Annotated in this window: 47 protein-coding genes and 4 tRNA genes (2 of these 51 cut by a window edge); 22 read left to right on the top strand and 29 right to left on the bottom strand. The window is 49.3% G+C overall.

Features of this window, described 5'->3' with window-relative positions:
* The 5 genes from I2I11_RS04995 to I2I11_RS05015 all read left to right on the top strand — a co-directional run.
* Positions 1 to 14: the 3' portion of a vWA domain-containing protein gene (locus I2I11_RS04995; RefSeq protein WP_196266580.1), read on the top strand. 1,378 nt of this gene lie to the left of the window's left edge; 14 of the gene's 1,392 nt are visible here — the last part of the coding sequence; its start codon lies beyond the left edge, outside the window; it ends in the stop codon at positions 12 to 14.
* A gap of 69 nt (positions 15 to 83) precedes the next feature.
* A complete protein-coding gene (locus I2I11_RS05000; RefSeq protein ID WP_196266581.1) occupies positions 84 to 1,037 on the top strand; it encodes a transketolase family protein in 954 nt (317 codons plus the stop codon).
* 84 nt (positions 1,038 to 1,121) lie between these two features.
* Positions 1,122 to 1,661 carry an RNA polymerase sigma factor gene (locus I2I11_RS05005; RefSeq protein ID WP_196266582.1) on the top strand — a complete coding sequence of 180 codons (540 nt, stop codon included), beginning with the start codon at positions 1,122 to 1,124 and terminating at the stop codon, positions 1,659 to 1,661.
* Positions 1,662 to 1,696: 35 nt separating this feature from the next.
* Complete coding sequence (locus tag I2I11_RS05010; protein ID WP_230679902.1) at positions 1,697 to 2,143, top strand: hypothetical protein; 447 nt, start codon at positions 1,697 to 1,699, stop codon at positions 2,141 to 2,143.
* A 7-nt stretch (positions 2,144 to 2,150) separates the two neighbouring features.
* The gene (locus tag I2I11_RS05015) at positions 2,151 to 2,600 is read left to right on the top strand and encodes a hypothetical protein (RefSeq protein ID WP_196266583.1); all 450 of its coding nucleotides are present in this window, start codon (positions 2,151 to 2,153) and stop codon (positions 2,598 to 2,600) included.
* A 77-nt stretch (positions 2,601 to 2,677) separates the two neighbouring features.
* On the opposite strand, the gene I2I11_RS05020 is transcribed toward I2I11_RS05015, so the two are convergent.
* Together I2I11_RS05020 and pepE are read right to left on the bottom strand one after the other, a co-directional pair.
* Complete coding sequence (locus I2I11_RS05020) at positions 2,678 to 4,486, bottom strand: DUF885 domain-containing protein (RefSeq protein WP_196266584.1); 1,809 nt, start codon at positions 4,484 to 4,486, stop codon at positions 2,678 to 2,680.
* Between the two features lie 313 nt (positions 4,487 to 4,799).
* Positions 4,800 to 5,519, bottom strand: coding sequence for a dipeptidase PepE (pepE, locus tag I2I11_RS05025; protein WP_196266585.1), 720 nt, complete (start codon positions 5,517 to 5,519; stop codon positions 4,800 to 4,802).
* 293 nt (positions 5,520 to 5,812) lie between these two features.
* Here pepE and I2I11_RS05030 point away from each other — a divergent pair, with 293 nt between their 5' ends.
* Positions 5,813 to 6,490, top strand: a complete 678-nt coding sequence (locus I2I11_RS05030) for a hypothetical protein (RefSeq protein ID WP_196266586.1) — start codon at positions 5,813 to 5,815, stop codon at positions 6,488 to 6,490.
* A 266-nt stretch (positions 6,491 to 6,756) separates the two neighbouring features.
* Here the strand turns inward: I2I11_RS05030 and I2I11_RS05035 are convergent, their stop codons facing one another.
* The 3 genes from I2I11_RS05035 to I2I11_RS05045 form a co-directional block, all read right to left on the bottom strand.
* Entirely contained in the window at positions 6,757 to 7,257 is a 501-nt protein-coding gene (locus I2I11_RS05035) for a TolB-like translocation protein (RefSeq protein ID WP_196266587.1), read from the bottom strand.
* 323 nt (positions 7,258 to 7,580) lie between these two features.
* On the bottom strand, positions 7,581 to 7,844 hold the full coding sequence (locus I2I11_RS05040) for a hypothetical protein (protein WP_196266588.1): 264 nt from the start codon (positions 7,842 to 7,844) through the stop codon (positions 7,581 to 7,583).
* A 90-nt stretch (positions 7,845 to 7,934) separates the two neighbouring features.
* Positions 7,935 to 8,195: a hypothetical protein gene (locus tag I2I11_RS05045; protein WP_196266589.1), complete on the bottom strand. Its 261-nt coding sequence runs from the start codon at positions 8,193 to 8,195 to the stop codon at positions 7,935 to 7,937.
* 601 nt (positions 8,196 to 8,796) lie between these two features.
* Between I2I11_RS05045 and I2I11_RS05050 the strand changes: the two genes are divergently transcribed.
* Positions 8,797 to 9,903, top strand: a complete 1,107-nt coding sequence (locus tag I2I11_RS05050; protein ID WP_196266590.1) for an MBL fold metallo-hydrolase — start codon at positions 8,797 to 8,799, stop codon at positions 9,901 to 9,903.
* A gap of 73 nt (positions 9,904 to 9,976) precedes the next feature.
* Here I2I11_RS05050 and I2I11_RS05055 read toward each other — a convergent pair whose 3' ends face one another.
* Positions 9,977 to 10,165, bottom strand: a complete 189-nt coding sequence (locus I2I11_RS05055; RefSeq protein WP_196266591.1) for a hypothetical protein — start codon at positions 10,163 to 10,165, stop codon at positions 9,977 to 9,979.
* Between the two features lie 182 nt (positions 10,166 to 10,347).
* Here I2I11_RS05055 and I2I11_RS05060 point away from each other — a divergent pair, with 182 nt between their 5' ends.
* The 4 genes from I2I11_RS05060 (at position 10,348) to I2I11_RS05075 (ending at position 15,127) form a co-directional block, all read left to right on the top strand.
* The gene (locus I2I11_RS05060; RefSeq protein WP_196266592.1) at positions 10,348 to 11,073 is read left to right on the top strand and encodes a Dph6-related ATP pyrophosphatase; all 726 of its coding nucleotides are present in this window, start codon (positions 10,348 to 10,350) and stop codon (positions 11,071 to 11,073) included.
* Positions 11,074 to 11,244: 171 nt separating this feature from the next.
* Positions 11,245 to 12,432, top strand: coding sequence for an aspartate aminotransferase family protein (locus I2I11_RS05065; RefSeq protein ID WP_196266593.1), 1,188 nt, complete (start codon positions 11,245 to 11,247; stop codon positions 12,430 to 12,432).
* Between the two features lie 242 nt (positions 12,433 to 12,674).
* Complete coding sequence (locus I2I11_RS05070) at positions 12,675 to 14,432, top strand: SLC13 family permease (RefSeq protein WP_196266594.1); 1,758 nt, start codon at positions 12,675 to 12,677, stop codon at positions 14,430 to 14,432.
* A gap of 59 nt (positions 14,433 to 14,491) precedes the next feature.
* On the top strand, positions 14,492 to 15,127 hold the full coding sequence (locus I2I11_RS05075; RefSeq protein WP_196266595.1) for a hypothetical protein: 636 nt from the start codon (positions 14,492 to 14,494) through the stop codon (positions 15,125 to 15,127).
* 33 nt (positions 15,128 to 15,160) lie between these two features.
* Here I2I11_RS05075 and I2I11_RS05080 read toward each other — a convergent pair whose 3' ends face one another.
* Positions 15,161 to 15,496 carry a hypothetical protein gene (locus I2I11_RS05080; RefSeq protein ID WP_196266596.1) on the bottom strand — a complete coding sequence of 112 codons (336 nt, stop codon included), beginning with the start codon at positions 15,494 to 15,496 and terminating at the stop codon, positions 15,161 to 15,163.
* A gap of 9 nt (positions 15,497 to 15,505) precedes the next feature.
* Positions 15,506 to 15,898 carry a TerB family tellurite resistance protein gene (locus tag I2I11_RS05085; protein ID WP_230679903.1) on the bottom strand — a complete coding sequence of 131 codons (393 nt, stop codon included), beginning with the start codon at positions 15,896 to 15,898 and terminating at the stop codon, positions 15,506 to 15,508.
* 373 nt (positions 15,899 to 16,271) lie between these two features.
* Here I2I11_RS05085 and pfkA point away from each other — a divergent pair, with 373 nt between their 5' ends.
* Positions 16,272 to 17,243, top strand: a complete 972-nt coding sequence (gene pfkA / locus I2I11_RS05090; RefSeq protein WP_196266598.1) for a 6-phosphofructokinase — start codon at positions 16,272 to 16,274, stop codon at positions 17,241 to 17,243.
* A 140-nt stretch (positions 17,244 to 17,383) separates the two neighbouring features.
* Here the strand turns inward: pfkA and miaA are convergent, their stop codons facing one another.
* Positions 17,384 to 18,304, bottom strand: a complete 921-nt coding sequence (gene miaA, locus I2I11_RS05095; RefSeq protein WP_196266599.1) for a tRNA (adenosine(37)-N6)-dimethylallyltransferase MiaA — start codon at positions 18,302 to 18,304, stop codon at positions 17,384 to 17,386.
* 197 nt (positions 18,305 to 18,501) lie between these two features.
* Here miaA and I2I11_RS05100 point away from each other — a divergent pair, with 197 nt between their 5' ends.
* From I2I11_RS05100 to I2I11_RS05120, 5 genes are all read left to right on the top strand, one after another.
* A complete protein-coding gene (locus I2I11_RS05100) occupies positions 18,502 to 23,721 on the top strand; it encodes a PAS domain S-box protein (RefSeq protein ID WP_196266600.1) in 5,220 nt (1,739 codons plus the stop codon).
* A gap of 9 nt (positions 23,722 to 23,730) precedes the next feature.
* Positions 23,731 to 24,111 carry a response regulator gene (locus tag I2I11_RS05105; protein WP_196266601.1) on the top strand — a complete coding sequence of 127 codons (381 nt, stop codon included), beginning with the start codon at positions 23,731 to 23,733 and terminating at the stop codon, positions 24,109 to 24,111.
* A gap of 3 nt (positions 24,112 to 24,114) precedes the next feature.
* Positions 24,115 to 24,390 carry a hypothetical protein gene (locus I2I11_RS05110; protein ID WP_196266602.1) on the top strand — a complete coding sequence of 92 codons (276 nt, stop codon included), beginning with the start codon at positions 24,115 to 24,117 and terminating at the stop codon, positions 24,388 to 24,390.
* Positions 24,387 to 25,148, top strand: a complete 762-nt coding sequence (locus tag I2I11_RS05115) for an MBL fold metallo-hydrolase (protein WP_196266603.1) — start codon at positions 24,387 to 24,389, stop codon at positions 25,146 to 25,148. The genes I2I11_RS05110 and I2I11_RS05115 overlap by 4 nt, the downstream gene beginning before the upstream one ends.
* A 173-nt stretch (positions 25,149 to 25,321) precedes the next feature.
* Complete coding sequence (locus tag I2I11_RS05120; protein ID WP_196266604.1) at positions 25,322 to 26,893, top strand: NFACT RNA binding domain-containing protein; 1,572 nt, start codon at positions 25,322 to 25,324, stop codon at positions 26,891 to 26,893.
* 32 nt (positions 26,894 to 26,925) lie between these two features.
* Here I2I11_RS05120 and I2I11_RS05125 read toward each other — a convergent pair.
* The 3 genes from I2I11_RS05125 to I2I11_RS05135 form a co-directional block, all read right to left on the bottom strand.
* Positions 26,926 to 27,007, bottom strand: a tRNA-Leu gene (locus I2I11_RS05125).
* A 201-nt stretch (positions 27,008 to 27,208) separates the two neighbouring features.
* Positions 27,209 to 27,281 (bottom strand) — tRNA-Lys (locus I2I11_RS05130).
* Between the two features lie 145 nt (positions 27,282 to 27,426).
* Positions 27,427 to 27,502: transfer RNA gene (locus I2I11_RS05135), tRNA-Lys, on the bottom strand.
* A gap of 163 nt (positions 27,503 to 27,665) precedes the next feature.
* On the opposite strand from I2I11_RS05135, the gene I2I11_RS05140 reads away from it, so the two are divergent.
* Positions 27,666 to 28,310: an SH3 domain-containing protein gene (locus I2I11_RS05140; protein WP_230679904.1), complete on the top strand. Its 645-nt coding sequence runs from the start codon at positions 27,666 to 27,668 to the stop codon at positions 28,308 to 28,310.
* A gap of 108 nt (positions 28,311 to 28,418) precedes the next feature.
* Here the strand turns inward: I2I11_RS05140 and I2I11_RS05145 are convergent, their stop codons facing one another.
* Positions 28,419 to 29,228 carry an SDR family oxidoreductase gene (locus I2I11_RS05145; protein WP_196266606.1) on the bottom strand — a complete coding sequence of 270 codons (810 nt, stop codon included), beginning with the start codon at positions 29,226 to 29,228 and terminating at the stop codon, positions 28,419 to 28,421.
* 171 nt (positions 29,229 to 29,399) lie between these two features.
* On the opposite strand from I2I11_RS05145, the gene rlmD reads away from it, so the two are divergent.
* Together rlmD and I2I11_RS05155 are read left to right on the top strand one after the other, a co-directional pair.
* Positions 29,400 to 30,815, top strand: coding sequence for a 23S rRNA (uracil(1939)-C(5))-methyltransferase RlmD (gene rlmD, locus I2I11_RS05150; protein WP_370582920.1), 1,416 nt, complete (start codon positions 29,400 to 29,402; stop codon positions 30,813 to 30,815).
* 120 nt (positions 30,816 to 30,935) lie between these two features.
* The gene (locus I2I11_RS05155) at positions 30,936 to 31,304 is read left to right on the top strand and encodes a hypothetical protein (protein ID WP_196266607.1); all 369 of its coding nucleotides are present in this window, start codon (positions 30,936 to 30,938) and stop codon (positions 31,302 to 31,304) included.
* A 150-nt stretch (positions 31,305 to 31,454) separates the two neighbouring features.
* On the opposite strand, the gene thiL is transcribed toward I2I11_RS05155, so the two are convergent.
* The 4 genes from thiL to I2I11_RS05175 form a co-directional block, all read right to left on the bottom strand.
* Positions 31,455 to 32,480, bottom strand: a complete 1,026-nt coding sequence (gene thiL / locus I2I11_RS05160) for a thiamine-phosphate kinase (RefSeq protein ID WP_196266608.1) — start codon at positions 32,478 to 32,480, stop codon at positions 31,455 to 31,457.
* A 351-nt stretch (positions 32,481 to 32,831) separates the two neighbouring features.
* Positions 32,832 to 33,632 carry a hypothetical protein gene (locus tag I2I11_RS05165; protein WP_196266609.1) on the bottom strand — a complete coding sequence of 267 codons (801 nt, stop codon included), beginning with the start codon at positions 33,630 to 33,632 and terminating at the stop codon, positions 32,832 to 32,834.
* Between the two features lie 259 nt (positions 33,633 to 33,891).
* Complete coding sequence (locus I2I11_RS05170) at positions 33,892 to 34,560, bottom strand: ABC transporter ATP-binding protein (protein ID WP_196266610.1); 669 nt, start codon at positions 34,558 to 34,560, stop codon at positions 33,892 to 33,894.
* 115 nt (positions 34,561 to 34,675) lie between these two features.
* Positions 34,676 to 35,743, bottom strand: a complete 1,068-nt coding sequence (locus I2I11_RS05175) for an AI-2E family transporter (protein ID WP_196266611.1) — start codon at positions 35,741 to 35,743, stop codon at positions 34,676 to 34,678.
* 304 nt (positions 35,744 to 36,047) lie between these two features.
* Between I2I11_RS05175 and sucC the strand changes: the two genes are divergently transcribed.
* Positions 36,048 to 37,238, top strand: coding sequence for an ADP-forming succinate--CoA ligase subunit beta (gene sucC / locus I2I11_RS05180; protein WP_196266612.1), 1,191 nt, complete (start codon positions 36,048 to 36,050; stop codon positions 37,236 to 37,238).
* A gap of 134 nt (positions 37,239 to 37,372) precedes the next feature.
* Here sucC and I2I11_RS05185 read toward each other — a convergent pair whose 3' ends face one another.
* A complete protein-coding gene (locus tag I2I11_RS05185; protein ID WP_230679905.1) occupies positions 37,373 to 37,789 on the bottom strand; it encodes an organic hydroperoxide resistance protein in 417 nt (138 codons plus the stop codon).
* A 184-nt stretch (positions 37,790 to 37,973) separates the two neighbouring features.
* Between I2I11_RS05185 and I2I11_RS05190 the strand changes: the two genes are divergently transcribed.
* Positions 37,974 to 38,047, top strand: a tRNA-Arg gene (locus I2I11_RS05190).
* 373 nt (positions 38,048 to 38,420) lie between these two features.
* Here I2I11_RS05190 and I2I11_RS05195 read toward each other — a convergent pair.
* From I2I11_RS05195 to I2I11_RS05245, 11 genes are all read right to left on the bottom strand, one after another.
* Positions 38,421 to 40,979 carry a family 20 glycosylhydrolase gene (locus tag I2I11_RS05195; RefSeq protein WP_196266613.1) on the bottom strand — a complete coding sequence of 853 codons (2,559 nt, stop codon included), beginning with the start codon at positions 40,977 to 40,979 and terminating at the stop codon, positions 38,421 to 38,423.
* A 51-nt stretch (positions 40,980 to 41,030) separates the two neighbouring features.
* Positions 41,031 to 43,097 carry a glycoside hydrolase family 2 protein gene (locus I2I11_RS05200; RefSeq protein WP_196266614.1) on the bottom strand — a complete coding sequence of 689 codons (2,067 nt, stop codon included), beginning with the start codon at positions 43,095 to 43,097 and terminating at the stop codon, positions 41,031 to 41,033.
* Between the two features lie 60 nt (positions 43,098 to 43,157).
* A complete protein-coding gene (locus tag I2I11_RS05205) occupies positions 43,158 to 45,461 on the bottom strand; it encodes a glycoside hydrolase family 20 protein (RefSeq protein ID WP_196266615.1) in 2,304 nt (767 codons plus the stop codon).
* A 429-nt stretch (positions 45,462 to 45,890) separates the two neighbouring features.
* Entirely contained in the window at positions 45,891 to 47,417 is a 1,527-nt protein-coding gene (locus tag I2I11_RS05210) for an alpha-L-fucosidase (protein ID WP_196266616.1), read from the bottom strand.
* Positions 47,418 to 47,506: 89 nt separating this feature from the next.
* Complete coding sequence (locus tag I2I11_RS05215; RefSeq protein WP_196266617.1) at positions 47,507 to 49,039, bottom strand: sulfatase; 1,533 nt, start codon at positions 49,037 to 49,039, stop codon at positions 47,507 to 47,509.
* A gap of 76 nt (positions 49,040 to 49,115) precedes the next feature.
* Positions 49,116 to 50,798: a beta-N-acetylhexosaminidase gene (locus I2I11_RS05220; protein ID WP_196266618.1), complete on the bottom strand. Its 1,683-nt coding sequence runs from the start codon at positions 50,796 to 50,798 to the stop codon at positions 49,116 to 49,118.
* Positions 50,799 to 51,216: 418 nt separating this feature from the next.
* Complete coding sequence (locus tag I2I11_RS05225) at positions 51,217 to 52,740, bottom strand: sulfatase family protein (RefSeq protein WP_196266619.1); 1,524 nt, start codon at positions 52,738 to 52,740, stop codon at positions 51,217 to 51,219.
* A 158-nt stretch (positions 52,741 to 52,898) separates the two neighbouring features.
* Complete coding sequence (locus I2I11_RS05230) at positions 52,899 to 54,401, bottom strand: sulfatase family protein (RefSeq protein WP_196266620.1); 1,503 nt, start codon at positions 54,399 to 54,401, stop codon at positions 52,899 to 52,901.
* Between the two features lie 66 nt (positions 54,402 to 54,467).
* On the bottom strand, positions 54,468 to 55,709 hold the full coding sequence (locus tag I2I11_RS05235; RefSeq protein WP_370582921.1) for an acyltransferase family protein: 1,242 nt from the start codon (positions 55,707 to 55,709) through the stop codon (positions 54,468 to 54,470).
* A 151-nt stretch (positions 55,710 to 55,860) separates the two neighbouring features.
* Positions 55,861 to 56,790 carry a glycoside hydrolase family 16 protein gene (locus tag I2I11_RS05240; protein WP_196266621.1) on the bottom strand — a complete coding sequence of 310 codons (930 nt, stop codon included), beginning with the start codon at positions 56,788 to 56,790 and terminating at the stop codon, positions 55,861 to 55,863.
* A gap of 111 nt (positions 56,791 to 56,901) precedes the next feature.
* Positions 56,902 to 57,671 carry the 3' portion of a RagB/SusD family nutrient uptake outer membrane protein gene (locus I2I11_RS05245; RefSeq protein ID WP_196266622.1) on the bottom strand. Its footprint extends 1,222 nt past the window's final position, so 770 of the gene's 1,992 nt are visible here — the last part of the coding sequence; the start codon falls outside the window, past its right edge — the gene reads right to left on this strand; the stop codon is at positions 56,902 to 56,904.

The following is a 57,671-nucleotide window of genomic DNA, read 5'->3' on the forward strand; positions in this document are numbered from 1 at the left end:
TTTTTAACAGATAAATTTTAAAATTACGAATTTCAAAATTCGCAATTCATACCAAACAGCCTTTTAAGAGAAAAATTATACATATGAAAGATTTCCCTTACTCAGAATCGAAAGACACCCGTTCCGGCTTTGGTGCCGGCTTAGCGGAACTTGGCCGCAATAACCCCAATGTTGTAGCGCTTTGCGCCGACCTGACGGGTTCGCTAAAAATGGACGCCTTTAAAAAGGAATTTCCTGAGCGATTTTACCAGGTTGGTATTGCAGAGGCAAACATGATTGGCCTGGCGGCCGGTATGACCATCGGCGGTAAGATTCCGTATACCGGCACCTTTGCCAATTTCTCCACGGGACGTGTTTACGATCAGATCCGCCAGTCAGTAGCTTATTCCGGTAAAAACGTGAAAATATGTGCCTCGCATGCCGGCCTCACGCTGGGCGAAGACGGCGCCACGCACCAGATACTGGAAGATCTGGGCATGATGAAAATGCTGCCGCACATGACCGTAATTAATCCATGCGACTATAACCAGACCAAGGCAGCCACCATTGCCATAGCCAGTTATGAAGGGCCCGTATACCTGCGTTTCGGCCGCCCGGTGGTGCCTAACTTTACGCCAGCCGATCAGAAATTCGAAATCGGGAAAGCTCTGATGCTGAACGAAGGTACCGACGTAAGTATATTCGCCACCGGCCACCTGGTATGGAAGGCCATACTTGCCGGACATATCCTGGCCGAGAAAGGCATTTCTGCTGAAATCATCAACATTCATACTATCAAGCCCCTTGATGAGGCTGCAATTCTTGCATCGGTGGCAAAAACCGGTTGCGTGGTATCTGCCGAAGAGCACAACCGACTCGGCGGCCTGGGCGACAGCATTGCGCAGGTATTGGTTAAAAACAAGCCCCTGCCACAGGAGTATGTCGCTGTAAACGATTCTTTCGGCGAAAGCGGCACCCCTGACGAGCTGATGGAAAAGTATGGCCTGAATGAGCAAAGCATTGTAGCCGCCGCTGAACGCGCCATTTCCCGTAAATAATTATTCGTTGTTTGTTGTTCGTTACTCGTTAGCCGGAGAGCGAATCATTCCGATCAACGAGTAACGATCAACGAATAACACCTCTTGGAAGATAAAGAGCTTTTAGAAAAATTCGCCCAGCCCGAAAGCCGCAATCTGGCTTTCAACCAGCTTGTCCGGAAGTACCAGCAGCAAGTATACTGGCATGTCCGCAAGATGGTGATCGACCATGATGATGCCGACGACCTGACCCAGGAGGTGTTCATCAAAGTATGGAAGAACCTGGAAAACTTCCGCCAGGACGCACAGCTTTATACCTGGATTTACCGCATTGCCACCAACGAGTGCCTCACCTTTCTTTCCAGTAAAAGAAGAAAATTTTTCCTCCCTATCAACGATGTTACCGCCGAACTGCTGGAGAAAGTGGAAGCATCGCCGGAGCTGGCCGGAGACGAAATACAGCTGAAACTGCAAAAGGCCATCCTGCGTCTCCCCGACAAACAGCGCCTGGTATTTAACATGAAATATTTTGATGAAATGAAGTATGAGGAGATGTCCGAGATACTGGGCACCTCTGTAGGCGCTTTAAAGGCATCTTATCACATTGCCGTGAAAAAGATTGAGGAATACATACAACAGGATTAAACTATTGCCACTCAATTACATCTAACAGGCAGAATATGACAGAGATGAGGAAGGACTTTAAACTGAGTGATGTACCGAAGCGCAACATGTACCAGGTGCCGGAAAACTATTTCGAACGCCTGCCCACGCGCATTATGGCACGCACGGCTGCTGCCGAAGCGCCGCAGCCGGCCTGGCAGCAAAGCCTGTGGCGTCCGCTGCGGCTGGCTTTAGCGCCGCTGGTCCTGCTGCTGGTTTTTGCAGGTGTATATTATTTCAATATTTCGAGAAGCCCGGAGCCGGCAACCACTGATTTTGCCGCACTGGCCGAAGCAGAGATAGTAGATTACCTGACCAGCAACGACGCGCAACTGGAAACAGCTGACTTTGCAGATCTAACTTCTTTGTCGGGGCAGGAATTAACGGCAGACTTTTTGAATGTAAGTCAGAGAGCGGCTGAAGAAGAGCTTGAATATCACCCTATTGAAGACGAGAATTTTTAAAACACCCATGAAACAAACTACCATACTACTGCTGCTTGCCCTTTTCACCTTTACTGGCACAGCAGCCTTTGCGCAGGCAGATAAACACAAAGAGCGGCAGGAAAAAATAGAAGCTGCTAAAACAGCCTTCCTGACAGATAAAATGGGCCTTTCGCCGGAACAATCGCAAAAATTCTGGCCTCTTTACAACGAATACGAAGCCAGGCGCCATGATCTTTATACTTCCTCCAACTCTTTAAAAAGAGTATCGCTGAACGAGATGAGCGAACAGGAGATCAAGACGCTCATCAACAACAGATTTGAAAGGGACCAGAAAGTACTTAACCTGGAAAAAGAATATGCGGCAAAGTTTCAGCGCGTGATATCGACACGGCAGCTGGCCCAGCTTTACCGCGCCGAACACGAATTTACGAAGCTGCTCCTCAGGCGCCTCGACGGCAAACACGCGCAGCAATGACCTTTGGCTAAAAGTTGTTTAATGAATGGCCCTGCCGCTTTGCGGCAGGGCTTTCTTTTTGTAGCTTCTTGGGCCGGCTATACTTTCTTTTGCGCGGAAATCCATTCGTTCACCCGTTGCTCCAGCACTTCCAGCGGCATTACGCCTCCTTTTAATATCTCATCATGAAAAGCGCTTAGTTTAAACTTGGCCCCCAGTTCCTGCTGTGCTTTTTGTCGCAGCTCTTTTATCTTCAGTTCGCCAATTTTGTAAGAAAGCGCCTGGCCCGGAATAGCCATGTAGCGTTCTATTTCTGCAGTGGCGTCTGCTTCACTGGTCAGTTCATTCTCCAGCGAATACTGAATGGCCTGCTCGCGCGTCCAGCCTTTGGCGTGCATGCCCACATCTACCACCAACCGGATAGCACGGTGCATTTCATCGCTCAGGCGGCCAAAGTATTGATAAGGATCTGTGTACAGGCCAAGTTCTTTGCCAAGGCTCTCAGAATACAAAGCCCAGCCTTCGCCAAAAGCTCCATACCAGGCATATTGCCTGAACTTCGGCAAGCCTTCCTGCTCCTGCTGAATAGATATCTGGTAGTGATGGCCCGGAATTGCTTCGTGCAGAAACAGCGACTCCATCCCCACCATGTTATACTTGGCAGCATCCAGGATAGGCACATAGAAAATACCAGGACGCGACCCATCGGGTGCAGGCGGGTTATACTCTGCACTGGCCGATGCAGCCCGGAAAGCCTCCGTTTGCCTGATCTCGAACTTAGACTTTGGCTGTATACCAAATAATTTGTCGAGTTGCGGCTGCTCACGGGTATGAATGGCTTCGAAAGCAGCCAGCACATCTTCCGGCTTCTTGAAGGGCGTGAATTTCGGATCTGTTTTTACATACTGAAAGAAAGCTTTCAGATCTCCCTTAAAACCAACCTGCTCTTTTACCTGCTCCATCTCACCACGGATACGGGCCACCTCCTTCTGCCCGATCTCAAAAATCTGATCCGGCGTCATGTTCGTGGTTGTCCAGTAGCGCACCAGGTACCGGTACGTCGAATCTCCGCCTGGTACACCACTGATGCCGGAAGTGCTGCGGCTCTTGGGCAGGTACTCGTTCTGCATAAAATCATACAGCTTACGATACGTCGGGATTACCTGTTCTTTTATAGCTTTGGCATAGGCCTGCGTAATGGTATCGCGCTGGGCTGCAGTAAAGTCTTCGGGCATGTTTTTGATAGGGTCCCAGAAAATAGTCTGCTTCGGATCGTCTACCACCATGGCCCGCAGCTGCGGCAGCACCTTTAAGGTAAGCATGCGCGGCAGCACCACGCCTACGGCCATACCCCGGCGCATGTTGGCAATGGCCGTGTCGCCCCACACCTGAAAAGCCTGAACACGACCCAGAAAATCGTTGTAATCCTCGGGCGTTTTAAAAGGCTGGTTGCCGGCGCCTGAGCCTAACTGGGCCATCGTAATAGGCAAGCCCCAGAACTGGTTCAGCGGCATAAGCTCGGTGGGCTGGTCGAGTCCCTCCAGCGCCATCTGCATTTCATACTTAAAAATATCGTAGCTGGTGCGCTGCTGCTCGTTCAGCTTGTCGCGGTCTACCTTGTTTATCTGCTCCAGGTACTTCTGGTAAAATGCCCGCACCTGTTCCTTATACTCCTGGCTGATATCGTTAGGCAACTGGTCGTTGTAGCGTTTGTCGGCAATGGCGGTTGCCTCTAACGGAAACAGTTTCAGCCGGTCTTCATAATAATTACTGAAGATCTGGTCAATGTTCTGTGCTTCCTGCATGGTTTCGGTGTCAGCATTTTTTTCGTTAGAATTGGTGCAGCCTATGGTGCCCGAACCGGCCAAAGCCATGGCAGCATACAAGGCGAAAGGGTATTTTCTCATAGATAATACGACGTTGTTTACAGTGCTCAAAGTATGAATTATATTTTGAAACTTATACAAGGCCGGCTGCCCAGGTAAAAGGCTTTCCCTGAACCGCCTTCGCATGTAGCTAAAGCATCATATTCGTCCTTGTCATGTGTCTTCTAGTCAGGAGTATCGGTAAAAACACCAACAATGGCTATAAACCCAGGCAAGGTACCGTTTTATACTTACTGCTGAAGTATAGGATGTTCCCGCGGCAAGCTAATATCCTATACTTGCCGGGGCTTTCTTCCTTAAACCTTTGTTCTATTATACTTTGCTTTTGGCTCTTTCAGACTGCATCCATCAGAAAGTTGATATCATCGCCGGGTTTAAATTCCATCGGCTTTTGGCCCTGTAAAAACACGCGCGCCGGAAGCGGCCCCAGCAGTGCAATCTTATCGCCGGTGATGCGCAGCATACTTCCCTCCCGCAGGCCCACCACCGGTTGTGTGTTGTGGTTGTGAAACTCCATGATGCGGGTTTCGCGCGTTTCGCCCATGTGTGTAGAATCCGGATCGGGGTCCTGGTAGTGCGGGTTGATGTTGAAGGGCACCAGTTGCAGGGCATCAAACGTTTTCACGTGCACCACTGGCATATCGTTGGTGGTACCGATTGTTTTGCCGGCCACGTTGGTTCCGGCACTGGTGCCCATGTACGGCATGCCTTTGGCTGCGCGCTCCTGCAACGGCTTTACCAGGTGATTGGCATAGAGTTGGCGAAGCAGCAGGAAAGTATTGCCGCCGCCTATAAACACTGCTTCGGCCTCGTTTACCGCTTTCAGGGCATCGCTGTGCTCCTGCACGCCTGTTACGTTTATACCCCATTTTTCAAAAGCCTCCCGTGCTTTGGAAGTATAATCTTTATGGGAAATGCTGCCGGGGCGGGCATAAGGTATAAACAATAGGCTTTTTTTGCCCTGCAACAGTTTCTTTATTTCGTCTTCGGCATGCTCCAGGTAGCCGGTGCCATGCGTAGTAGAGGTGCTGATTAAAAGTAGGTTTCTGCTCATACTTCAAAAGTATAGATTTTTGAAGTATGAGTGGGTGGAATTTTAAGTGAGGGATTTTGAGCTATTACACCAGCGGACTTAACTGCGACATAAGGCATGTTGTTATAAGGCTCATGACAAAATATCTGTCGTTTACATCATAATGTTCTGAATATATAGTATATTCGTTAGTTCAGTTACATATATCCGCCGGATTTGGGAGGGTAGCAGGAGTAGTTCCTGCTATACAGTAGTTGGCAGGAATTTTAAATGATGTCCATTAATTCACTTTGAACTTGTAATTCACTTTGAACTTGAAAACAAAAATTGATAAAACTACTCTGAATCAAAGGGTACTGTTGGCGTGTATTATTTGCTTAATCTGGATATTATTATATAAGTTACTATTTATTGACATTGATAACATATTTCCGAACGCAGACAGAGTTGGAGAAATTACATTTAATTTATTCTGTTCAGTGATTGCATCAGGGATATTTTATTATGTTGTAGTGCATTTGGAGAATCGTAGGATAGCTAAAATATTATATCCTTCTATTAATGACAGACTTAAGACTTTTGGTGTTGGTTTATTCTTTATAAAGAAGGACTTATATCAAAGGAAAGGGCTTGCAATACCTGACAAGATGCCCAAGTTAGAAGACTTTGCACCTATATGCGACAATATAATTTTAACTACAAAGCCACCTGAAATAATTGGTAACCCAAGCTTTACACCAAACGACTGGTTTGAATATTTTGAGTATTACTTTCAATCTGATAAATTTCTTTCTAAACAGCTATACACACATATTTCATTTCTTACTCCCGACATATTAAAAGAATTAGATGAAATTCAATACAGTAGATTTCAAAGAGCTCTTGATGTCTATAGAATAAATAAAAGATATAATGAATTATCTGGTATGTCTGGACCTTTTTGGCTTTATCTAAGTACACTTGATAAATTATCTTCAACAGAACTCAAATAAAAACAACCGCTAACAAGGTATAAACATCATGCTACGGCCGACGGCCTTGCACGTTGTTTATACCTTGTTAGCACACATACTAAATAGATGTCGTTGATAGGTTATCTAAAAAAATACAACTTAAAAAAAAGGGGGGAAAATGGTAAGGCTAATATCTGTAACATATCCTGAGTCACTTGCAAACTCGTTGAAGCTGGCTGATAGAAAAAACCGATAGGCATTTAATTGATGGATTACTCTGCTGAATACCAGTATTTGCATCTACGTTAATAAACATCTTCTAAGGAATAGTATTGGCTTGTAGGTCCGTCGTCAACAATCTTTGTAAGATTACTGCCATTTACATCACAAGTATAAATATACATATCTGATGAACTTGTAACACCAAAAACAATTTTTGCTCCGTCGGGTGTTAATCTTGCCCCATTTGTTATCTTATATCCTTCAGGTAAAAAAATAGGAATTTTATGGTTGTCGCTTCCATCTATATTACATAACCATAGTTCGTTCCCAGAAGCTATATCTTTACTATATAAAACTAAATTTAATCTCTCATTTTTTTTTGACTTTATAGATAAAGTTCCATCACCTGATATATCAAGCCCATCACCTACAATTATTCCACCTAAGGTTGAGGTTGTAGCAGTTGGCAAAGTATAATCTGAGCTTGGTTGAGCAATAGCATCTTCTTTACAACTCATTTGAAAGACAAGCATCGAAATTGCGAATGTTGTCAGGGCAGCAGAACCCATAAATATTTTTTTCATTAATGCGTATTTATTTCGCCTACTCTTTTAAGATGCAGTTTTCGGCTTCGCTGACGTGTCAAATAGGTAGTGGCAACAATTAAAACATAAGCATTCTCAATAAGAAGAACTTAATGCCGTATTAACCTCAATTTAACACAACAACTTGAGCTTAACGCACAAACATACTATTTTTTGTTGATTCCCATAGACAATATTAATTTATATAGTAGATATACCATGCAAGTAAAAGGACAGCAAGCTTAATTACTTATTGTTAACTTATAGTCTCAGAGGGTAACAGAATAGTTCATACTTATTGGCATTTTACCAGCAGCCCCTTCTCACTCGTTTTCTTTGTGAGTGGGCAGCCGGAGTTTGATGGTGTCGGCGTAGGGGTCGAGGGAAGTATAATTGGTGAGTGCCCGGACAAGGCCGATACTTTTCAGGTCGTACAGAAACCAGAGCTCCACATAAAAGTCGTGGAGCCAGTATAAATCTATTTTGCACCAGCCCCGGATGCGGTGATGCAGGTAATGGCCTTGTTCCAGCACCAGTGCTGCCTGGTGGCGCGGCGGGAGCGTGTTAAATTCTTCAGCGCTAATCATGGATCATCAAATACTACGCGAAACCAACAACTATAAAAAAGGCTGCACGGGGCAGCCTTATGGGTTAAACGTAAAAATCCTGATTTTGGTCTAGTTCAGATGCAGGGTATACAGCTCGAACCGCGTGGAGGCAAAGCTCCAGTGCGATGGCGACGGGTGAATTTCCACGCCATCCTCATCTACAATGGTTACCGCAAATCCTTCGCCCTGGTTCAGGGGCTCCGTAAAATGCTTTACACCGTAAACCTTCCCTTCATCAATCCACTCGTCCGGTTCAAACGCCGGCATCGACGCGTCCACACATTTTGCATAAACGGCCATATAGCTGGGGGGTACAAATAAGTTAACCATGTCTTATAAACTTTTCAGAAAGATAAATAATTCCTGCAAACCAGGAAACGCCAGGCAAAGGAATGAATAGCTGCCAGATAGAAGCAAAAAGCGTGCCTCTGCTAATACGTCTGCCATGCCTGTTTTACCTGCTAAATTCCGGCCGGGCTATTAGTTGTTAATATTTTATACTTACCTGCTTCAGGTGCTTTAAGCTAAGTTAAGCAATAAAAACTAAACTTCCTGCTGCCTTACCCGAATTTTGTCGTTCCGGAAGTATAAACATTGCACTTGTTTCAGGAAAGATGTACACTCCTTATGCATCATAAATGAGCCCGTTTGAGGAAGACAACTGTAAGAAGCCAGACTATACATAGGAGGCGAAGGTTAGCAAAAAGTATAAACAAAGTATGGTTAAGCAATTTGTATTAAATGATTTAAATTAAAAGTGTTTTGTACTGCTCCCTGGAATAAATAACTTAGGAGACAACCGTGGAATTTGAAAAGCCATTTGTACCCCGGCCTGCAGTATGGCCCGGCGCCGGGTATACCCTTTTGGTTGGGGCACGTAGTTAATGATGGCAGTCGCTTTGTCAGTATCTTTAAACAAACTTTATCAGGTATGAATGCATCTTCAAGTAAATCTCACCCTATTATTGAGGAGTCTTTTCCGGTCGCGCCAGGCCTGTGGGGGTTAAAAACAGTTTTCGTAAACATGTACTTTATCGCGGAGCCGGACGGCACCTGGGTAATGATAGATGCCGGCCTTTACGGATACAAGCATAAGATAAAGAAAGTAGCAGCTGAAATTTTCGGCGAAGATGCCCGCCCTAAAGCCATCCTGCTCACCCATGGCCACTTCGACCATATCGGATCATTGCGGGAACTGGCCACCGAATGGCAGGTACCGGTATACGCACACCCGCTGGAGTTCCCATACCTGACGGGAAAATCCAGCTACCCGCCACCCGACCCCAGCGTAGGCGGCGGCGCCATGGCCTACATGGCTTTTATGTACCCCAAAAAACCGATAGACATAAGCAGCAACCTGGAACTGCTGCCTGCCGATGGCAGCGTGCCCGGCCTGCCCGGCTGGCGCTGGCTGCACACCCCGGGGCATACCGCCGGGCACGTTTCTTTTTTCCGGGAGAGCGACCGCACCCTGGTGGCAGGGGATGCTTTTATCACGCGTGATGGCGAGTCGGGGATGGCCGTACTGACGCAAAAGCGCAAAGTGCATGGCCCGCCGGCTTATTATACTTCCGATTGGGGCGCAGCGCAACATTCCGTAGAAAAACTGGCCAACCTGAACCCTGACATTGCCGCCACCGGCCACGGGCTGCCCATGAAAGGCAAAGAGCTGCAGTGGCAACTGGACCAGCTGGTAAAAGATTTCTGGATAGAAGCCGTTCCGGAACGTGGGCGCTATGTGCACACCCCCGCCATTACCGACGAGCAGGGCGTGGTGTCGGTGCCGCCGCCCGTAAGCAGCCCCGTGCCTAAAGTGCTGGCTGCCGCCGGTGCTGTGGCGCTGGCAGGCATTGTGTTTGCCGCACTCAAAAGCCGCAGGCCGCAAAAGCGTTACCCCACAGGCGGCGCTTTCAACGAAAGAAAAGCCCGGCCACTGCAGCACCGCCCTTTCTCGCACAACCGTGTAGCGCCCGGCTTTCCGCCCGGCATCGACCCCGATCACGACAACCCCATTGAACATACCAATAATTATCCTTAAACTATAAGAGCCGGAAACAGTGGTCTGTTTCCGGCTCTTATAGTTTAATAAACGGCTGTTACGTAAGCTAACGCTAATCTTTCTTGTGGTTGGCCCTGCCGGAGCCACTCTTTTTCCCGCCGCCATCCTGCTTGTTTACGGTGGCCCAGGCACGTTTCTCTGCTTCCTCTTTGCTCACACCGCGATCTTCGTAGCCTTCTTCGATGTGTTCTGCTTTGCGTTTCTGTATGTCGGTATAAGCCGATTTATCTCCCTGTGGCATTTTTCCTCCTTTTTGATTAATTCAATTATCAGTGCAATTACCTTATCCGGCAGCTGTTCTATGTGTTGCCGGTTAGTTTTACGCGAAAAGACTACTGGCCGGTTGGTTTTGTCCTGATATCTTCTGCCAGTTTGGTGCCTGTGGCAGATTTTATACTTTTGTGTCTTCCAGATTCTTCTCTGATGTATACAAGCGTCTTTAACTGGAGCGGTGGCAAAGATTCGGCGCTCTGTCTTTATAATGTGCTGCAGCAAAAGCATTATAGTATAAAATATTTGCTGACAACGCTAAGCGAATCTTCGCAGCGCGTAAGCATGCATGGTGTGCGGCAGGAACTGCTGGAACAACAGGCGCAAAGTATAGGCCTGCCATTAAAGCAGGTACTGCTGCCCCAGGATGCGAGTATGAGCGCCTATAACCAGCTGATGGAAAAGACAATGCGCCCGCTGCAGGAGCAAGGTATAACGCATGCCATTTTCGGAGATATCAACCTGCAGGATCTGCGGGAATACCGCGAAAAGCAACTGGCACAGGTACATATGAAAGCTGTTTTCCCACTGTGGGGGCAGCCAACAGGCGAACTGGTACGGGAATTTATTGCACTGGGCTTTAAAGCTGTAGTAGTATGCGTAAACGGGCGCCTGCTGGATGCTTCCTTTGCCGGACGTGCCCTGGATGAAGCTTTTCTGCAGGATTTGCCGGCAGGCGTAGATCCGGCAGGCGAAAATGGCGAGTTCCATACGTTCGTGTATGATGGCCCTGTCTTTACATCACCTGTAAAATTTACGGTAGGTGAAAAAGTACACAAAACCTACGCGCCCGCTTCCGATCCCGACGACAACTGCTACGCCAAAGAAGATAAACCAGCCTTTGACACCGGCTTCTGGTTCTGCGACTTACTTCCCTGACTGCAATCCGTGGGAAAGACTATCGTATAACGCCAGCGTCCTCCAAATTTATACTTGCATAAAAGCCACGTCCTTCCGCACCCGCAGGTATAAAGGCAGATGCCGGGATACAGCACGGGCAAAGTATGGTTGCCTGAACGGTTATAGAGCACAATTAACTACCTTTGCTTTATGATTTCGATGAGGCAATTATTTCTGCAACACCAGGCGCAGACATCAGATTTTCCGCTGATGATAGAGGTAGAGAAAGCGGAAGGCGTGTACATGTATGGCCGCGAAGGCCATCGCTACCTGGATTTAATTTCGGGCATTGGTGTGAGCAATGTAGGGCACCGCCACCCGCGCGTGGTGCAGGCCATACACGATCAGTTAGATAAATACATGCACCTGATGGTGTACGGCGAATTTGTGCAGGCGCCGCAGGCACAACTGGCGCAGGCCCTTTGCAGTACGCTGCCTCCGCGCCTCAACAATGTGTACATCGTTAACTCCGGCACCGAAGCTGTGGAAGGAGCCTTGAAATTGGCCAAACGCTACACGGGCCGCACCGAACTGATTTCCTGTCATAACGCCTATCACGGATCTACCCAGGGTGCTTTGTCGGTAAGCGGCAGCGAGGATTTCAAAAATGCGTTCCGGCCGCTGCTGCCGGATGTCCGCGTTATCCAACACAACAGTATTGCCGAACTGGAAAGTATAACCCGTCGCACTGCTGCTGTTATCATCGAGGCCGTGCAGGGCGAGGCGGGCGTACGCATACCCGATCAGGATTACCTGCAGCAACTGCGCCGCCGCTGCACCGAGGTGGGCGCCTTGCTGATACTGGATGAAATACAAACCGGCTTCGGGCGCACGGGCACCTTCTGGGCTTTTGAGCAGTTCGGCATCGAGCCGGATATTTTGCTGTGTGCCAAAGGTATGGGCGGCGGTATGCCCATTGGCGCTTTTATTGCGCCACAGGAAATTATGGCTGCCTTTAAAAACGATCCGATACTGGGCCATCTGACAACTTTTGGCGGGCACCCGGTTTCCTGCGCCGCCTCGCTGGCCACGCTGCAAGTTATACAGGATGAAAACCTGCTCGCCGGTGTAGCACAAAAGGCAATGTTGTTCAGGCAGTTGCTGGTGCATCCGCGCATCAGAAGCATCCGCAACTGCGGCCTGCTGATGGCAGCAGAATTTGAGTCGTTTGCGGTGCTGAAAGCCGTAATAGATCGCGCCATACTTAACGGCGTGCTCACCGACTGGTTCCTGTTCTGCGACAACTCCATGCGCATAGCACCGCCACTAACAATTTCCGAAGAACAAATCCGGGAAGCGTGCGCTATTATACTTCGCTCCATCGATGAGGTGGTTTGAGTTAGAAAGTTGGAGCGTTAGAGAGTAAAGAGTTGGCCAGGAGAAAAAAAGAAGTGCCGGACTCCTACACCATAAAAGAAGATGGGCCAGTTCTACTCTCTAACTCTCTAACTCTTTAAATCTCTAACTCCTCAACTACTAAACTCTCCAACTTTTTAGCTCAAAACACCACCCCCAGCGCCAGCAGTACGTAAAAGCCGAAGTTATACTTACTTCTGAAGTATACTTAACCCAACGGTTTTATGGAAATAGCCCTTGTGCTAACCCTGCTGGTCATAGCAGTGATTCTTTTTGCTACAGAAAAGCTGTCTGTTGAGCTGGTCACGCTTATCATGCTCATTATTCTGGCCAGTGCGCGCATCATTACAGCTGAGGAGGCGTTTGCCGGCTTCAGCAGCGATTTTATCATTATCATTGCCTCGGTTTTTATACTAAGCGCTGCCCTGGAAGAAACCGGCATACTCGACTTTGCAGTGATCCGGCTGGCACGGCTGGCACGGCAAAGCTCCAGCCTGATGTTGCTTGTAGTAATGCTGGTAACGGGCATTGTATCGGCCTTTATGAACAACACCACCGTAACGGCCATGTTTGTTACCCCGTTGGTGGGCCTCTCCAGGCGCATCAACCAGAGCGCTTCCAAGCTACTGATGCCGCTTGCCTATGCAGCTATACTTGGCGGCACCTGTACCCTTATCGGCACCTCCACCAACGTAGCTGTGAGCGGCTACATTGCCAAAGTGGGCCTGGCCCCTATAGGGCTTTTCGAGATTTCAGGCATTGGCTTCATCATTTTTATGGTTGGGATGCTTTACATGGTTACCATCGGCAAACGTATGCTGCCGAACCGGGATGACCAGCAACTAACCGAAGAGTACAAATTGCAGCGGTATCTCACCGAAATTGTAGTGATGCCCGACTCGCCGCTGGTAGGGCAACTGGTGTTTGCCTCAGACCTTACTTCGCTTCATTTCCGCATGCTCAACATCATCCGCGGCAAAGAAAACTTCCTGCCTGACTTTCGTACCCGCATCAACGCAGATGATGTGCTGCTGGTGGAGGGAGATCTGGAGAACCTGATAAAAGTAAAGGAAACGAAGGGCATCCAGATTATGGCCGACGTAATACTGGAGAAAGACCTGCAGACGGAAAACATCAAACTTGCCGAACTGCTGGTAGTGCGTCAGTCTAACCTGATTGGGCGTACCGTAAAAGAGATCAACTTCCTGCAGCGTTACGGACTGGTGGTAATCGCCATTTCGCGCCACGGCGAAACGCTCCGTTCCAAAATTGGCAGCATACAGTTGCAGCTCGGCGACCTGCTGCTGGTGCAGGGATCGTCGGAAAGACTTGCCCAGATGCGCAACTCCTACAATGTGGCCCTGCTGGATGAGTTTGAGCCGGTGCTGTACAAAAAGCGAAAGGGCATTATTGCCATCTCCTGTTTCGCGCTGGCCATTTTGCTGGGTACGCTGCAGGTAGTGCCCCTTTCCATTGCATTTCTGCTGGCAGCCATTTGCAGCATCCTTTTCCGCTGTATCAGCGCAGAAAAAGCTTACAGCGCTATCGACTTTAAGTTGCTTGTGCTGATTGGCGGTATGACGGCCTTTGGAACAGCCATGGAAAATTCCGGGGCAGCCGACTTTCTGGCACACAGCATTATAAATCTGGTTGGTGATTTCGGGAAAATAGCTGTGCTGGCCGGCTTCGTTATCCTGACAGTTGTGCTGACGCAGCCGATGTCTAATGCTGCCGCAGCGCTGGTGGTAGTGCCCGTTGCCCTGCGCGCCGCTACCGAACTCCATGCCGACCCGCGGGCTTTTGCCATTGCCATCATGCTGGCTGCTTCCGTATCGCTGGTTACGCCTTTTGAGCCTGCCTGTATCCTGGTTTACAGCCCGGGCAAGTATAAGTTCAGGGATTTCATTAAGATTGGCACTCCGCTTACGCTGCTGCTGGTAGCGGTTATCCTGCTGCTGGTGCCTGTTTTCTGGCCTTTGTAACAGCGCAGGCGCTATACGAGTAAGTATGATAGTATAAGCACCAATTTATACTATAAGCTATGAAAATAATACTCCCTACAGGCTGGCCGCTACTGCTTTTGCTGGCGATGGCAGCCTGTTCTCCTAAAAACGAAGAAGTAACAGATGAACAAATCGAGGTAGGTGCCGACGGACAGGCGCTGGACACCATAGCAAACACAAAGAAGGACGCCCTGAAAACCGATGAGAAAACTATCTCCCCGACGCTGCCCATAGCCCAGCCGGTACTGCAACTGCTGGAACAGCGCTACCCGGGCTGGAAACAGCCGGAACTGACCGCCATGGCAGAACAAAATGCTGCTACCGGTGAACAGGGCCCTACACTGGTGCACGGTGATTTTAACGGTGACAACCGCCAGGATTATGCCCTGCAGCTACAGCAGCAGAGAAACCTGGTGATAGCAGCCGTACTGGACGCCGGAGATGGCAGCTGGGAATTATATGAACTGAAACAGGACAAACTGCTTAACGAACAAGACAGCCTTAAAAGCAGCTATTATTTATACCTGATAGACAAAGGCGAAATTATAGAAAATACAAGCACAGCAGGCGGCACGGCAGCGCCAAACGATGCACTTGGCGTCGGAAATGCAGCCAACCATACAGCATACCTCTACCAGAACGGGAAATTTGAACCTTACAGCCCGGCCGATTAAGCTGAACAGAAGGCCGCACCGCGGCTTTTACTATTAGAAAGTAGTCAGGTAGTAAATAACTGCCGCCGAAAGAGCCGCGCCTGTGGTAACAAAGGTAAGTATAAGCTTGCTTAAGCGGATGGCGTACAACTTATCGGTACGCGATATAAAAACGCGGCTCTGGTGCAGGTACAGCAAAAACAGCAACACCGCTGCAATGATGCCGATACACCAGAATGCACCGAGACGCACCAGAAAAACAACCGGCAACTGCCCGTGCAGGTGAAACATGATAGAAGTATCACGCATCAGAAACTGGGAGCCAAGTAGCAATAACAGGCACCCGTAAAAAATAAACAATACATTACTATTAGGTCTGGACCCTCTCATTTTTGCTGATTAACTGTTAAAGAAAGACTGTGCCTCCATTTTGATATGTTCACGCGACTGGCCGTCTTTCACTCCCAATGAAATCTTTCGCACCAACACCCCGACAATAGTTTCTTTAAAGCCAAGGCGGGCCGCCATGTTAATACAGAAATCCATCTCTGTTTCATCTACAATACCATCTGCCAGCATCATTTCTACCAAATCGTAAATCTGATCAAAGCGATCAGAATCGTTCGTAGGCAGTTGCGGCTCCACTTTGCCGGCATTTGCCAGCAAATCACGCACTTCGCTGGGCCGCATGCCGTTTTTTCTGCCAATCGACACAATAAACTGCATTTCGGATGGGTCCAGGTGACCATCAATTTTGGCGAGTGCCCCAAGGTTCGTAATATGACTTTTCAACCTTTTTATTTCATCACTCTCAAAAAAACCAAACATACATTGCCTATCTATGTTAAAATCTATTAATTCGTAATTAAATTTGTATCGTAAGTAATTTCGCTGGCACCAAATAGCTGCAAATTTTGAAAATAATCAACAGTCATCCGGGCTACAGCAACGCTGGCAGACGGTCGCAAACACACTTATTGTGCAGTTATCACATACGGTTTTCTATTTTTTTAGAGACATGCTAAAGCATTTTTTTTACGTTTGCCCCTGAAGCAACTAACATTCAATTAAAAATTCTGTGCTACTTGCAGGCTGGTATACCGCTAGCATAACAGCTGTCTGCCCAATTATCACAACTAAGCTAAACAAAACATAAGACACTATCATGAAAAAGATAGGTATTTTTACTTCTGGCGGCGACGCACCAGGCATGAATGCCTGCATCAGAGCTGTTGTCCGCACAGCGGTGTACCATGGATTAGAAGTATACGGTATCAAACGCGGTTACAATGGTATGGTGAAAGGAGAGATTTCCAAATTAGAATCCTTTTCGGTGAGCAATACCATTCAGAAGGGGGGCACCATCCTCCATTCTGCGCGAAGCAAAGAGTTTATGACTGCAGAAGGACGCCAGCGCGCCTACGAGCAGCTAAAAAAATATGAAATTGATGGCCTGGTGGCTATTGGCGGCGACGGAACATTTGCCGGAGCCAATATTTTTCATGAAGAGTACGGCATTCCGATTGTAGGCGCCCCCGGTACCATAGACAACGACCTTTACGGCACTGACTATACCATTGGCTATGATACTGCCGTGAACACTGCGCTGGATGCCATTGATAAAATCAGAGATACAGCGGACAGCCACGATCGTGTGTTCTTTATCGAGGTAATGGGCCGCGATTCGGGTTATATTGCCATCCCTTGCGCCATTGGCGGCGGGGCCGAAATCGTAATGATTCCGGAATCAGAAACAACCATAGAAAAGGTGGTGGATACGCTTCGCACCGGCTGGAGCCGTTCTAAAACATCGTTTATTGTGATAGTGGCGGAAGGCGATGTGGCCGGCCATGTAACAGAAATTGCCGGTAAGGTACAGAGCGCTTTGCCCCATATGGATGCCCGCTGCACCATTCTGGGCCACGTGCAGCGCGGGGGCGCTCCTACGGCAGCCGACCGCATGCTGGGCAGCCAGCTGGGCATAGCGTGTGTGGAAGGATTGCTGGAAGGGCGGACAAACGAAATGGCTGGCATTGCGAACCGCGAACTGGTATACACGCCATTTATAGACACCATCACTAAAATCAAGCCTATAAACCCGTACTACATCCGGATGGTAGATATTCTGTCGGTATAATTTTCAATCACGAATTGCGAATGGTTATACTTCCTTTGGTAGTAGCAAAAAGTGCTGCTGCTTAGAACTACGGCCGCTCTATAGCTCATACCCGCCATAGGCGAGCAAGGGCAACGGTATTACTTTTTCAAAACTACCTTTCAGATTCGTAACTCGTAATTAATAAAATCAAGTATCTCCTGCCATTGTGTGGGCTTGAACCAGGTAAAGGCCGGATACTTATGGAACCAGGTAAGCTGCCGTTTGGCATAGCGCCGGCTGTTGCGCTTTAACAGGCGCACAGTTTCCGGCCAGTCATACTTGCCATCCAGAAAGTCGAATATTTCTTTATACCCTACCGTTTGCAGCGCATTGTGCTCGCAGTAAGGATAAAGGGCTTTTGCCTCGTCCAGCAATCCCTGCGCCAGCATCTGATCCATGCGCTGATCGATGCGCCGGTATAGTTCAGCGCGGTCGCGGGTGAGGCCTATGCTGATACAGTTGAATGGGCGCTGTGGCCGGCTGCTTTTCCGGAACAAAGTATAAGGCTGCCCCGCCGACAGGCATACCTCCAGCGCCCGTATTACCCGCTGAGGATTTGCTTTGTCTACCTGCGCATAGTAAACGGGGTCCAGTTGTTGCAATTGCGCCAGCAAAGGAGCCAGTCCCTGCTCCTGCAGCACTGCTGTCAGTTGCCGCCGTATGGCCGGGTCGGCCTGCGGCATCTCATCCATGCCCTCGCATACGGCCTGCACATACAGCCCTGATCCGCCGGTCAGAATCACCACATCATGTATAGCAAACAACTGCTCCAGCAGCAACAGCACATCCTGCTCATACATACCCGCACTATATGCCTGGCTGATGCTGTGAGATCCGATGAAGTGATGTACAATTCCCTGCTGCTCCTCAGCAGTGGGCCGCGCAGTACCCAGCTGCATCTCACGGTAGAGCTGCCGCGAGTCTGCCGAAATAATTTCTGTTTTATAGTATCGGGCTAACTGTATGCTCAGATCGGTTTTGCCAACCGCCGTCGGTCCTGCCACTACTATCAGGTGCTTTTTTTTTGTACTGTTTGCCATAGGGTGTTATACTTGCCGTCGCCTGCTTCTGACTGAGCCGGGTATTTTCTGCTGCGGATTATACTTCTCTTTTGTTGGGAGCGGGATGACTTTTTGGCCGCAATTATTTTGTAAATTTATAGTATAAATCGTAAACTTTGATGCCTGAAAGGTGCACAGCGCCTCAGATTTATATAGTACCTTTTTAACAAGTCATAATGCCATATTTAACAGATTGCCAACCCGGTAGTAGTGAGTTAACACAGCAGGCAGACGCTTTGCTGCAGGTGCTGGCGCAACTGGCGCCGCCTGTTCACAGGCTTGCCGTAGCGCTCCCCTCGGGGCAGGTACTGGCCCTGAAAGACGGCTCCGCCGCGCAGCAGGCTAAAGATGCAGCAAGGTATGCACATGAGTTACTGGGTATATCAGAAAAGGCATTTGCGCAATTGGTAGAGGAGCTGCAGGAGCAGAAGAAAATAACGGGCGAACTGCCGCAGGCAACAGACAGCAATTGTGCCGCACAGCAGTATAACTGCCGCCTGTTGCAGTACCAGGGTGCTTCCTTCGTTTGCCTGGAACTGCCCGATCCGGGGCAGCCGTCTGCCCTAGTTCCATCTGACGGCGACAGTTACTACAGTGTGTTTGAAGACAGCTCCGAACCGCTTTTTATCCTGGATTGTGACGGCTGCTTTATTGATGTAAACCGCAGTGCCATGAGCCTGGTGCACCAGCAAAAGGAAGCACTGCTACATAAATCCATCCTGCGCAGTTTCGGCCTTAATCTGTTTGAGCGCGTTTCGCTGAAAGGGCAGTTGCAACAGGCACTTGCCGGCACACCGCAAAAGTTTGAGTGGTGGCTGCGGGAGAAAAACAACGATCTGCTGCCTGTTGAGATTACGCTGCAGAAAGGTACGTTCCAGTTACAGGATGTTATACTTGGTTCAGCCAAAAACCTGAACGAAGTGATAGACATGGAGCAGAATATGCGTTTCCGCAACAACCAGCTCGAGTTTATCAACCAGCTACTCACCAATCTCTCCTCCTCCGACAGCCAGCAGGAAGTACTGAAGTCCACGCTGAATGAGTTGCTGCAGAAAAGTGATGTAACAGGTGGCTGCGTGTATACTTATTCCCCTGCCAGCGAGCAACTGCGTTTAACGTACACAACCGGCAAAACAGAACAGGCTGCCCTGCTGCCGGAAGAGTTGCATTTAGAGGCGGAAACGGCCCGGCAACTGATAACCTCCCAGAAGCGAAAGGCCCTGGCAGATACCTCCCGCCTGATGCAGGAGAAACTCAACCGTACACTGACGCTGGTGCCAGTCACCAGCGACCAGGAGCTGTTGGCCATCATCGCCTTATGGCCTGCGGATACTTCTAAAATGTCGCAATCTTTTGCCGCATTGCTCGATTTTATCGGTGAGGCCATAGGGAACTACATTGCGCAGCATCAGTTACAGCACCAGCTAAATACCACCGCCGACAAGTATAAACTGCTTTTTGAGGCCTCTTACGATGCCATACTTCTCTTTAGCAGCGATGGTGTAGTCAGAGAGTGCAACGAGAAAGCATTGAAGTATTTTCGTTGCAGCCGCAAAGACCTTATCAATAAAACGCCGAATGATTTTTCGCCTGAGTTCCAGCCGGATGGCATGCGCTCGTCCGATAAAGTAACGCTGCTGATGGAACAGGTGCTCAAAACCGGTGCTCCCATTACGTTTGAATGGAAGAACAGGCGCAGCGACGGCACCCTCTTTGACTCCGAAATCAACATCAGCCGCATCATGATTGATGGCGAGTATTATGTGCAGGCTTTTAAGCGGGATATTACCAAACGCAAAGCCGCTTTGCTGGCCCGGCGCCGGGCCGAGATTGTACAGGAATCCATGGAGCAGTTCCGTAATTTTATGGACAAAGTAAACCTCGTTTACTTTAGCCTGGATACGGGAGGCAATATCACATCTACAAACGACTACTTCCTGAAGTATACAGAGTACAGCCGTGAGGAGCTGCTGGGGCAGAATTTTTATAAACTGCTGGTACAGGAGCAAGACCGGGAAAGCCGTTTTGGAGAGTTTGTAAAAATATTGGAAACCCGGCAGCTGAATGCCTACTATGAGCGTGATATTGTCACAAAATCTGGCCAGCTAAAAACCATCCGCTGGAACTGCATGCTGGAGTATGGGCCCGATGGCGAAGTTACAGGCATCACCAGCGTGGGCAAGGACATGACCGACAAGCGCATCGCGATGGAGGCCCTGAAAGATAACAAAATCAGGTTGCAGGATCTGTTCGACAATGCCCATGACCTGATCCAAAACATCTCTGTTGACAACAAATTCATCTTTGTAAACCGGGCCTGGAAAGAGCGCCTGGGCTACTCTGACCAGGACATTGAATCACTCACGCTCGATGACATTGTTCACCCTTATTACAGGGCCAAGCTTATTTACCAGCTGCGCAACCTCTACAAAGGGGAGTATGTGAACAAGATAGAGACGGTATTTCTGACAAAAGCGGGCAAGCCGGTGCACCTGATTGGCAGCATTAACTGCAGCTGGCAGGACGGACAACCTGTGGCCACACGCGCCATTCTGCACGACATTACCGATCGCATCAAAGCCGAGCGCCTGCAGAAAGTATACTATAGCATTGCCAACCTGGCCATCAGCAGCAAAGATCTGAACGCGCTATATACGGCCATTCACCGCGAGCTAAGCAAAATTATTGAGACGCGGAACATCTACATTGCCCTCTGCGACAATGAGCACAAGCAACTGCATTTTGTATACTTTATAGATCAGTTTCTGGATAAGGGTGCCAAACCCATGATGCGGCGCCCCTTTTCTGTTGGGCTGAGCGAATACATTATAGAAACGGGCAAGCCGCTGTACATGCAGAAGGAGGAACTGCGGAAGCTGTCGGAAAAAGAGGGCTTTATAGTATATGGCGCCATGCCCGAAGTTATACTTTGCTCACCCCTGGCTATTGGCGATCGCATTATTGGTGTGATTACGCTGCAGGACTACCAGAATGCCGATGCTTATGTGCAAAGCGACATCGAGATCCTGCACTTTATATCTAACCAGGTAGCCCTGGCCATTGAGCGCAAGCGCAACGAAGAGCAGATAAATAACCAGAATGCACGCCTGAACGCTATTTTTGAGAGCGGCACACACCACATGTGGTCGCTGAACCGCAACTTTGAGCTTACTTCGTTTAACCGCAACTTTGCCTCCACCTTTGCACAGCGCAGCGGTGAGGAACTGCAGCCTTTTACGCGCCTCGACGACAGCACCCTTATTTCGTTGCATGAAAACTCCTATACTTTCTGGCATAACAAGTACCAGCTGGCATTTGAGGGGCAGCCGCAGCACTTCGAAATACACCTGCAGTATCCGGAGAGCTGGCGCGAAGTATACCTTAACCCCATTTACCTGGAAGACGGCAGCTTCGAAGAAATATCAGGTATAGCCTTGGATATCACCGATAAAAAAGGCTCGCAGCTGGCACTGGCGGAGAATGAGGAGAAATTCCGCCACATCTTTGAGTCCTTTCAGGATGTGTACTACCGCGTAGACATGAACGGCATACTGGAACTGGTGAGTCCTTCTGTTACCCAGCTGCTCGGCTACCGCGAGGAAGAAATAATAGGGCGGCACAGCAGCACTTTCTACGCCAACCCCACTGACCATGATAAGCTTAAACAGCGTGTGATGGCTGAAGGACCTATCCGCGACATTGAGGTAGAAATGGTGGACAAAGACGGTTTCAGTAAAACGGTGCTGCTCGACTCACGCCTTGTATTCGACAAGGATGGCAATGCCATTGCCCTGGAAGGAGTTTTGCGCGACGTATCGGAGCTGAAACGCACACAGGTGGCCCTGCTCAAAGCCAAGGAAGAAGCCGAAAACCTGCTGAAGGTGAAAACCCAGTTCCTGGCCAACATGAGCCATGAACTGCGCACGCCTATGAACGGCATCATCGGCATGATAGACCTCTTGAGCCAGATAAACCATGATCCGGAGCAAGGCGAATACATCGACACCCTGCGCAAATCTTCGGATGCCCTGCTGGCCATCCTCAATGATATCCTGGACTTGTCTAAAATGCAGGCAGGCAAACTGGTGCTGCACGAAGGCGGCGTAGACCTGGAAGAAACATTGGGCAAGATATTCTCGCTTTTTTCAAACAGGGCGCAGCACAAGGATCTTTCCTTCTCCTATAACATTGCATCCGAAACCCCGCGCCACATTATTACCGACGAAACCAGGCTGCTGCAGATACTCTCCAACCTTACTTCCAATGCCATTAAGTTTACGAATGCCGGCGAGGTAAGTATAAAGGTAAGCAGCAAGCCGCTGAAGGGCAAAGAGCACCTGCTGCACGTGCGCGTTAAGGATTCGGGTATTGGTATTTCCAAAGAAGATCAGGATTTGCTTTTCACGGACTTTACGCAGCTCGATAACTCGTCAACAAAAACATTTGGCGGCACCGGCCTGGGCCTTGCTATTTCCAGGCAGCTCACCCAACTGCTCGGCGGCGACATTGGTGTAGAGTCTGAGTCCGGCTCCGGCAGCACCTTCTGGTTTAACATAAAGGTGCGCGAAGCCACTGCTGCCGAGATAGCGGAACAGGCGGAGCGCCAGCGCCAGCCCATGGAAATGGAGCAGCTGAAAAGTATCCCAAATGTGCTGCTGGTGGATGATAACCAGATAAACCAGAAAGTAGCAGAAAAACAACTCGAGCGCATCGGCTGCCAGATAACGATAGCCTCTGACGGCTTTGAAGCCATTGCGCTGGCTACTGCCAACAAGTATGACATCATCTTTATGGACATACAAATGCCGGAGATGGATGGTGTAACAGCTACCAACCTGATCAAGGAAAAACTCGGATCGGATTGTCCGCCCATTATCGCCATGACCGCCTATTCCATGAAAGACGATGCCGAAAAGTTTATGGGCCAGGGCATGGACGATTATGTATCAAAGCCTGTCAAGAGCGCCGATCTGCACGCCATGATAAGCAAATGGCAACTCGAGAGCTGGCATAGCAACCTGCCGGCACCTGCCCCCGAAGAAGCAACAGAAATTGCACAGGATATTATTGATTTGCAGGTGGTTGAGCAGCTGCGGCAGATAGGCGGCGATGAGTTTGCCCGGCAAATGTACATTGATTTTGAGCATGAAGCGGCCGAATTATTAGAAGAAGCCAAAAAAGAGCTCCAGGCACAACATTATAATAGTATTTTGAGTACATTGCATCAGTTGAAAGGCACTGGCTTTACGTTAGGCATCAACCAATTAGCTGAGCTTGCCAAGCAACTGGAACACGACATTAAACAGGATCGGCTGGATCATGTATCCCGGAATTTCTCCAAACTACTGGAGCAATACGAAAACTACCGTAAAATTTACACCGAAATTATCTTATAACTTAAGCAAATGGCAGATAACAAAACGATTCTGATCGCAGAAGACAGCTCTGTGATCCTCAACCTGACGAAGAAAATCCTGGAACTTCAGAAGTATAGGATTATAACGGCTAAAAACGGGGGCGAAGTACTTAAACAAGTAGAAAACAACAAGATCGACGCCATTTTGATGGACCTGAACATTCCTGTAAAAAATGGCATGGATTGCACCCGGGAAATACGCTCACATGAAAACAAGGAAATTGCCAACATTCCGATTATTGCCGTAACAGGTAATGCCAATAACTACAGCATGGAAGATTTTAAGCAGGCCGGCATCAACGATTACCTGCCAAAGCCGCTGGACTTTGATGCGCTGGTCCTAACGGTTAAAAAGTATACTGAGGCGTAATCTATGGAGCTAAAGTATACCAGACCATTTTTAAACAAGCTGGAGGATGTTTTTGCAGAGTCGGACTTTGTGCTGCGCTACGAAAAAGGCAACTTTAAAGCAGGGTATTGTGTGCTGAAGGATATGAAAGTGGCCGTAGTAAACAAATACTACAGCCTGGAAGGTAAAATCAACTGCCTTTACGATATCCTGCGCACCATTTCTGTGGATGAAAGCCGCCTGAGCGAGAAAAACAGGCTGCTCTACACCAATATCCGCCAACAGCAACAGCAAGATTGAAAGTCACATTTTTAGGCACAGGCACTTCACAGGGCGTACCCGTAATCGGGTGCGCCTGCCAGGTGTGCTCTTCAGTAGATTACCGCGACAAGCGGCTGCGCGTGTCTGTGCACCTGCAGGTTAACAGTAAAAGCATCATCATCGATGCTGGCCCTGATTTCCGGCAGCAGGTATTGCGCGAACGCATCAAAACACTGGATGCACTGGTATTCACCCACGAGCACAAAGACCACACCGCCGGCCTCGATGATATCCGCGCCTACAATTTCTCCCAGAACAAAGACATGCCCATCTATGCAGAGGAGCGCGTGCTGAAGCAACTGAAACAGGAGTTTTCCTATATCTTTGCTGATTTTAAATACCCCGGCATTCCGCAGGTGCAGTTACACCCCATCACCAACGCTCCGTTTGAAGTGGAAGGTGTGCCGTTTATACCTGTCCGCGTAAAGCATTATAAGCTGCCCGTCTTCGGCTACCGCATCGGCGATTTCACCTACATCACAGACGCAAACTTTATCTCAGAAGAAGAGAAAGACAAGGTAAGAGGCTCCAAAGTGATTGTGCTGAACGCCTTGCGCGAGGAGCCGCACATCTCGCATTTCTCGCTGCAGCAAGCCATTGATTTGCTGCAGGAGCTAAAGCCGGAACGCGCTTATCTTACCCACATCAGCCACCTGCTGGGACAGCACCGCGAGGTAGAACCCAGATTGCCTGATTTTATACGCCTGGCCTATGATGGCCTTCAGCTGGAAGTATAGCACGTTAATCGTTGAGCGTCCTTCGTTGATCGTTTTCTGCCCTTCGAACTTTGCCTGCAGTGTCGCGAATTATAAAGCCTTTTATAGTTTGATAATGGTTGTTTAGAAAATTGTAATTCGTAATTCGTAATTCGTAATTCGTAATTCGTAATTCGTAATTCGTAATTAACAAAGTGCACCAGAACTACTACTTTTTACGGCAACTGACCAAAGCGCTCAAGCCGAAACTTGTTGGTTTAGAGGCAGCAACAGCCTTCAGCCAGAACAAGGACGAGCTTATACTTGGTTTTGCTGCGCCCGCGCAGGAATTTTATATACGGGCACCGCTCAGTGCTCACTTCTCCGCCCTCTCCTTCCCCACTGAGTTCAGGAGGGCGCGCGCCAACAGCGTAGAGCTTTTTGAGGCGATGCAGGGCCATGCCATCGAAGACGTAGTGCAGCACCTGAACGAGCGCAGCTTTTATTTCAGGTTATCCGGCGGACAGCTTTTGCTGTTCAAGCTGTTCGGCAACCGCGCTAACATTATACTTTACCAGTCTGATGAGCTGCCGGAGCTTTTTCAGCACAAGTTCGCTGGCGATGCAGACCTGGACCCGCTGCAAATGGACCGGCCGCTGCAGCAGAACTTTGCTGCTTTTGCCGCCGCCGATGGCAACCTGCGCAAAGTATACCCTACCTTCGGCGATATTCCGGCTTTATACCTGGCCGGATACAAGTATGAGCAGCAGCCGCTACAAATTAAATGGGAACTGGTGCAGCAGTTGCTGGAAACCCTGGAAGCACCGGATGCATACTACATTATCCGGGTGGAAGGCAAGCTGCGCCTCTCGCTGCTGGCTTTGGGCGAGGTGCTTTATACTTATGATAATCCCCTGGAAGCGCTCAACAGCTACGCCCGTTTATACTTGTCGGAAACCGGTTTCGAACGGCAGTATAGCCAGGCTAAACAAGTGCTGGAGCGCAAGCTGCACCTGACGCAGACCACGCTGGAGCAGAGCAGCCAGAAACTGCACCAACTGCGCCACGACCGCTCCTACAGCCAGACAGCCGACGTGATCATGGCGAACCTCACTAACATTCCACCCCGCGCCACAACCGTGGAGCTTTACGATTTTTATACGGATCAGCAGCGCACCTATACTTTAAAACGGGATGAAACACCCCAGAAATTTGCCGAGCGCCTCTACCGTAAATCCAAAAACCAGCACATGGAAATACAACAGTTGGAAGAGAAAGCCGAGCGAAAGCTGGAGGAAATGATTGTGCTGGAAGATGCGCTGCAGGCACTGCACGACGTTGCAGATTACAAACAGCTGAAAAATTTTCTGCGCGATTACAACCATTTGCTTACCTCAAAGCAGCAGGCGCAGCAGGAAGCACCGTTCCGGGTTTTTGAGACCGAAGATTTTAAGATACTGGTGGGCAAAAGCGCCAAAAATAACGATGAACTCACACAGCGCCATACTTACAAAGAAGACCTCTGGCTGCACGCCAAAGATGTATCTGGCTCGCACGTAGTTATTAAACACCAGGCGGGGAAAGCCATACCATCCACAGTGCTGGAGAAAGCGGCACAACTGGCGGCTTATTACAGCAAACGCAAATCCGATTCACTATGCCCGGTGCTCTACACACCTAAAAAGCACGTGCGCAAACCCAAAGGCGCAGCGCCAGGCGCTGTGGCCGTAGATCGCGAGAAAGTTATACTTGTAAAACCGGAGAACCCGTTTGAGCGAAAAAAATAGCCGCAACTTATTTATAAGTTGCGGCTACGATGTGCGCGCGGGGAGATTCGAACTCCCACACCCGAAGGCACCACCCCCTCAAGATGGCGTGTCTACCAGTTTCACCACGTGCGCAGGTAAATGATGGATGCAAAAGTAAAGAGCCTGTACCATATATGCAACCCGCCGCAACCTTGTTGTTAAAATAAATAGAAGGTTTCTTTACTAATCTTCACGAGGGATTACCTCTTGTCAAATGCAGGGAAAACAACGAACAGCAAACATTCACTAAAACAAGAGAAGCCACTCTTTACGGAGTGGCTTCTCTTGTTTTAGTGATCCCGCTGGGATTCGAACCCAGGACCCATACATTAAAAGTGTATTGCTCTACCAGCTGAGCTACAGAATCGGCATTGTTTCCCTGTGGTAAGGGAGGGCAAAATTAAGCGCTTAATTCTAAAATACAAAATTTATTTAAGCTTTGTATCTTGCACCCTGTCTCAAAGGGGTCAGAAAAAAAAGCCTTCCCGCTCTAGAAAGGCTTTCCATCTTGTTGGTGATCCCGCTGGGATTCGAACCCAGGACCCATACATTAAAAGTGTATTGCTCTACCAGCTGAGCTACAGAATCTTTTTTGTAACTTGCAATATCAAAGATTTTCCCCTGAATTGCGATGCAAAAGTAACAGCTAAGATTTTAAATGCAAAACCTTTGGTTCAAAATATCTGCCTTTTTGATTCTTTTTTTACTGGCCTTCAGCAAACCAGTTTATGCTCAGGCAGATAACGCAACATTGGCTAAAGCTGATTCTTTATTCCGGACGCAGCATTACACCGAGGCTTATACCTTATACGAGAACATACTGCAGACGCAACAGCTTTACTCGTCGCAAATGCTCCTGAAGATGGCTTACATCCGCGAAGGACTGCGTGATTATACGGGCGCCATGTATTACCTGCACCTGTTCTATTCCAAAGAGCCCAGCCGTTCGGTGCTGAAGAAAATGGAAGAACTGGCGCAGGCACATCATCTGCAAGGCTATCAGTATAATGATCTGATTTTTTTCAAAACGCAGTTTAGCAAGTACTACATGCGCATTTTGCAGCTGCTGCTGCTTGTAGCTGTGGTTACCGTCACAGTTATGCTGGTAAGCTGGCGCAAAGGCCACCGGTTTACCAAAACGTTTAAAATCAGTTTTGGCCTGTACCTGCTTTTTATCCTGTATTACATTAATTTCCTGAACCTGGGCAACGCCGGTATTATTATGCAGAACCAGTCGGCCATTATGTCGGCGCCGTCGGCTGGCGCATCCTGGCTGGCTACCGCCACCAAAGGCCACAAAGTACCCATCACGGGCGATCAGGATATCTGGTATGAGATAAAATGGAAAGGCGAAAAAGCCTATATCCGCAAAAGCAACCTGGTAGAACTGCCGTAGGTTAGTTGATCGTTGTTAGTTGTTCGTTTATCGTATTTTGTGTTTCATTGATCATATCAAGTATTACGATTCAGTGAGGCTCTTCATACTTCGAAAAACGAATGCCGCCTACTTCCTCAGCGGTGAATCCTTCTCTTTGGCCATTACATTGTATACCAGCTTGTCGGCGAGGCTTGGGAAGAGTTTATTTACCCACACGGCCAGCTTGCCCTGCGTTGTCATCACAAGGTCGCGTTTGCGTTTGATGGTAGCTTGCAGGATGCGGTCGGCTACTTCCTCAGCCGACATCATTTTCTCCTCCTCACGTGGTGTTTCGCCCTGCTGCTGCCCGTCAGCGGCCAGGGCTGTGTTGCGGATGTTGGATGCCGTAAACCCCGGACAGGCCAGCAATACATGCACGCCCGAGTGCAGCAGTTCGGTGCGCAACGTTTCCAGGAAGCCATGCATGGCAAACTTCGAGGCTGAATAACCCGTGCGGGCGGGCAAGCCCCTGTAACCGGCCACAGAAGAAATACCGATGATAGAGCCTTTGGCTTGCTGGATATAAGGTAAGGCAAACTTGGTGGTGTATACGGTGCCCCAGAAGTTTATACCCATCACCTGCCGCAGCACGTCTAAATCTAAATCCTGGAACAGGGCACGCATCGAGATACCTGCATTGTTTATTACCACATCCAGGCGCCCATACTTATCTATTGTTTCCTGCACCATGCGCTGGCATTGCGCTTCCACGCTTACATCGGCCTGTATAGGTAAGTTGTCGATACCTGCTGCAGTCAGTTCTGTGGCGGTTTCGGTAAGTCCGGCCTGCTTCCGGCCCGAAAACGCCACTTTTGCCCCTGCCCTGCCGAACGCGAAAGCAAGCGCTTTGCCTATACCTGAGGTGCCGCCGGTTATTAAAACTACTTTATTTTTCATCCTTTATTTTGCCAGAATTGTTCTCCTATTGCAAAGATAATTTAATTGTTAATTGACGGTGGTTAATTGTCTTATACTTCTGCCTTTTACTCCGCCTAATCTCCTTGCGCAGGAACTCATACTTGTCTCTCCTGATTTCGATGTGCGCAGAATTTCGTACTTTTGCGCATTGTGAGAAAGAAGCATAAAAATACATTCGAGATTCTCGAAAACATCCATATCGAAGAGATGGTGGCGGAAGGCAAGTGCCTGGCGCGCCACAACAACATGGTTATTTTCGTAGCCGGCGTGGCGCCCGGCGATGTGGTAGACTTGCGTATTACGCGTAAAAAGAAAAGCTTTATGGAGGCCGAGCCAGTGGCTTTCCATCAGTATTCGGAGCTGCGCGTACAGCCGTTTTGCGAGCACTTTGGCGTATGCGGCGGCTGTAAATGGCAGCACATTGGCTACGATACCCAGCTATACTACAAGCAGAAACAAGTCAAAGATAACCTGGAACGTATCGGCAAAGTGGCGCTGCCGGAATTTGATCCCATACTTGGTTCTGAGAAAACAAGGTATTACCGCAACAAGCTGGAGTTCACTTTTTCGGGAAACGGCTGGCTGACCAACGAGCAAATCAAGTCGGGCGAAGCGTTCGACCGGAACGCGCTAGGCTTTCATATTCCGGGCCGTTTTGATAAGATCCTGGACATCCGCCACTGCTACCTGCAACCCGATCCCTCGAATGCCATCCGCCTGGAGGTGCGCAACTATGCACGGGCGCACGGACTTGATTTTTATGACGCCGTAAAGCAGCAGGGCTTTCTGCGCAACCTCATCATCCGCACAGCAAATACCGGTGAGTTGATGGTGCTGCTGCAGGTAAAGCACGACGACCCTGAAGCTATACCTGCCCTGCTGGAACATCTGAAAGCTACGTTCCCGGAAATAACCTCGCTGCAGTATGTGGTGAACCCCAAAGGCAACGAAACCTTTCACGACCTGGAGGTGGTTTGCTACCATGGCCAGCCTTACATACATGAGGAAATGGAGGGCATCCGGTTTCGTGTGGGGCCGAAGTCCTTTTACCAGACCAACGCCGACCAGGCGTACGAACTGTACAAATTAACGCGCGAGTTTGCCGGTTTAACGGGTAAGGAACTGGTGTATGATTTATACACGGGCGCCGGCACTATCGCCAACTTTGTAGCCGGCCAATGCCGCGAAGTTATCGGTATTGAATATGTGCCAAGCGCCATTGAGGATGCTAAAATCAACTCGCGCATCAACAACATCAACAACACCACATTTTATGCCGGTGATATGAAAGATATACTTTCGGATGAGCTGTTGGCCCGCCACGGCCGCCCTGATGTGGTGATTACGGACCCGCCGCGCGCCGGCATGCACCCGGACGTAATAGAGAAACTGCTGCAGGTGCATCCGGACAAAATTGTGTACGTAAGCTGTAATCCGGCTACTCAGGCCCGTGATTTGGAATTGCTGGAACCAAAGTATAACGTAGCGCGTGTGCAGCCTGTAGACATGTTTCCGCAAACGCACCACGTCGAAAATATTGTTCTTTTAACTAAACGTATCACGTAGCACGTATCAAGTATCACGATAAAACTATCTGTTGATTTACGCATTAGCAGCGTTATTGGGTTAGACAAGGTATACTTTATCCAAGTCGGGATACGAGCAACATGATACGAAAATAAAAATATGGAAAACGATCCGGAATTAAACGGCAAATACCTCGGCACCATCTCCAAAGATTTTGTAGTGGTGGCCGAGACGCTGCGCGAGGCATCTTACCAGGTGCGCAAACGCAAGATATCAGATTACCCGATTTTCGTGTTCAGCCACACGCAGGTGCCGGTGGGCTCCATCTTTTTAGCCAAAGAAGAAGTGGCACTGGACTGGCACATCAACGCCTCTTACCTGGAGGACTTTGTGCAGCGGCAGCTTGTCCTGCCGGAGAAAGTAGATGAGTTCAAAGCTGCCTACAAAGACCCGGACGAGTTCTGCTGCCTTTTTGTAGTAGACGGCGATTTTCAGAATTTCGTATTCATTCCCTTCCCGGAGGATTAGGTCTTTCAGACGTTAGAAGCCGGATTTTAGATGCAAGATTCCGCTAGCACATGTGCAACAAAAAAGGAAGCTTAAACTGCTTCCTTTTTTGTTGATTCCAGCCTGCATACGTACAGAAATGTCTATAATCTAACGTCTAGTATCTAATGTCTAAAAACTAGTCCAGCCCTGCGCTTTCAGGGGGTAAGCTTGTCCGGATTTAGTGGCCAGGTTCACGCCCTCATTGGCTTCTGTAATTTTTCCGATGATGGTGATGTCCGGATGATTTTTCAGCTCATCATAATGGGATAGCGGCACCGTAAAGAGCAGCTCATAGTCTTCGCCGCCGTTCATGATACAAGTCAGCGGGTCTATGTTGAACTCCAACGCTGTTTGCAGCATCTGTTCATCGGCCGGCAGGTTGTCTTTGTACACCGTGGCGCCCACGTTTGATTGTGTGCAGATATGAAAAATTTCTGAAGCTAGCCCATCCGAAATATCAATCATAGCTGTGGGTTTAATACCCCGCTCTTTCAGGTCATGGATAACATCCATGCGTGCTTCCGGGCGCAGCTGGCGTCCTACAATATATTGTTTGCTTTCCAGTTCCGGCTGCATCTCTGGGTCAGCCAGAAACGCTTGCTTCTCGCGCTCCAGCACCTGTAAGCCCATGTAAGCTGCGCCCAAATCGCCGGTCACGCAGATTAAATCATTTACCTGCGCGCCGCTACGCAGCACAGCTTCGCCTTTGGCTATCTCCCCTATGGCCGTTATACTTATCACAAGTCCTGCCCGGGACGAGGTGGTATCGCCGCCCACTAGGTCCACCTTATAGTTTTCGCAAGCCATCCGGATGCCTTCGTACAGTTCCTCCACCGCTTCTAATGTATAACGCGCACCCAGGCCTAGGTTCACCGTAATCTGTGTTGGTTTGGCATACATGGCAGCAATATCTGATACATTTACCGCCACAGCTTTGTACCCGAGGTGTTTGAGCGGGCAAAAAGTCAGGTCGAAGTGGACGCCTTCCAGCAGCATGTCGCTGGACACCACCAGCTGCTTTTCCTGTGGCTCAATAATGGCGGCATCATCGCCGATACCTTTGATAGTCGATGCGTTTCGCAGTTCAACCTTCTCCTTGATTATCCTGATTAAACCGAACTCTCCTACTTCGCTCAGTGGGGTATAGTCACTCATTTTGCTTCTATTTTGGATGTGCAAAGATACGAAATGGAAAAGACAAGTCAGTCGGCTTTGGGTTAAGTATACGTTTTCAGGCTGATTTGAAACCTCCTAAGCGCTCGTTTATACTTATACTGTACTTTATACCTTTGCGGCAGGAACTTACTCCCGTTTTCTGAAAAGATATATCTTTTGGTTCTGTCATCCAGAAAGGATCTTGTGCATTATTTGCGTGTAGCTCACAAGATCCTTTCTGGATGACAATTTTTTACAACTCAAATTACCCTTAGCTGTATCTGCCTTAAAATGAAAAGGCCTGCTCCCTCTTCAGAAGCAGGCTTTTGTCGTTTAGTAGAAAGTGTTTTATTACGCTGCTGCAGCCTGTCCGCCCTCACGATCCTCGATTACTTTTTTCAGCTTTTCGATGGCCTGTGCGGCACGCTCCTCGTCGAAACGGTTGATGTTGAGCAGCATTTTGGTCTTCTCCTGGCGCGTAATCACCGGGTTGTTCAGCAGCCGGATGATTTCCTCTTTCTGCTTTGCAGAAGCGTAGCGCACACTGGCAGATTCCGCTGTCTCTGTTGCTGCTTCCGACGGTGCAGCAGGCTCCGCTGCTTTAGAAGCGGCCGCCGCTTTCATCGTTGGTTTTTTCTCGGTTGGCACCGCAGGCTTGGCAGACTGTTCGTTGCCGCCATAGTCCATTTCCTCAGCAGGAGTCGGCTCATAACCGGCAGCGCGGATTATCCAGGCAAGTATGTTGCGGTAGGCTTTACCAATGGCACGGGTCTGGGCCATAGAAGCGATAGCGAACTCCTGGTAATATTTTTTGCCCTGCTCCCGGTTAGAGCAGATGGCAAAGCCAGCGCCCACCATCTGTTCGCTGCGCAGATCCAGCAGATTTACTTTTGCCTGATACTTAATTTCATCTTCAGTGCTCATACTCACCACATACTCTACAATCGGGAGAATGCCTAAACGGGAACCGGCATACTGCCAGCCTTCCACGTTCACGTACTCCCGGCCTTGTATGTTCTGATAAAGCTTGTTTTCCTTGATGAACTTAGCTAAGTCTACAGCCAGATGAAGCGTCTCATCAGATTTGGCGATGTCGTAGCTTTCAATTTTAGACTTCCTCAGCTCTTTTGTTTCTTTATTTGGTTGATTCATATCCACTTAGCTTTCTTATTTATGGTACTCTTATTAAACACAGGGGCCGGTAAAATGGTGCAAAAAATTAAAAAAACAGCTTTATTAATACTACTGATAATCAGTAACTTACAAACTATTTTCAAATAAATTTACAGCGCCGGCCTGAGTTGCTTTCAGCAACTGAATTTGTGTAAAGGGTAAGAGATATGTACGTGATTTTCAGCCACAAGTATAAATTGCAGGCAGAATAAATAAGAAAGATTGGGGAAAGTATAAATCAGAGCAACGGCGACTCCTGCACAATCATGCCGTCTTTCATCACCAGCGTACGGTCGGCCATAGCAGCCAGTTGCTCGTTGTGGGTTACGATGACAAAGGTCTGGTTAAATTCCTCGCGCAGCCGGAAGAAGATGTCGTGCAGTTCCTGAGCGTTCTTGGAATCGAGGTTGCCGCTGGGCTCATCGGCAAAAATAATGCGGGGCCCGTTAATGAGCGCGCGCGCCACCGCAGTGCGTTGTTGTTCCCCGCCCGACATCTCGGACGGTTTGTGGTGCAGGCGGTGCGAGAGGTTGAGCATCTCCAGCAACTGCGCTGCACGCTCCTTCACTTCCTGCTCCGGCCGGCCGGCCAGAAAGCCGGGCAGGCAGGCATTCTCCAGCGCTGTGAACTCGGGCAGCAGGTTATGAAATTGGAAAATAAAGCCGATATGCCGGTTGCGGAACCGCGCCATTTCCGAACCGTTCATGCGGGCAATGTTCCTGTTATCAAACATTACCTCGCCCGAATCGGCCGTATCCAACGTGCCCAGTATATGCAGCAACGTACTTTTGCCGGCGCCGGAGGCACCAACAATAGAGACCACCTCACCGGCGGCGATAAACAAATCGATGCCCTTGAGAACCGGCAGCGAACCGTACTTTTTATAAATGTTTGAAACCTGCAGCACTTTCAGATAGGTTAATGGCAGCTTGTACCCGTAATTTTACTGCCAAAGCTACAAAACAAAGCTTATACTTCAGCAATACCATCTGTCAGAGTCGCTCACTATTTATTTACCAGCTTCAGCTCTTTCTTATCTCAGTTTCTGCTGCATCAACAGGATCTGCCTCCAGCACATCTTTTACCCATAGTTCCCGGACTATTACTATGACGACCGCTAGTATAGGAGCAGCCATTAATAAGCCTAAAGCACCCTGAACTATACCAAACAGTACCTGCACAAAAAGTAAAACAGCAGGTGGCAGATCTACTGCTTTCTTCAGAATAAGCGGCGTTATCAGAAAGCTCTCCAGAAACTGTATGCCGCTGTAGATCAGCAGTACGTAAAGCGCTGTTTGTCCTCCTTGTGTAAGGCCAGTAAGCACAGCCGGAACGCCTGCCAGTAAAGGACCGATATTAGGCACAAACTCACAGAAGAAAGCAATCAGGGCCAAGGCAAAAGCCATCGGAAGACCTATCAGCTTAAAACCAATTGCCACTGCCACACCAACAATAACCATGGAAATCAGCATGCCGAGCAGCCACATTTTAAGTGTTTGATAACATTTATTCAGCACCTTCCCTATCCGGCTCCTGTTCCGGACAGGGAATAGTTTGGTAAAGCCCCCCGTATATAATTTCGGATTTGCGGCAAAGAATAAAGCTGTAACCAGCACGATAAGCAGATCTGCCAGGAAACTCAGGGTAGAAGACAGAAAACCCGATAGCTGCGAGAAAATTGACTTTTGCTCAGGCATCAGCTTGCTAACATCACTGGGTACCTGCTGCACAAGTTTTTCGCCCCAACTGTACTGGCTAAGCCAGTCCTGAACCTGTTTTAGGCCCTGTGGCACAGCATTTCGCATTTGGCTAAACTGATCTGAAACAGTAGGGGCGACAAGCATAAAAGCTCCTGCTATAATGCCAAAAAAAAGAATTACGACCAACAGCAGGCTCCATCCACGCTTTAAGTGCACGTGGTACACCACCCAATCAGTAAGGCCACAAAACATAACCGCCACTAATATACCCGCAAACACGAGCAGAAAGAAGTATAAATGCCGCCCCAGGAGGTAAAAACCAGACGCCACCAGCAATAAGATAAAGGTTGCAATGGCTACCCGTTTCGCATAAGTATATACATCGACCATAATTATTTTACATGTAATGATGGGACAAATGAAATCCGGATAAAGGACAAAAGACTTCAAGCTTAAGCTATTGGACGCAAGCAGCTTATGGCTAAACCATACTTTGTTTATACTTTGAGCTAAAAGCTTCCCCATACTTATCCGAAATAACAGATATAGCATGACTATACTATTTTTTACTGCCTGCTGCATTTTATCGTTACAAATTATACTATTTCGCGTAATGGAAAGCGGGCATTAAATAACTTTGCTTGAAATTAAAGGGATAAAGGCGTACTTTCGTGCGTCCATTAAAACTGAAAGCATGAACATACACGAATATCAGGCTAAAGACATTTTAAAAAGCTACGGCGTACGCATACAGGAAGGTATTGTGGCTGACACGCCCGAAGAAGCTGTAGCTGCTGCCAAAAGGCTGACCGAGGAAACCGGTACCAGCTGGCATGTGATAAAAGCACAAATCCATGCGGGTGGCCGTGGCAAAGGCGGCGGCGTAAAGCTGGCCAAAAACCTGAAGCAGGTAAAAGAAATTGCCGATCAGATCCTGGGCATGACGCTGGTAACGCACCAGACCGGACCCGAAGGCAAACTGGTGGGCAAAGTACTGGTAGCGCAGGATGTATATTATCCCGGCGATTCGGAGCCGAAAGAGTTTTACCTGAGCATCCTGCTGGACCGTGCCAAAGGCCAGAACGTTATCATGGCGTCTACGGAAGGCGGTATGGACATTGAGGAAGTTGCCGAAAAATCTCCCGAGAAAATTATCAAAGAATGGATTGACCCGGCTGTGGGGCTGGAGCCTTTCCAGGCACGTAAAATTGCCTTTGCTTTTGGTTTAGAGGGCGAAGCTTTCAAAGAAATGGTGAAGTTTGTAACCAACCTGTACAAGGCGTACCTGGATACAGACTCCTCTATGTTCGAAATAAACCCGGTACTGAAAACGTCGGATAACAAAATACTGGCTGTAGATGCCAAAGTTGATCTGGATGATAATGCCCTGTTCCGCCACAAAGATCTGGCTGCGCTGCGTGATATCTCTGAAGAAGATCCACTGGAGGTAGAAGCAAGCAAGTCGAACCTGAACTATGTGAAGCTGGACGGCAACGTTGGCTGTATGGTGAACGGTGCAGGCCTGGCCATGGCTACAATGGACATCATCAAGCTTTCAGGCGGTGAGCCTGCCAACTTCCTGGACGTAGGTGGTGGCGCCAATGCGCAAACGGTAGAGGCTGGTTTCCGCCTTATCCTGCAGGACCCGAATGTAAAAGCTATCCTTATCAACATCTTCGGCGGTATTGTACGCTGCGACCGCGTAGCCAACGGTGTGGTAGAAGCCTACAAAAATATCGGCGATATCCGTGTGCCAATTATTGTTCGCCTGCAGGGCACCAACGCCGAAGAAGGCGCCCGCATCATCGACGAATCCGGCCTGAAGGTGTTCTCCGCTATTTCGCTGAAAGAAGCTGCCGACAAAGTAAAACAGGTATTGGCTTAATCTGATTCAAGTATAAAAACAGCAAAGGCTGCCGGTTTCCGGCAGCCTTTGCTGTTTTTATACTTGAGCTAAACAATTATGAGTTTACTCTTTTCTTTAACTCGGAATCCGGAACCCTTAACCCGGAACTGAAATCAAACTATTTCCAGTTCTACGTCAATATTACCGCGCGTACCTACCGAATAAGGGCAGATTTGGTGCGCCTCGTCTACCATTTGCCTGGCCTTCTCTTTGTATGTGCCCTTCAGGTCTACAGATAGTTTTACGCCCAGGCCATAACCACCCTCATTGGTTTTATTCAGATCTACCTGCGCAGTTACTGTAGAGGCAGGGTCTAGGCGCTCTTTATGCCTGGCGGCCACTACCAGCAATGCGCTCTGGAAACATGCTGCATAGCCGGCTGCAAATAGCTGCTCGGGATTAGTTTTGCCGCCTTCGCCGCCCATGTTGGTGGGCATCGTGAGCTGCATGTCTATAATGCCGTCTGATGATTTAACGTGGCCTTTGCGACCGCCGGTAGCAGTTACCTCTGCCGTATATATCTTTTCCATTGCGATTATCCTTTAAATTTGCCTTCTGATGGTTTCTTGTTTTAACCGGCCGCCCCCGCTAATGTTTTCGGATTGGTGCTGTTGACAGCAAAACCTGCGCAAGACAATTCTTTCAGATAAATAAGCTTAATTTTTTGGCTGCACTATTTCGTAATGTCGGTATACTTGCTAATTTTGCAGCACTGCACCCGTAGTTCAACTGGATAGAATATCGGATTTCGGCTCCGAGGGTTAGGGGTTCGAATCCTCTCGGGTGCACACAAAGTATAAAGCCCTGTAAGTATGTGCTTACAGGGCTTTTTTGTGCATCTGCGGCACGTTTTATGAGAGCCGGAGAAAGCAATCGCTGCTACCCTCAAACTCCGGCTACCACTTGCTGATCAGGTTCCTACGTATCTTAAAGCCACGAGCTTCCGGTTTGAGGATGTGGAAAAGATAAGTAAAACCCGGATTGCTATGGAAGAGTAGGCACAGCGCAGCCTGTAGGCGACGTAGTTTTCACAAGTATGAAAACCCAAAAGCTGCAAGTTTAGAGATACATGTATTAACTGTTATTATGCTGAATCAGCGTAATAGCAGCCTGCCAGGTTTGGAACAGGTGAAAACTTTTTTCCGGAGAGCAGGCACCCTCCTACTCTTCTGCGCTTACGGGCACGAAGGTAAACATCCATTTTACAGGGTTTTGCCAGTCTTTCCCTTTAAAACTGCCAACCGGCAATTTAATTAAAACAGTATTCCAGCCTTTCTGGAGCGGCGCCTTCACCGGCGCGCGGTATGTATAACCTTCATCCGTCAACGGTATTTCTGCATTTCCTTTCTGACCAGCTCTTTTCCATTTTGGCGGCGCTATCGCTTGCCCGTTCAGGTATACGGCGCTGCCCCTGTCATCCCAGGTTCCTTTGGACGGGGAATCGGACGCATAAGACCGGGATAGATCGTTGAAGCCGATCCAGAAATAACCGGTTGTATCTGCGTCGCTCCAGATTTGAGTGGTGGCATACCAGGTAGTATTTTCTTTCGGATCTTTAAGTAAGCCCTGCACCAGCGGATGCCACCAATGACGCAAGACCACCGTGCCGCCTACAGTCTCTAAAGATGGTTTTTGGGCTTTGAAGGATTTCTTTTCGGGTGCAAACGACCGGGTTACATCTCCTTTGTTAGGGTATGGGCCAAACAGCTTCCACACTATACCGGCCTGCGCCACATAGGGAAATGGAAGGTGCGTGAAGTATAGTTTTTTATGCTCAAGCAGGCGATCTTCAAACGCCTGAAACGCTTTGGCGCGCTCCGAACCCGGCGCTCCGATTGTGGCGACCCATCCCTCGTGTCCGCCGCCCTGCCAAGCGCGCTCCGCAAAGGTCAGCATGGCGGGGTAAACGGCGTTCATTCTTAAAATATCATCTTCCTGCGCCACGAGCCTGTCGTTCCATACGCAAAGCGTGCCGCCCAACATGCTGCTGTCGCCAGCTGCCTGGTCGCCAATACGCCGGTTAAATATGGTGACCACACTTTCCAGCGGATCCATGTGGTTGAGGTACAGGTGGCGGGAATCAATGTACTTCAGCCCCTTCTCCTTCTGTTCATCCCTCATCCAGAGCTGCCGGATAGTCGCATCGTCCAGGTTTCCGCCCGGCTCCCAGCCAATTGTTTGCTTGCCAAGTTGGTGGAGTAGCTGCGTTACCTGCGGCAGAAAATCCGGGTTGGTGATCTTCACCTCGTCTGCGCCGATATGGATGTAAGGCACGTCGTAGGTTTTGCTGAACTGGGTTAAAATATCTTTTACAATAGCCAGTCCTTTTTCGCTTTGCATGTCCACGCCCATTGCACGGGTGAAGGCGGCGCTGTGGCCCGGCATGTCTATCTCCGGCACGAGCGTGATATGGCGATCTTTACAATACTGTATCAGCTCCTGCAGTTCTTCCACCGAATAATAAGCTCCCTTGTTGCGCAGCATATTTTCCGGCGCGATCAGTTGCGGGTAGCCGGGCACTTCCAGCCGCCAGGCAATGTCTTCGGTCGGGTGAAAATGGAAAATGTTCAGTTTATACTTAGCCATCAGGTCGATCTGCTGTTTCAGCAAATTCATCGATTGATAGTTCCGGCCCACGTCCACCATGTAACCCCGCCACGCGAAAGCAGGCCAGTCGGTAATCTCACAGCCAGGTATCAGTACATCATCCCGCATCAGCTGAGCCAGGGTTTGAATGCCGTTGAAAATGCCATGCGCCGTATTGGCTGTAAGGGTTACTTTCTGCGGTGTTACGGCCAAAGTATAAGCTTCTTCTTTTAAGCGAGGCGCTTCTGCCGCTGCTATACGCAACTCAATAAATGGTTCTGCCGCCGCATCGCTGATCTTCAACCGCATTCCTTTCCCGGCTGCTATTTGCTGCAATCTTTCTGCTTCTTTTTGCAAAGCCGCATCATGCACCACAATTGTTTTGCACTGGTACAAGGGGAATGCCGCTGCTGTCCATTGCAGTTTCTGCGGGAGCGGGATGATGGCCGGCTTTTCCCGCAGGTCAAATACCTTGTCGTAAATCAGGTGCTTCCATAAAGTATAACCTTCGCCCTTCAGATGCAGGCCGTCGTTGGTATAGCTGGCTTTTAGCTTGCCGGTATCATCCGAGAAAGAAGTATACAGATCGAGGTACGTATAGCCATGCTTCCCGGCATCTGCCCGGAGCTGGCCATTCACCTTTTGAATCAGTCCGCCTTTATTGGTATGACCATCAAACTTTCCAAATGCGTCATTTACCGGCAAAATGCTTTGCACATACAGCTCAGTCGCGGGAGTTTGCTGCCGCAGATAGTCCGAGATCCAGAGAATATTCTTCACCACGCTGTCTGCCGGCACATTCCGGGCAAGATCGTTGACACCGATCAGGAGAAAAACTTTGGCCGGCTTTCGTTCCGCAACTTCCTGTATGCGGTTGATGACGCCGGCCGACACATCGCCGCTGATTCCCCGGTTTTTCATGTGGCTATCGGCAAATAGCTCGCTCCACTCGGCTCCGTCCGTTATACTGTTGCCCAGGAAAATGATGTCACCTTCGGTGTGCGGCAAGGCGATGAAATGACTTACCCGCTGGTGATAGTAGGTAGAGAACAGACTATCCGGCAGATGCACCGGCTTTACCTGCGCCATCACAGCGCTCATAATAAAATAAAACAGGAAGGTCAGTCTTTTCATACTTTATCTATCTGTTAAAGTCCTTTTGCAGATACCATGTTGTTCTGCTACTTAATATCCTTTGGGCTGCAGTTCCGGGCTATCCTTGTAAAACGACTTCTGGCTGACTACGTAGCCGGTCGGCCGCACGATGGTGATGATGCCTTCACCATTGAAATCATCGTCAATCTCAAACACGACCTGCTGTCCCGGTTTGATTTCCGGCAGCTCGTATACTTTGCCGTTCTTCCAGTTTTCTACTTTGTCTGACAAGTATAATGCATATCCTCTCACGGTATGCTGCGGCAGGCCCACGCTGCCGAAGATGAGCACATTCGCTTTCCCTTTCTTCTGCTGGCGCAGTTGCTGCACCTCCACCGGCGAGGACATCTCGCGCAGCACTTTCATGGAGGGTTTGGGTTTGCCATACATATCGTAAATGCCATGCACCCGCCTTCTGAATTTGTTGTTTTCTAAGGTGCCCGGGTAGTGCGTCCGGTAATCGGTGAGGTCAAAGTAAATAGCTCCCTCGATGTATGGCTTGCTTTCGTATACTGCCATGTGGTAGATGAGATCATGTATGCGTCTTTCGTCGCCTCCTCTGAAGTTCGGCTCCACCAGGCCAAACTCCGAAATAAAGAGCGGTTTATCCGGATAGGACAGGTGCACGCTGTCGAGGTAACTGTGGATTTGCCCAACGGGGATCGCCCACCAACTGCCACCGTATTCATTCATCATCAGGTAATCGCCTAGGCTGCCGGCATCAGGTGTAAAGTCCTTATCATTGTAGAAGCCTTTGGTCAGCGTATTGCTCACGTATGCCACGTTTCTTGACGGATCCAAAGCTCTTGCCTTGCTGATCAAGTCGGTGATCATCTGCTTCATGTCTGCATCGCGGCCCCGCAGTTCGTTGCCCACACCCCACGAAAAGATGCTGGGATGATTATAATAATTGCGCACCATTCTTTCCAGTTGCTTCATGGCGATGGTGCGAATCGTATCGTTCGCAGGCGTTTCCGGGCCCCACAGCGGTACTTCCTGCTGCACCAGAATGCCGTTGCGGTCGCAGAAATCGTAAAACACGTCCGATTGCTGAAAGTGCTGCCGGGTAAAAATCGCATTTACGTCTTTCATCAGTTTGCCGTGCCGGATAATCTCTGCCGCCGGTTCAGCAAAACCATAATCGGGGTTAGAGCCTGCCGTCCATTCCACGCCCATCAGCTTTACATGTTCGCCGTTCAGGTAGGTTTTGCCATCCACAAATTTCACTTCGCAGAAACCAATGCTGGTACTGATCTTGTCCACGGCTTTTCTGCCGTTTAAAACCGTTACATTGATCCTATATAAATTTGGAAAGTCGAAATGCCAGGGTTTCACCTTCGGCAAAGTATAAGTCAGGATAGCCTCACCGTTTTGCCAGGTCGGTTTATCCGTTTCTTTCAGCACAACTTTTTTTGTGGGCTGATTTTCTTCGGTGATGGTAACGGCAAATTTCAGATTCCTGGCTGCGGCATCGTCAAAGCCAATTTTCAGTTTAAGTGCACCTGCATTGGTGGCTACATCCAGCCTGGGTTCTGCGAGCAGATAGCTGGCGGCCGGTTTGCCGGAAACGATGAGGGCCACGGGACGGATGATGCCGCCGTCATTTGGCCAGTCGAAGGAGCTGCCGAAAGGCACTTTGTTGCGGCCATAGTCGTTGTTGCTGGCTACCGTAATGGTGTTCTCGCGGCCATACCTTAGCTTGCCGTTCAGGTTAACGTAAAACTTATTGAAGCCATCGCCAATGTTTTCAGCTACCTTTTCGCCATTCAGGTAGATGTAGGAAGTATGATTGACGGCGCCGAATTGCAGCACCACGTTTTTGTTTCTCCAACTGGCCGGCACGTCAATCTTCTTCTGATACCAGCCCCAGCCGTAATGGTTCTCATTTTCCTGCTCCACATTCCAGGTATGCGGCAACTGCACGGCGCGGGTGCGGGGCAGCGGCTTGGCAAACCATCTGCCTTCCATACCTTCAGCTTTTTTATCGGTCGTAAACTGCCAGTCTTTGTTGAGGGCAATGGTGTCGCGCTGGGCAAAGGCCGGCGCGACACACAGTAGCAGAAATAAGGCAAAGAAGAATGTTTTTATTGATTGCATAACTTTTTATTTCATCTGTTTAAATATAAAAGCCCGCTTCTTATACTTGCTTCATACTTGCTACTTCACAATAATCTCATCGGCAAAAAGCCAGGCTGCTTTTCCTTCGCCGGGATGCCCTTTGGGATTGGTGCCCAGGTTTTTGGCTGTTACCCGGATGAACTTTGCCCGTTGCTCCGGAAAGGCAGCCGTAAAGTCCCGGATGACGGCGTTTTTCTCGTCCACCGAAACCTGGTTGTTTACCGTGCCCACCTCTTTAAAGGTCTGTCCGTCTGTTGACACCTCGAATTTTACCCACTGCGGCATAAAAATCCAGTCGCGGTAGTTTTGCAGGGTACCCAGCGTGATGCTGCTCACAGGTTTCTCCTCGCCCAAATCAATAGTCGCAATCAGATCGCTGCCGTTGATGCCGTGCCAGTGCTTGCCCACCGCCGTGGTGCCGCGTACGCCATCGGTGAGTGTGTTGGGGCCCTCTGCCTGGTAGTATTTGCTTACCGGATATGTATAGATCACATCACGGCCGATGGCCTTATGCACCACAAACGACTGCTCGGCAGGCTGCACGCCCATCACATGGCCGTTTACCACTGTCACCGCTTTCAGCGTAACGGTGGAGTCGATGCGCACCGGGCCTTCATACTTTATACTTTGCGGGGTCGGCACAGCGCCATTCAGGGTATAGTAAATGTCGCCATTCACGGCTTCGGTAGTAAGAGCCACTGTCAGGTTGCCGTTCTGCGACACCGGCTTGATGTCGACGGTAAAGTTGCCAAGGCTGTAGTTCAGTCCCTTCTGCCCGAAGGCTTTGAAATGGTAGCGCAGGCGCTCGTTAAAGTCCATCCAGTCCTTCTTCTCCTTCGGCGACCACACCACCTCGGCCAGCGCCAGCACACGCGGCAGCACCATGTACTCCAGTTGGTTCAGGGTGGTAATGTACTCTGTCCATACATTGGCCTGCGCACCCAGCACGTATTTGGCCTCGGCAGGTGTCAGCTCCTGCGGAACGGGCTCGTAGTCGTACACGCGCTTCAGGGTATTAAAGCCGCCGATGGCCAGGGGTTCGCCGGCGGGCCCGGCCTGGTAATGGTCGAAATACACGGGGTTTCCGGGCGTCATGATCACGTCGTGGTTCATTTTGGCAGCGGCAATGCCGCCGCTCTCGCCGCGCCAGCTCATCACGGTAGCCTGGGGAGCCAGGCCGCCTTCCAATATCTCGTCCCAACCTATCATTTTGCGCCCTTTGCTCACAATGTACTTCTCTATGCGCCTAATGAAATAGCTCTGCAGTTCCTCCTCGTTCTTCAGTCCTTCGCGCTGCATCAGGGCCTGGCAACTGGCACAGTTCTTCCAACTGGTTTTGTCTACCTCGTCGCCGCCAATATGGATGTACTCTGACGGGAACAGGGCGATCACCTCGTCCAGCACGTCCTGCAGAAAGGTATATACCTGTTCATTACCCGGGCAGTAGTTCGACGACATGTTGGTGTAATCGCCGCCGGTCAAGGGCAGCTGCGGCTTCTGCTCGCAGCTCAGGAAAGGGTAAGCGGCGATGGCCGAGGCCACATGGCCGGGCATCTCTATCTCCGGCACCACAGTTACGTTGCGCTCCGCTGCATACCTGATAATATCTTTAATCTGCTTCTGGGTATAATAACCGCCATAGGTGGGCACCTCGCCGGGTTGGGCTTGTGGTCGTTCGCCCCATACTTTATCGGTCTGATCTACGCGCCAGGCGCCCACTTCTGTCAGTTTCGGGTATTTTTTGATTTCGATGCGCCAACCCTGGTCGTCTACCAGGTGCCAGTGAAACTTGTTCATTTTGTAGCTGGCCAGCAGATCGATGTACTCCCTGACGGCAGCCGGCGAAAAGAAATGGCGGCTCACGTCCAGGTGCATCCCTCGCCAGGCAAAGCGCGGATAATCCGTTATTTCCATACTTGGCACGCGCAGGGCTGCGTTTGTGCGCACCTGCGGCAGTGTCTGCAACAGCGACTGTATGCCATACACGATGCCCGCTTTGGTGTTGGCGGCAATGCGGATGCCCGACGGCGACACGGAAAGCCGGTAACCTTCGTTGCCAATACCGTTTATATTTTCGATGCTGAAGCTGATAGCGTTGCTTTTCTTTCGCTTCCGCCGCAGCTCGTAACCGGAAATGCGCTGGATGTGGCTTGCCAGAAACGCGGCTGCCGGCTTCAGCTCTTTGCGCGCGTTCTCCAGCCTCACCGTGGTATTGCCGTCAATCGTGAAAGCGCCTTGCCCAAGCTGCAATTGCACCGGCTCCGGAATGATACTGACTGTTTGCTGCGCGAACAGGAAAAAAGGACATAACAGGAGAAGCAAAACTATTTTTATTTCTTTCATGATGTAAATTAAAAGCGCATTAAGTATGACATAATAAAATTAAAAAATTCATTCTGAAAAGCCTAATTTATACCTGGTATTTGTTGGATGCTGTGCTGTACGTATGCTTTTGCCCTCCTTTAAAGAAGGTAATGAGAGGCCACGGGGTGCATCAAGCCGCTTTGGCTTACAGGAAGGCTGCTGATTCTATTCCCCTCTAAACACTTGTAAGCAAGTATAAATCATCCCCTCTTTTTCAAGACTGCAATCAGGACATACTTTAAAATACATTTATCCGATTATGTCCCTGCTTCAAGCTTCCGGCCTGGAGCACAAATGAAGCAGGCTCTCAGCTTGCACAAGTATAGAACAAGTATAAAATGTGGCCTATACCGGTTAAAGCGGCATTTAGCCAAAGAAGAATTCCGGAACCATACGCTTCAAATCCACTTACCCCGCCATCTTATACAAGCCCAGCTCCGACAGCGTGGGATTGAGCCTGGAAGATAAAATCCGGAGTCTTACTTTACCGGCTGTTACCGGCGCAAACTGCAGCAGCCGCTTGTAGCCAACAGTGGTTCCTTCTGCGGCTTTCTGCCATTGGCCATCCTGCCAGTATTCCAATACAAATTGCTCGATACGCTGGCCGGCGCCGATATTCTCCTGCAGCAGCAGCACATCGAAGGTTTTACTCCCCTGCAGGTCAAGTTCCAACACCGCCGTGGTATCGTTGCCTTTGGTTGTCCAGTAGGTGTTATACTTGCTGTCGAGCAGGGCCTTTACGTTTTTGCCATTTGCCGCAGTGATTTCCGCGCCTGCCGCCAGGTTCGTGCGGAAGGTTTCCTCCCGCAGTCTCGTCCATCCCTGCAGGCTCTTTATGTCGCTTTCATGGATGAGGCCGCGCGTATCGGGCGGAATATTAAGCAGCAGCACGCCGTTGCGGCCCACCGAGTTGTAGTAAATATCCAGCAGCTTTTCCGGCGATTTCACCTTATCATTTTCGCTGGGGTGATAAAACCATCCCGGCCGGATAGATACGTCTGTTTCTGCCGGATACCACACCAGCCCTTTCGCATCTTTTATCTTTTCGCGGCTACCCAGCACTTCGCCACGCATATCGCCCTGTGGCTTAAAAGCAATGCCTTGCTGCGAGCCGGCTGCGACCGCCGCCTGGTCTAAATTACCCATGGGTACCACACTCCATTCTGTTTCGCGGCCGTAGCCGGTTTCGGTGCCTACCCAGCGCACATCCGGGCCCATTACGGCAATGGTGGCTGCAGGCTGCAGCTCGCGGATGCGTTTGTACCACCTATCAAAATCGTACTCCTGCTTTTTACCATTGGGTCCCTCACCATTGGCACCGTCGAACCATACTTCGTCCACCCGGCCATACTGTGTCAGTAATTCGGTAAGCTGCTTCACGAAAAAGTCATTGTAAGCTTCTGTGCCGTACAGGGGCGAGTTCATGTCCCAGGGCGAAAGGTAAATCCCGAAGCCTACGCCATACTCCCTGCAGGCATCCGCCACTTCTTTCACCACGTCGCCTTTCCCGTTTTTCCAGGGGCTGTTTTTCACCGAATGCTCCGTATACTTGCTGGGCCACAGGCAGAAGCCGTCGTGGTGCTTGGCCGTAAGTATTACCTGTTTGATACCCGCGTCTTTGGCTGTTTTTACCCATTGGCGGGCATCCAGCTGGGTTGGGTTAAACATCTGCGGATCTTCTTTACCGGTACCCCACTCGCGGTTGGTAAAGGTGTTTATGCCGAAGTGGAAGAAGCCCGTCAGTTCCAACTGCTGCCAGCGCAACTGCCGCGGCGAAGGCACAACGTTGGCGGCTTTGCGGATGATGTCTGTATCGGTATCGCTTGGCTGTATTACAGCGTAGTTGCTGTGAGCGGCCGGCTGTTGCGCACAGCCGGTTGTAGAGGCTGCGAGCAGCAGGGCGGCTATACTTGCAGTAATTATGTTTCGTATCATGCTTTGCTTTTGTTTCCTTATCGGGTTCTGATATAGTAATTAACTTTTTATCGCTTTGCTGATTTTATACTTCTCCAACGGGTTTAGACTTATTTTGCCTGCTTACTCAATATCTCCGCCGGATAAGGAACAGGCTGGCCGCTGCTCTTATAAAATGGTAGTTGCGCATCCCACTTTTTAAGCTTTTGGGTAAGCTCCCGCGCCAGTTGGTTTGTTTTTTTAGGATATTTTTGTGTCAGGTTTACCTGCTCACCGATGTCGTTTTTGAGGTTGTAGAGCTCCAGGCGGCCGGGTTTTTCCAGGTAGATCAGTTTCCAGTCGCCCTGCCGGATAGCGCTTGTCCAGGATACATAAGGCGTTTCCGCGGCGGCCCAACTGTTCGGAAAATTCCATACCAGGCTTCGCTCATTGTCTTTTTTAGACGAATCTCGAAGGTACTTCACCAAGCTTTGCCCATCTACCTGCTGCACGGTTTTGTAAGCCTTGTCTCCTGCCATTTCCATGATCGTGGGCAAAAAATCCTCTACAGTAACATACTGGCTACAAACACTTCCCTGCCTGGTTACGCCCGGCCATCGCACCATCATCGGCACACGAATACCTCCCTCTAACAACGATCCCTTGCCCGATCTCAGCGGATAGTTCTGCGTAAACGCCTCCCCCTGTCTTGGCGGAAGGGTATAACCGCCATTATCCGACAGGAATATGATGATCGTATTTTCCGCTATGTTCTTCTCTTTCAGATAGTCCATCAACTCACCCAGGCTGGCGTCCATCCCTTCCACTAAAGTGGCATAAGCAGCTTCCTGCTCTTCCAGGCCCATTGCCAGGTACTTTTCGATGTAGCGTTTGTCTGCATCAAACGGCAGGTGCACGGCAAAATGCGCCATGTATAAAAAGAAAGGCTTGTTCTTTTGAAGAGCAGCATCCATGGCACTTTTGGCCTCAGTGGTGAGCGCCTCAGTTAAAAAGGTATCTGTACCCCAGTATTTTTCCAGGCCGGGCACAGCGCGTAAGTTAAACTTCCCCGCCACATTTCCATAGTCCTCTTTGGCAAGGTAAGAGGCCGGATTTCCTGCTGCGCTGCCGGCAATGTTTACGTCAAACCCTAAATTCAGCGGATCTGCGCCCGGCGTTTCGTGGGCCCCGAAATGTGCCTTGCCGCAATGAATTGTAAAATAGCCATCGTTTTTCAGCAGTTGTGGCAGCGGCGTGGCATATACGCTTCGTTCCACTCCCTTCACCGGGCTCAACCCGTTCACATTCCAGTCCGGAATTGTGAGCACGCTGTCGCTTGCAACGTCAACGGGCGTGTTTTTATACATGGTCCAGTTGGTGACGCGGTGGTGGGCGGCGTTCATCCCGGTCATTAAACTGACGCGCGTCGGGGTGCAGATAGAATTGGCGTAAGCCTGGGTAAATTTCATGGATGAAGCCGCTAACTTTTCCATATTAGGCGTATGGAACTTGTGATTAGCCGGTGTCATTTTATCCCAGAACGGAACGGAAGTATCCTGCCAACCCATGTCATCTACCAGGAAAAAGATGATGTTGGGCTTTTGCTGCGCCTGGGCCACCAGTGAGGAAAGTATCGTAGCAAGCAGTAAAAAATATTTTCTCATACTATAGTTCGTCTTGTAATGCATTAAATCAAATGGCGTGCTGCATTATCATACTTTTAAGGGCACTTATACCTATCTATTTACGGCTCGCTTCGTGCGTTCTGCTCTTATAATACAGCGGATGAAAGCGAATGCCCTGCTGCTCCCAAGCAATAAAGTGCCACTGGTTTAGCCTGTTTACAAAGCTCTCGAAATCCTTCTTTTCCAAAGGCGTCCAGAGCGCTTCGGCAATAGCGGGCATCCGGGGCAGCAGCATATATTCCAGGTGCTCCACTGAAGAGATAAACTCCGTCCAGATGGCAAACTGCCCACCCAGCACATACTTTGTTTCAGCGCTGCTGAGTGCTTCGGGATAAGGATTATAGTTATAGACTCTTTCCAGCGTGTTGATGGAGTATTTGGCGGCAAACGGCTCTCCTTCGGGACCGGCCTGGTAGCGGTTAAAGTACAGCGGGTCGCTGGGCGACATGATGACGTTGTGCCCCTGTTTGGCAGCCGCGATGCCGCCTTTTTCTCCCCGCCAGCTCACCACCGTAGCCGAGGGCGCCAGTCCGCCTTCAAGAATCTCGTCCCAGCCCAGCAATTTTCTGTTATGCGCCAACAGGTACTTTTCCATCCGGCGAATAAAATAACTTTGCAGTTCTTCCTCATTCTCCAGGTTTTCATCGGCCATACGTTTCTGGCAGCGGGGACATTTCTCCCAGTATGATTTGTCCACTTCGTCGCCGCCAATATGGATGTATGCTGAAGGAAAGATCACCATTAACTCTTTCAAAATATCCTGTAAAAACAGAAAGGTGCTGTCGTTGCCTGCGCAGTAGTTGAGGCTGATTTCAGCAGGGTCTGTTACGCCGTTCCAAAGGGTGGAATTAGGTACTTGCTGCGGATGCTGTGTGCAGGAGAATTCCGGATAGGCAGCCAGGGCAGCGCCGGAGTGGCCGGGCATCTCGATTTCAGGTATTACCGTAATGTTCCTGGCGCTGGCATAGGCAACTACTTCTTTAGCCTGTTCCTGAGTATAGTAGCCGCCGTACGTATAAGGCCTGCCTGTTAGCGGCTCTTTGTACGTTGAATCCTGCTTGTAGAAAACACTTCCGGGGATTTCCTGCCTCCAAGCGCCAACCAATGTCAGCTTCGGATATTTTTTGATTTCCAGGCGCCAGCCTTCGTTATCGGTCAGGTGCCAGTGAAAGGTGTTCATTTTATACAATGCCAGCAAGTCGATAAATTCTTTGATGGTCTCGATGGAATAAAAATGGCGGCTCACGTCCAGCATCATGCCCCGCCACCCGAAGCGCGGCTCATCCGTTACTTCCATACATGGCACCTGCAGCGCCTGGTTAGTGCGCACGGCGGGCAGGGTTTGCAGCAGCGACTGCAGGCCGTAGAATATACCCGCTCTCGTGTTGGCTTTGATAAGTATGGCTGACGGCGAAACGCTCAGTTTATACCCTTCTGCTCCGACATCCGCCATACGTTCCAGCACAAACCGGATGGATTTCCCTTTCTTTTTATTCAGCGGCAAGGTATAACCTGCCACCTCACTGATATGGTTGGAAAAATAAGCGCCTAAGGCCGCAAGTTCTCTGTTGCCGGGCTTAAAACGGATGGACGTATTTTCATCAAGTATAAAATAACCATCTTTCAGCTCCATACTTGCCGGCTGCGGGATAATGCTCACTTGCGCCTGCGCCTGAAGTATAAACCCAAACAGAAAGTATAAAAGCAGGCAAATCGCCCTGTCATTGTTTTTAATCATTGTACCTGTAATTAACTTTTGGCTCTGAGAAGTTTTGTAGCTGCTGCAGTATATCCTGATTATAGAATTTTTTATTTCCGCCGCCTTTACTCAAGTAAGAGCGCTAGTGTTTGAGCAGGGCAAAGCCATTTTGATTGATGTTCTCGCCGGTAAGACGGATAAGGAAAAGTAGCCCACCGGACTTCCGCCAACCAATCGCTATGGTAAAACAGGCAATCAGGCTGATATTTTTTGACGATGGACAACACGTCTGGTGCGGCTTTTGCCGGGCAGCAGGAAAACAGCAAGTATAAAAAGCAATTGGTTACTTTTGATGCGTTTTAAAAGCATTTCAATAAGCTATTAACGAGGCTTGGCTCCCAAATAAAAGGCTAATGAAGTGATAGAAATAATAGCCTTAAAAGCACACAGACTTTTACTACTTGCTGTTTGCCAGTAATCGCTTTGCGTCCTCGTCTTCATACTTGTCAATTAACCCCTCCAGCTGCTTTTTCAGACTTGCTGTGATTTTTTCGTAACCCTTCTTGCCGTAGAGGTTGTGCATTTCGTTCGGGTCTTTCTGCAGGTCGTATAGTTCCCAGTCGTTTACCCTTTTATAGAACCGGATCAGTTTGTACCGCTTGGTTTTTATGCCGAAGTGCGGTGATACGGCGTGTTCGCCATTTTCGTAATAATGGTAATACATCGCATCGCGCCCTTTGGCTTTTTTGCCGGTGAGCAAAGGAAGTATGGATTCGCCCTGCATGTCTTTCGGGATGGTGATACCGGCCGCATCCAGCACGGTAGGCGCGATATCCAGGTTCATCACGAAATCGTCGGACGTGGCGCCGGGCTTCACCACACCGGGATAACGCATGAGCATTGGCGTGCGGAACGATTCTTCGTACATCCAGCGCTTGTCAAACCAGCCGTGTTCGCCCAGGTAAAAGCCCTGATCCGACACGTATATCACCAGCGTGTTATTTGTTAAGTTATGCTTATCAAGATAATCGAGTGTGCGCCCGACGTTCCGGTCCAGCGAAGCGGCCGTGCTCAGGTAATCTTTCATGTAACGCTGGTATTTCCATTCGGCCAGCGCCTGGCCCGTCAGGTTTCTTGCTTCCAGATCCGCTTTAATCGGTTTGTAATACGCGTCGAATTTTGCTCTCTGGGCGGCATTCATGCGCGTAATGTTACCGTCCTTTATACTATCATAATCCGGAAACATCTTCAGGTCATAGCCCATGATGAGGTCTTTGGCAACGGACATTTCCTGCTGTTTGGCTGCTTCGCGGGTGGCATATATATCATAAAAAGTGGCTGGCAGCGGAAAGGTCTTGTCATCGAACATGCCGAAATCGGAGGTGTCGGGCAGCCAAGTGCGGTGCGTGGCTTTGTGGCCTATCACCAGGCAGAAAGGCTTGCTTGTATCCCGCTTATCCAGCCAGTTTTCGGCTACATCTTCCACCACGTTGCTTACGTAGCCTTCTATCCGTTTTTTGCTGCCGTCCATCATCAGGAAATCGGGGTTGTAATATTGGCCCTGGCCCGGCAGTATCTGCCAGTAATCAAAACCCTGCGGCTGCGTTTGCAAATGCCATTTTCCTATCCAGGCCGTCTGGTAGCCGCCTGCGCCCAGTTCTTTGATAAACGTATTCTGGCTGCCGTCGAAGTTGGAGGTTTCGTTGTCCTTGAAGCCGTTTTTATGGCTGTATTTACCTGTTAAAATCACCGCCCGGCTGGGCCCGCAAATCGAGTTGGTAACATAGGCTTTGTTAAAAAGCACGCCTTCTTTGGCCAGCCGGTCGATGTTGGGTGTTTGCATCAGTTTGTTCCCGCCGTAGGCACTGATGGCCTGGTAAGCATGGTCATCGGAAACAATGATAACGATGTTGGGCTTTTGCTGCGCAACCGAAATTTGAAAACAGAAGATTAAAGCGAGAAGTAGGAACAGGTGTTTCATCAGATGCTGAGTTGTTTTTATCAGGTGATAAACTTATGTGTTTTGGTAGATCTAAAATGTCCTCATCCTGGCCATTGCCGGATTGAGGAAAGAAGAAGTATAAGCATGAATGAAAGTATAAGCTACTCACCTTCAATTAACGGCATGCTTCAACTCTTTTATCTTTTGCCGGCTTTTATGCTTTCTAATTCCGCTGCCATTTCCTTCACTCGCTCCGGATACTGGCTGGCCAGGTTATTTTCTTCGCCGATATCTTCTCTTAAATTGTAGAGTTGCGGTCCCGGTGCATTACCGGTTTCGATATCTGTTAATTTGTTATAAGAAGCGCCGTTGCTTGGGCTGATATACTTCAAGTTGCCTTTTACAATAGCTAAAGTCCCGCCCTGCTCTACCAATGCCGAACGGCCTTTTTGGGCTTTACCCATAAATGTATTTAGTAAATTTTCGCTGTCCGGTGCATCGCCTTCAGGGATGGTTTGGTTTAATAATTCCGAGAAGGAAGCCAGCATATCTACCTGGCAAACCAAGGCATCCGATACTTGCGGTTTAACCTTTCCGGGCCAGCGTATAATGAAAGGCACCCGTGTTCCACCTTCAAACGTGCTGTACTTTCCGCCTCTTAACGGGCCGGCGGGGGTGTGCCCGTTGCGTTTTGTAACCGCTTCATCCTGGTAGCCGTCGTCCAGCACCGGGCCGTTATCACTGGTAAAAATGATCATTGTATTTTTAGCAATACCCAGCGCCTCCAGTTGCTTCATGATCTCTCCCACCGTCCAGTCCAGTTGCAGGATGGCATCGCCGCGGTAGCCTAAATCACTTTTGCCCTTAAACATAGTGGCCGGCATACGCGGCACATGGGGTTCGGTCAGGGCGAAGTATAAAAAGAAGGGCTGGCGTTGGTTGGCTTCTATAAAATCTTTGGCTTTTGCTAAAAAGGTGGTAGAGACTTCTTCATCGACCCAGCGGGCTTTGTGGCCGCCGCTCATATACCCAATGCGGCCGATACCGTTCACGATGGTGTTGTTGTGCCCATGACCAGGAGAAGATTGCATTTTTAACAACTCCGGATGTTCTTTTCCGGTCGGGTCGTTGCCGACCTTGTTCTCATAATCCACTGCAATCGGATCTGCCGGATCGAGGGCTACGACCGTGTGGTTCTCCATAAAAACGGTAGGCACCCGGTCAGCGGTTGCCGGAAAAATAAAGGAATAATCGAAGCCTACTTCGTTGGGGCCGGGCTTGATCGCCTCGTTCCAATTTTTTTCTACCTGATCGCCTAAGCCCAAATGCCATTTTCCTACAATCGCTGTGGTATAACCTGCTTTTTTAAACAGCTTGGGCAACGTGGTTTTATCAGTAGGGATGATCAGGGCAGCATCGCCGGGCAGGATGTGCGTACCGGATTTACGCCAGGGATATTGCCCCGTCATCAGCGCATAGCGCGAAGGGGTACAGGTGGCTGAAGTAGAGTGGGCGTTCGTAAAGCGGATACCTTGCTTTGCCAGCTTATCGATATGGGGCGTGCTGATTTTTGTGGCCCCATAGCAACTTACATCGCCGTAACCCAAATCATCCGCATAAATGTAGATGACGTTAGGGCTTTGCTGCGCGCGGGCCAATGGAGCGGCACATAGTATGGCTACTAACAGGAATATCCTCATTTTTATACTTTAATTTCTCAGAAAGCACAAAGCAGCTACGAAGCCTGCCGCCTTTGCCTATCTTCTTTATATTTTAATAAATATTTTCTTTTTATACATCCAGTACAAGATCAGCCATTCTATTAACAGCACCAGCCCTCCCGCTACCAAAGTGGCATAAGCATCTCCAAAAATCCGGTCGAAATTCTGCCCCAGGTGAATGTAAAGCGAGCTGGCAATAAATGCACGAACACCACCATCAGCTATCACATAAGCAGCAATGGAATTGACACCGATAACCATCAGAAAGAATGACCACTTTTTCTTCTCAGCCACATCAATTATTCCATAAAACAAAGCCAGCAGCAGGAAGCATATGCCGCCGCTAAAGATGGTCCAGGCCGGTGTCCAGATGCGCTTGACTACGGGGTTAATACCTGTTACATGCAGCAAAAGGCCCAAAACCATCAAACCTGCTCCGGCAAGTATAAAGTATCTTATTTTCTCTTTGCCGGTGGTAGCCGCTTTTAAAGCGTTACCTGCAAATAAACCCAGTATCATGGTACCCAGCGTAGGTATAAAACTGAGTGTGGCGTAGCCGCCATCATTATAAAGAAAGGGGGTTTCGCGTGGAAAGAGGTTTAAAAACCAGCGGTCAAACGCCCAGGCAAGGTTCGTGTTTTTGTTCCAGTGCGCGGCAAATCCACGGAAGTTGTGTTCCCAGTCAGCCGTTACGCCGGCAGCCGCGTAATCAAACCCGGCGCCGGGCAAGGGATACAGTGCAAAAGCCAGCCAGTAGCCCACTAAAAGAAGAACGAGCGCTCCAAGCTGAACCCGCTGCGAACAAAATCCTAAGAGGAACAGGAAAGTATAGCCCAGGCCGATCTGCGTGAGCGTATCTTCAAAAGTAAAGTAGGTTTGTTGTGAATGCATGGAACGCAAAAATATGCCCAGGCATATCAGGATCAGGGAGCGTTTGATGGCATGTTTTAGCAAGGCGCCAAATGTTGCGCCCTTAGCCAAACGGCCGGCTATGGAGAAAGGCAGCACCACTCCTACCAGAAAAGTGAAAGAAGGCTGAATTAAATCGTGCAGGCTAAGCCACGCCCAGGGTACATGGCTCTGATTAAATGACAGGAATTGCCAGATTTTATTGTCCGGCATCACGTTTGCCACCGATGGCAAAGAAAGCACTTCTGCCATCATCAGCAACATTACAAAGCCACGGTAAACGTCAACTGAAGCAACCCTGCGGATTGGCATCGACGGGTTTACAATGGGTGCAGAAGCAACAGACTGTTCGGAAACGGGTGCAGAGATCATTGACATAAGGTTTATACCAAATAAAAGGACACAAGTATCAAGACATTAGGCACAAGATTTTGCTTACGCTTATCAATCAAGGCTTTATACTTTATGCTAAGATGCTTAAAATATAGCATTTATTTTATTCGATCACTTAATACTTGTTTACTCTAAACTAATCGCCTTCTTTCTGATAAACTCTTACCCAGTCCACTGCCATCTGCACGGGCAGATCTTTGTCGTCGATATGGCCTACCCAGTTTCCGCCGAGTGCCTGGTCGAGTATGATGTAAAACTCCTCATCGAAAGGCCACTGGCTTGGGTCAGCATCATCAACTTTGGGGTAGGTAAAGGTTTTCTGCCCATTCACAAAAAAATCCAGCCGGTCGGGATACCACTCTACGCCAAATACATTGTACTCGCCCACGTTAAACGGAGTGGTGGCAAAGTATACCGGGTTGGTCTTTTGGTTCATGCGATCAATGTAGCCGCTGTGGAGGGTCTGGTAAATGATGGTGTCGTAGTTGAGATGCTCCATGATGTCCACTTCGCCACTGTGCGGCCAGCCGCCATACTTGCTGTCCTGCGGCATGAGCCAGATGGCCGGCCAAGAGCCTTTCCCTCTGGATAATTTAGCCTTTACTTCGATCCTGCCATACTTAAAGGCAAATTTATCCTTGGTCTGGATGCAGGCGGTTTTATACTTTGCCGTGTCCGTTTTATCCTGATTGATAATTCCCTTTAAATAAAGCTGCCCGTCTTTCACGTAAGTGGTTGCCAAGGTATCGGCGCAATAGCAGGCCCAGTCGGCAGACTTTCGGGGAGCGAAACCCCACCTGGCCGGGTCAGGTGCGCCGTCCGTTGTAAACTCATCGGCCCAGACCAGCGCCCAGTTGCCGGCCTGGCTTTTTTGTGCCAACTCTTTTCCGGCACAGCCCGCCAGAAGCAGTGCGGAGGAGGAGACCAGCAGCAGAAGCAGGTTCGCTTTATATCCGCACCTCCTTACAAAGCAAAAAATCAGCACCAACACCGCCACAAGCAGAAGCACAGAAAGAATTTGCCAGATAACTAAACCAATATAAGGCGAAACCAATTCTTTTCCCATAGCTTCTTAGCTGTTTTATGAAATATGTTATAAAGATTAATCCCGCTGCCATTCCCCCGCATGAAGCCTGCTGAGAAATGGCAGCCGAATTAAGATATACTTATGGCAAGCTTATTCCAGCGCACCAACATTTGCCTCCAGCGGCCAGCCGGGATTCTGATAAATCACCGAAGAACTCACGTCGCCGGAGGGCGAGGTGATGAGGAAGTGCTGTATGGCGATGGGATCAAGGTAATGCGCATAGGCCCATCTATAGCCATCTTTCACCATATTGCTGGGCGACAGGTTGATACGGTACGGGCGTAAATAAGAACTTTCTGATTCCTTAGACACGTTGGCGGTTTTTCCGGGCGTGTCTGCCTCTATCAGCAGCGAGTTGCCGTCTTCACCTACATACCACTCGTGCATCGGCCCCCATACTTTAAAGCCCTCAATAATGAACGGATCGGTTTTAAGCTGGTCCAAAGCTCTCCACCGTTTCAGGTCAGTGTAGCGCATACCTTCCGCCATGAGTTCATCGCGCCGCTCGCGCCGGATATTGTACAGGGTAGCATCAGATAATACCTGTCCGGCAGAGTAGGCTGCAAAGTCATTTTTGGCTTCTTCTGCCATGTTGGTAGCATTTATTGTGATGGTATAATCCGGATTAACGCCTGCCCTTTCGCGAATGGCTTTCCAGTACTGGTCGGCTTTCCCGTTAATCATTCCCTCTCTCAGATAAGATGCTTCGATGTAATTCAGATAAGCTTCTGCCGCCCGGAAAACAATGCTGCCGGTAGCGCCCATACTTCCCTGCGTCTGGTCATACTGGTACGTCATACCTTTTTTCACGCTGTAGCCTGTCACGTCGCGCGTCTCCTGCAGGCCGATAATGTCGGGAT

The sequence above is a fragment of the Pontibacter rufus genome, assembly GCF_015694705.1.
Lineage (GTDB): Bacteria > Bacteroidota > Bacteroidia > Cytophagales > Hymenobacteraceae > Pontibacter > Pontibacter rufus.

What these genes read in the sequence shown, in the direction of transcription:
- I2I11_RS05000 (WP_196266581.1), top strand. Translation starts at nt 84, where the DNA reads ATGAAAGATTTCCCTTACTCAGAATCGAAAGACACCCGTTCCGGCTTT.
- I2I11_RS05010 (WP_230679902.1), top strand. Translation starts at nt 1,697, where the DNA reads ATGACAGAGATGAGGAAGGACTTTAAACTGAGTGATGTACCGAAGCGC.
- I2I11_RS05015 (WP_196266583.1), top strand. Translation starts at nt 2,151, where the DNA reads ATGAAACAAACTACCATACTACTGCTGCTTGCCCTTTTCACCTTTACT.
- I2I11_RS05020 (WP_196266584.1), bottom strand. Translation starts at nt 4,486, where the DNA reads ATGAGAAAATACCCTTTCGCCTTGTATGCTGCCATGGCTTTGGCCGGT.
- pepE (WP_196266585.1), bottom strand. Translation starts at nt 5,519, where the DNA reads ATGAGCAGAAACCTACTTTTAATCAGCACCTCTACTACGCATGGCACC.
- I2I11_RS05035 (WP_196266587.1), bottom strand. Translation starts at nt 7,257, where the DNA reads ATGAAAAAAATATTTATGGGTTCTGCTGCCCTGACAACATTCGCAATT.
- I2I11_RS05040 (WP_196266588.1), bottom strand. Translation starts at nt 7,844, where the DNA reads ATGATTAGCGCTGAAGAATTTAACACGCTCCCGCCGCGCCACCAGGCA.
- I2I11_RS05045 (WP_196266589.1), bottom strand. Translation starts at nt 8,195, where the DNA reads ATGGTTAACTTATTTGTACCCCCCAGCTATATGGCCGTTTATGCAAAA.
- I2I11_RS05050 (WP_196266590.1), top strand. Translation starts at nt 8,797, where the DNA reads ATGAATGCATCTTCAAGTAAATCTCACCCTATTATTGAGGAGTCTTTT.
- I2I11_RS05055 (WP_196266591.1), bottom strand. Translation starts at nt 10,165, where the DNA reads ATGCCACAGGGAGATAAATCGGCTTATACCGACATACAGAAACGCAAA.
- I2I11_RS05060 (WP_196266592.1), top strand. Translation starts at nt 10,348, where the DNA reads ATGTATACAAGCGTCTTTAACTGGAGCGGTGGCAAAGATTCGGCGCTC.
- I2I11_RS05065 (WP_196266593.1), top strand. Translation starts at nt 11,245, where the DNA reads ATGATTTCGATGAGGCAATTATTTCTGCAACACCAGGCGCAGACATCA.
- I2I11_RS05070 (WP_196266594.1), top strand. Translation starts at nt 12,675, where the DNA reads ATGGAAATAGCCCTTGTGCTAACCCTGCTGGTCATAGCAGTGATTCTT.
- I2I11_RS05075 (WP_196266595.1), top strand. Translation starts at nt 14,492, where the DNA reads ATGAAAATAATACTCCCTACAGGCTGGCCGCTACTGCTTTTGCTGGCG.
- I2I11_RS05080 (WP_196266596.1), bottom strand. Translation starts at nt 15,496, where the DNA reads ATGAGAGGGTCCAGACCTAATAGTAATGTATTGTTTATTTTTTACGGG.
- pfkA (WP_196266598.1), top strand. Translation starts at nt 16,272, where the DNA reads ATGAAAAAGATAGGTATTTTTACTTCTGGCGGCGACGCACCAGGCATG.
- miaA (WP_196266599.1), bottom strand. Translation starts at nt 18,304, where the DNA reads ATGGCAAACAGTACAAAAAAAAAGCACCTGATAGTAGTGGCAGGACCG.
- I2I11_RS05100 (WP_196266600.1), top strand. Translation starts at nt 18,502, where the DNA reads ATGCCATATTTAACAGATTGCCAACCCGGTAGTAGTGAGTTAACACAG.
- I2I11_RS05105 (WP_196266601.1), top strand. Translation starts at nt 23,731, where the DNA reads ATGGCAGATAACAAAACGATTCTGATCGCAGAAGACAGCTCTGTGATC.
- I2I11_RS05110 (WP_196266602.1), top strand. Translation starts at nt 24,115, where the DNA reads ATGGAGCTAAAGTATACCAGACCATTTTTAAACAAGCTGGAGGATGTT.
- I2I11_RS05145 (WP_196266606.1), bottom strand. Translation starts at nt 29,228, where the DNA reads ATGAAAAATAAAGTAGTTTTAATAACCGGCGGCACCTCAGGTATAGGC.
- I2I11_RS05155 (WP_196266607.1), top strand. Translation starts at nt 30,936, where the DNA reads ATGGAAAACGATCCGGAATTAAACGGCAAATACCTCGGCACCATCTCC.
- thiL (WP_196266608.1), bottom strand. Translation starts at nt 32,480, where the DNA reads ATGAGTGACTATACCCCACTGAGCGAAGTAGGAGAGTTCGGTTTAATC.
- I2I11_RS05165 (WP_196266609.1), bottom strand. Translation starts at nt 33,632, where the DNA reads ATGAATCAACCAAATAAAGAAACAAAAGAGCTGAGGAAGTCTAAAATT.
- I2I11_RS05175 (WP_196266611.1), bottom strand. Translation starts at nt 35,743, where the DNA reads ATGGTCGATGTATATACTTATGCGAAACGGGTAGCCATTGCAACCTTT.
- sucC (WP_196266612.1), top strand. Translation starts at nt 36,048, where the DNA reads ATGAACATACACGAATATCAGGCTAAAGACATTTTAAAAAGCTACGGC.
- I2I11_RS05185 (WP_230679905.1), bottom strand. Translation starts at nt 37,789, where the DNA reads ATGGAAAAGATATATACGGCAGAGGTAACTGCTACCGGCGGTCGCAAA.
- I2I11_RS05195 (WP_196266613.1), bottom strand. Translation starts at nt 40,979, where the DNA reads ATGAAAAGACTGACCTTCCTGTTTTATTTTATTATGAGCGCTGTGATG.
- I2I11_RS05200 (WP_196266614.1), bottom strand. Translation starts at nt 43,097, where the DNA reads ATGCAATCAATAAAAACATTCTTCTTTGCCTTATTTCTGCTACTGTGT.
- I2I11_RS05205 (WP_196266615.1), bottom strand. Translation starts at nt 45,461, where the DNA reads ATGAAAGAAATAAAAATAGTTTTGCTTCTCCTGTTATGTCCTTTTTTC.
- I2I11_RS05210 (WP_196266616.1), bottom strand. Translation starts at nt 47,417, where the DNA reads ATGATACGAAACATAATTACTGCAAGTATAGCCGCCCTGCTGCTCGCA.
- I2I11_RS05215 (WP_196266617.1), bottom strand. Translation starts at nt 49,039, where the DNA reads ATGAGAAAATATTTTTTACTGCTTGCTACGATACTTTCCTCACTGGTG.
- I2I11_RS05220 (WP_196266618.1), bottom strand. Translation starts at nt 50,798, where the DNA reads ATGATTAAAAACAATGACAGGGCGATTTGCCTGCTTTTATACTTTCTG.
- I2I11_RS05225 (WP_196266619.1), bottom strand. Translation starts at nt 52,740, where the DNA reads ATGAAACACCTGTTCCTACTTCTCGCTTTAATCTTCTGTTTTCAAATT.
- I2I11_RS05230 (WP_196266620.1), bottom strand. Translation starts at nt 54,401, where the DNA reads ATGAGGATATTCCTGTTAGTAGCCATACTATGTGCCGCTCCATTGGCC.
- I2I11_RS05235 (WP_370582921.1), bottom strand. Translation starts at nt 55,709, where the DNA reads ATGTCAATGATCTCTGCACCCGTTTCCGAACAGTCTGTTGCTTCTGCA.
- I2I11_RS05240 (WP_196266621.1), bottom strand. Translation starts at nt 56,790, where the DNA reads ATGGGAAAAGAATTGGTTTCGCCTTATATTGGTTTAGTTATCTGGCAA.